We start from the raw sequence: 57671 nt of genomic DNA, 5'->3' as shown, positions 1-57671 counted from the left end.
ATTGACGATCTGCTCCCTAGCGGCAACTGGAAGTGGATATTGATAGCTTGCCTTGGCTTGCTCGGCATTTATATCGTCAGCGCCGCTTTGCATTATGTTGTTACGTACTGGGGGCATATGCTGGGTATCAACATAGAGTCTGATATGCGGAAGAAACTTTTCGACCGGGTTCAGAAGTTGTCATTTCGTTATTTCGACAATAACAAAACGGGTCATTTGGTATCCCGAATGACGAATGATTTGATGGATATCGGGGAAATAGCTCACCATGGACCTGAGGATTTATTTATCGCGATCATGACGCTTGTCGGCGCTTTCGGTATTATGCTGAGCATCAACTGGCAGCTTGCTGTCATGACATTCATCATTGTCCCTCTTATGATTTATTTATCCTTGTATTTCAGCGGCAAGATGTCCGCTGCCTTCAAGCGCATGTTCGCTGATATTGCAGACTACAACGCGCGGGTAGAAAACAACGTTAGCGGAATCCGTGTCGTTCAAGCATTCGCGAATGAGAAATATGAAATCGACCGCTTCGCTGACAACAATAATCGTTTTCGTCTTACGAAGCTTGTTGCCTATCGAATTATGGCATTGAATTCGTCGCTTAGTTTTATTTTGATGAAAGGCATTTCGTTGTTTGTGCTCGTTTGTGGGACGTGGTTTGTTATACAAAATCGCATGACGTATGGAGAGTTTATTGCCTTCCTTATGCTGTCCAACGTGTTTCTGAGCCCTATTCAGCAAATTAATTCTGTCATTGAAACGTATCCCAAAGGAATTGCCGGATTCAAAAGGTACCTCGAGCTATTGGAAACCGCACCTGATGTAAATGATGCGCCGGATGCTCGTAATGTGAAGCATGTCGTAGGGGAGATTCGCTACAGCGGCGTTGTCTTCGGCTATGAAAATAAGCAAAAGATTCTACAAGGGATCAACTTGTCTATTCACGCTGGGGAAACGGTCGCGCTCGTCGGTCCTTCCGGTGCAGGAAAGACGACACTGTGCTCGCTGCTGCCGCGTTTTTATGATATAGATGAAGGCTCTATTACGATTGACGGCATCGATATTCGCCAAATGACGTTGGAATCGCTGCGTTCGCATATCGGCATTGTACAGCAGGATGTGTTTCTATTCGATGGTACGATCCGAGAGAATATCGCTTACGGCAAGCTGAAGGCTTCCGAATCGGAGATTTGGCAGGCCGCGCAGAGAGCACAGCTAGAGGAACTGATACTGTCGTTGCCAGAGGGACTGGATACGCTGATTGGAGAACGGGGAGTGAAGCTTTCTGGCGGACAGAAACAGCGGCTTTCCATAGCGCGGATGTTTCTCAAGAATCCGCCGATCCTCATCTTGGATGAAGCGACTTCCGCTTTGGACACCGCAACGGAAGCCGCGATTCAACTCGCACTTGCAGAACTTTCGCAAGGACGTACGACACTTGTAATTGCCCACCGGCTGGCAACGATTAAAAATGCGGATCGCATTATCGTCGTAGCCGAACAAGGGATTATCGAACAAGGCAGGCATGAGGAGCTCATAGCGGCCAAAGGGCTATACAATCGTCTGCATGAGGCTCAGTTCCGCAGCTAGGAGGATTGCACCAGTAGTTGGGGCAAAATTTCTAGCAGCTTTTCCCTGGTCAAAGCATCGCTATAATTCCATTGCTCCGCTTCGACCATATGAACGTGTCCGTTCTTGACTGCAGGGAGACTTCGCCAGAGAGCGGTGCTCATCATTTCTTCCACGGTTTGTCGGGCATTTCCTTCTGCTGGAAGCAGCATAAATATTCGATCGCCAGCATACTCAGGTAGGTTGGCAGGAGAAATTTCGGCAAATCCTTGCCCCGCATTCAATACCTCAGAAATTTTATCTACGGGTTGAAATCCGCATGGGTGGTAGAGTGCGGATGAAAGCCCTGACGTTCCCATGACGAACCATCGCTTTCCATGGCCAGTTATGAATACGGAGGCCGTTTCTTGCGGCTTTATGTAAACCCGAAGCTGCTGCCACATGGCGGCTGCTTTGACATGGTAGTCCTCCAACCATTGTTCTGCCTCGCGTTTTCTGCCTAACCAATTGCCAAGCGTTTGCAGTCGCTCAGTGAGTGGCGCGAAGGAGTTGAATGTGACAGTAGGTGCAATTCTTGAGACTTGGCTGTACTGTCTTTCATCGGCGCTCGCAAAAATGATTAGATCAGGCTTTAGTTTCATCGTTTTATCCAAACTGATGGGGAAGCCTACATCTTGAACGTTGTGGGTCAGCTGCTCAAATAAAGCATGTTTGTCGGATAAGAATCCACTTCCGACGGCTTTAACGCCAAGAGCGAGAAGGTCTCCAAACGTTTCTCCATAATAAATTATCCGCTGGGGCTGTGCCGGAATTTCGACCTCGTGGCCCGTCCAGTCTCTCACGAGAGTGCTGCGACTCATGGTTCGGGCATATTGCTTGGGAGTCACGCCAGAAATCTGACGAAAGCGGCGGTTGAAGTAGTATTCATCGGTAAAACCAACCTGGCTGGCAATTTCCCGCAAAGGTTCCTTGGAATTCAGCAGCAATTGTTTGGAATGGTTAATACGTACTTCGGTTAAAAAGTGAAGAGGTTTTTTGCCGGTCAATTCCTGGAAGATAGATGTATACCTCCATTGCGAGATATTCGCTAATTGAGCAAGCTGCTTGACCGTAATATTATGCATATAATTGTTGCGCAAATATTGAATGGTATACTCCACAGCCTGTGTCAAACTTGTGGAGTGTTCGAAATGGAGGTTGTGTTCGAGCAGGAAGCCCATCAACTCCTGAAAGCGCATCTGTCTCTGAAACCATTCGAGGTCGTCTTCTTTTATTTGCTCCATATGCAGACTTTCTACGAGTCGAATCAAACGGGAAAAAGGGAAGGACAGGATCTCCTCTCGGCCGGGGAAGATTTCCCCCGTATACGTATGAGGATGTTTATTCGTCATTTGAATGACCACGAATGAAATTCGGTAGAGTTGTATCGCGTTGTCGTAGCCATTTTCAATCTGAAATGAAGTACCAGGCGCAATCGAATAACATTTGTCAGGTGCTATCAGGAAAATATTCTCGTTTAAGCGCAAGGTGCCTTTGCCATATTTAAAAACCAGAAGTGTATGGAAGGAGGTTGATTGTTGCCCAGAGTTCCAACCGACCGATTGTTCAATCCGTTCGACATCGGATAGTTGAAATAGCAAGGAGCGAAGGGGAGCCTCATTCTGTTTCTGAAGAACCATATCGATCATCCTACTTTCTAATTGAAAAACATTCTCAATGAATTTCATTGTATACAAATTAAAGAAGCTTTTCAACAAAGTTGAGAAGCTCCCAGTTATTTTATATCTTTCAACCGCATTGAACACGCGACTATTTATTTATCATCTTAGGAAGTTCCTGCAACAACCACTCTCTTGTGATCGCATCGCTTCCTGATTGCAAAATAGGGAGTGTATACACGTGGTTATTCTTAACGGCGCTCAAATTTCTCCAAATACTGCTGTTGATCATGGCATCCGTTGATCTTTTGGCTTCCTCATCGGTAGGGGTAAGGATGAAGATTCGATCACCGGCAAATTCCGGTAAAAGTTCCAGGGAGATTTGTTTGAAACCACTTTTTTCATCTAGCACACTTTGAATCGGAGGCGTAGGCTTAAAGTTGCCCGAATGGTACAGCACTTGGGATAGTCCTGCACGCGCCATCACAAACAAACGGTCACCGGGGTAGTAAGTGAAGACAGATGCTGTTTCGCCTGGTTTCACTCCAGCTGCTTGAAGTTCTTTGATCATGGTTTGCACTTTGACTTTGTAGTTCGCCAGCCATTGATCTGCTTGAGCTTTCTTGCCAATGATTTCCCCTAACAGAGGTATCCGTTCTTCCAAGGAAGCAAAAGTATCAAACATGACGGTAGGTGCGATTTTGGAGAGCTGCTCATAGGCCTTCTCATCCGTATTTGCCACTATGATTAGGTCCGGATTCAAATTCAGTGATTTTTCAAAATTGATTGGAAAGCCAATATCTTCGATGCCATTCAATTGCTTTTCGTAGACCGTTCCCTTCGTTGCTGATATATCGGTGCCAATCACCTTGACGTTCAGGGCCAACAAATCGCTGAATGTCTCTCCTGAGAAAATAATGCGTTGTGGAGCAAGGGGAATATCTACCTGGTGGCCCTTGTAATCCATATACTTGTGTGTGGTCGCTTGTTGATTCGAGTTTCCAGAATTGCTGCAAGCAGTCATGCTAGCTCCTATCAATGCGATAAAGGTAAAGGCAAGGAATACTTTTCTTGTTGGTTTCATTGTGTTTTTCATCGAGTTTTTCATTAAGTTTGTTCCTCCAGATGGGATATGTCCAAATTAGTAATGATAATCATTATCAGTAATATCCATCTTAGAGGATTCATTGTCCACACTCAATGGACAAAATCTACGCTTAGTTTCTTTTTTACACAAAAAACCATGCCGGCCAACAACCAAAAAATAGATGATGTGTTGAGATTACTAGTTATTTGATTGGTGGAAGCTTGCAGAAGTTGCACACCTACCCACTGAAATCGACAGAATTCGACGAATCGTTATATGAGCTATGCATAAGGAGTGAATCACGATGTCGAATAATTACAAACGCTTCATTCAAAATCAATTCGAAAAAGCAAAGTCTACCGCTTCTGAATTCATCTCTTCAAGAAGTGAAGAACAAGAAGATGGCATTATAGAACTCAATCCGCAATATTATGTTGAGCTGCAAGCAATCGCCGATAGGCAGCATACGACCGTACAAGCAATCGTTAATGGAATCATTGTCCAATACCTGGCAAGCGCCCCATACGAATCGGCACCCATTTCAGTGGATCAAAAGGAAGACAATCCGCTTCTGTATTTGGATGGCATTTGCAAATTAGAGGATTAAGGAGTGCTGATAGATGGATAACCACTTGAATATTCAGGATGCTATTTTTCTGGATGAAACAGCTTTGGCCGCTTTAATGAACCCAGAAGATCCCCGCTACATCAAAGCCCGTTCCCTGTTTCTGGATTTGCATGATCTTGAACGTAATTACGTGACGACCAACTCGATTATATTTGAACTTCATCAATGGCTGCGCAATGAATACAGCTATCAGAAGGCGGAATATTTTCTGAATGCAATTGATAAAGCAGTGAGCAAAGGCAAGCTGGCGCTCATCTCCAGCGGTCCCGAATTTGAGGGGGAATCGCGCAGACTGCTTATGGACAGGCCCGAGCTCCGGTTCTCGCTCAGCGAAGCATTCACGGCTGTGACCATGTCCTATTATCAGGTAAAACGGATATTTACTTTCAACCGCAATTTCATGATGCTTGCCAATCTGGATAGGGATATTCGAATTATTCCGTCCAATTAGAGGCCTTTAAACAGTCGTCAACCATGAGACAATGAAAGCCATGCACTAAAAAGAGAAAAGGGTGTCCCAGAAGCCATGAATTTGGCGAGGGACACCTTTTTATTTCCCCTTTAACTCCTTTGTTAAGAAGCGGAGCTGGCTGCTATGGCTAAAGCATAGTTCTAAGAGTGGCTGCGCCACTGCGAGGGTGACTGACCCATGTACTTTTTGAATACTGTGGCAAAATGCTGGCTTGTCTTATAACCTAGATCCATCGCAACTGTTGTGATGCTGACCTCTTGCTGACGAAGCATCTGACATGCAAGATCCATCCGTACCCGATCGATATAATTAGCAGGAGACTGCCCATGCAAATCATGGAACAATCGGTAGAAATGGGATTCGCTTACGCCAATCTGATCTGCGAGCACTTTATTGTTCCATCTCGCATCTGGCGCTGCTTGGATGTCATCTGTTAATTTATTTATGGCCTCATGGAGATCCAATGGAATTTGACGACTAGAGGACGGATTCATGATTTGCAAAATAATATCGAGTACATAGTGACGTACACGACAGGATGCCAGTGACTCTTTATGCTCAATAATATGTCTTAGTTTGTTGAAGGGTTCACGAACACGACTATCGACAAATACGATTCTTGGTAGATGAAGCAGTTGATTATGAATCTCCATACGATCTTCATCTTGTAAATTTAGCCAACCGGTGTGCTCTGAGGGATCCGCAATAATCATCCACCAGATGCTGGAGGGCTCGATGAAATTAAAGCGTGCACGATGCCATTCACCAGGCTGGGTGTAGAAGAACTGTCCCGCGTGCGAATGGAATAAGCGGCCGTCTACCTCCCATGTGACCTTTCCGCTGTCCACGAATACAAACTCGTACGAACGTTCATGCTGATGGACGATTAAAGGAGAAGCTTCATGAAAGCGGTCATAGCCTAGCATGATCAATTCAGGTACTCGGGATAGCTGATCTGACTCGGGGAATTTATAGACCCAACGCGCTGTTTCAGTCTTTTTTTTGGGCATAATCACGTTCCTTATTGTTTCTAATAATCCTTGTGTTTCTAATCCTATTTGATAGGTTTTGGAAAGTCAATCCTCACCTTGCGTTCTACAATGAGGGTAGTAAGTTACTTTAACCAAGAGAAGATGAGGTGTACAAAATGGGAGTAAATTCTTATAACATTACTGCAGCGGACAAAGAGAGGTTTGATCAAGACGGTTATTGGATTAGTCCGAAATTGCTTGATGACGAGACGATTGAGCGACTTCGCGGTGCTCATGAGCGCATTTGGAAGAAAGATTATGACGGGGCTGGTATGCCGTTACATGACTTCAAGCTTCCCGACAATCCATTTGCTCTTCGTAAATTCGATAATGGTTGGTGGATAAACGATGAAGTTCATAGTGTCGTCACAGATATGAATTTAGGCAAAATGGCTGCGGAGCTGCTGAACGAGGATGAGATTCGTTTATGGCATGATCAAGTGATTTATAAGCCGGGTACTTCAGGTCAAGAAACAAATGCAGGGAATGTAGGCTGGCATCAGGATTACGGCTATTGGCGCGCAAGCAGCACACTGAATATGATAACGGTTTGGATTGCCTTGCAAGACACGGACCTGAATAATGGCGGCATGATGACAATCTTAGGATCTCATAAGTGGGGCTCAATCGAGGGAAGTGATACTTTTTTTGAACAGGATATGACGAAGCTGAAGCAGCGTTTTGCTACGCGAGAGTGGGTAGAGGAACCTTGCATTTTAAAAGCTGGTCAAGCTAGCTTCCATCATGCCCTTACGTTCCATGGCTCGTCAACGAATTTGACAGATCAGCCTCGGTTATCTGTCGTTGCCCATCTAATGCCAGGAGATGCCTCATACAAAGAGGGCAGAGCACGTCATGATAATGTTAGATTGCTTGGGCCACGTCCACAATTCGGTCAGAAGTTCGATAATGAGTTCTTCCCGTTACTGTATTCCAAATAATTGATCGATAATTGAACAAGCAATGCTAAAAGGCTGCCGACAGCATAGAACGGCAGCCTTTTAGCGCAACACTATTTATTTAGCTAAGAGCAACAAGTTTTCATAGAGCCAACTGTCTTTACACAGGGTCATTATTTAAACCAAATGAAACAACGTTTCTCTAGACCCACATGAAGAGTGACTGGTAGTATAAGAAAGCACAGAAGGGGTTGAGAGGAGAACTGAGGTAGAAATGGAACAACAGATGAGATATGATAATTTGAAATTGGGCGAACGCGGCGCAATAGTTAGCATAATAGCTTATATTTGTTTATCATCAATTAAATTAATAATTGGCTATGTATCAGGCTCAGAAGCCTTAAAGGCCGATGGATTAAATAATGCTACAGACATCGTTGCATCTATTGCCGTATTAATTGGATTGAAGATCGCTCAAAAACCAGCGGACCAAGATCATCCTTACGGTCATTGGAAGTCTGAGACAATAGCTTCGCTCGTGGCCTCTTTTATTATGATGGCCGTTGGTTTACAAGTACTAGTCGAGGCTGCTATTTCAATGTTTCAAAGTAGAGAACAAGCACCTGATCTCATATCGGCTTGGGCAGGAGTTTTTTGTGCAATTGTCATGTATGGTGTTTATCGTTACAATAAAAAACTTGCGCTGAAAATCAATAGCCAATCTGTCATGGCGGCTGCCAAAGACAATTTTTCGGATGCCTTGGTGAGTATTGGAACAGTAGTTGGAATAATTGGCGCTCAATTAAGTATGCCTTGGCTAGACCCGCTCACTGCGATCATAGTAGGCATTATTATTTGTAAAACGGCATGGGATATTTTTCGGGAGGCTTCACATCACTTATCTGATGGGTTTGATGAAGGAATTATCGAATCGTACAAAGATACCGTAATGAGTATAGAGGGCGTAGAAGATGTGAAGGAAATTAGAGCCAGAAATTATGGCAGTAATGCTGTGGTTGACGTTATTTTGCTCATTCAGTCTGATTTGGAGTTTCAAGAAGCCCATGAAATTGCGACAAGGGTGGAAGATGAGTTGAAAAGAAAGTCCAATGTCTATGAAGTTCATGTTCATTATGAACCTGGTGGGTAGTCTTAGGCGGTATGGAAACTTTGGCATAAATCGAGGGGGGTAGCGATGCTTGGGAAATGTATAGGAAAGGGCTCAAGTTGCGAAGTGTATGAGTGGGGTGGAGAAGACAAGGTGGTCAAGCTGTTTCATACGAACACGCCATCGGAAGCCGTTCAACTCGAGTATCGGAATAGTTCCGCGGCTTGGAAGAGCGGCTTGCAAGTCGCTCGGCCGTTCGAACAACTTAATTGGGAGGGGCGGCCCGGAATTATTTTCGAGAAGATAGTCGGGGAAACGTTCTTGGATCGAATATTTGAAGGGTTATATTCGTTCAAGAAAATTGATTTCGGTGAAGCAGACAGCGAACTTCGACTATTTGCGAGAGTTCTGAATGACATACATAAGGCAAACCTCATCGAAATCGATACGGATCAAAAAGACCATTTAAAAGCAATTATTGGCCGCCCTCCACTGTTTACCAATGATGAGATATCAGCCATTCATGCTTATATTGACCGTTTGCCTGGCAAACGACAGCTTTGTCATGGTGATACGAATCCCAATAACTTGATACTGCGAGAAGGCAGCCCGGTTATGATCGACTGGATGCATGCCGCAGTGGGCAACCCGGCAGCGGATGTTGCGGAGGTTTGCGTAATGATTGAGTATGCGGTCTTGCCACCGGAAACTCCTGCTTCCGTCGATAAGTTCTTTCAAGAATGGCGGCAAGTGGCCTACCATGTCTTCATCGATGAGTATTGCAGGTTGTCTGGTGTGACAGAGGAAGAAATAAAATTATGGTACGTTCCATGCGCGGCACGTTCTATCGCATCAGGCGCTTTATCGGATGAACAGATTGCCAAACTTGCTGCTATGATTCGTCATAAGCTATGTAAAGAAGATCCCGTACAGGATCTCCCTTGTTAGTCAATTAAATAGCGACAAATCTAATAATTTGAAGAAGGAAAAGTCTTCTAAGAACGACTATTCCTCTGAAATTCATGAATCTGATGGTAATGAAAGTACGACCTCGGAAAACAACACGACCGTTAAAAACGGTTGTAGTACCATTGGCATTTCGGTAAACAATGCCATAGAAGTGATTAAGTAGTAGGGCCATTTTCTATCACTCCTTTCCTGCTGTGATGCTATAGGATATGCTAGAGTTTCTTGTTTGCGAGGGCTGATTTAATAGATTATTAAAAAAACCATCTTGCGACTAATCATCGTAGGGTGGTTTTTTTAACACCTAGAATTTATATGTTTTGGGTTTGGGATGAGCGAAACTTACCTTTTATTTATTGGCTTCACCACAGGCTCTTTGCTTTGGAGGTTTTCGGTCTTAAAGGGTAGCTAATGAACTGTACGATGCTTATTGATGAAAAAATGGCTGCTTTGGAGATTTAATGAACGGAGTTGGCGCTACCCGGCACTTTATTGGCCGAATGGTGATCATTTGCTTGAAATAGAGTATCTGGCATTCATTAGATTTTCAGAGTGAGCGATTTTGTCCAAATAAAGGGTATTGAGTTCGTTAGGGAGCTGGGTTTTCCTCAAGGTTCATTGACTGTGTGACTTAGCGTGCAGGCTAAGTTTTTCTTGTGAAGGGTGCCCCGACCTTAAGGTGGTGCCCTATTGGTGCAAGGGACGTTTTTGCACGACGTGTTAATGCGGAGAAACGGAAGAGTGGAGCCCGGATATTGTCTGAGGACGTAATTCAAGTCAACCATCGACAGGTTATCTTTACAATCGACGAAGGTCTAAGAGACATGGAGACATGCTTTTGGGGTGGGTGGTTGGGGTGAGTGAAGCTTGCCCAGAATGTAAATGTTGGAGATTGACGCCAGTCTCCAGGCTTGGGTTGTAGGCGGCCCCATCATGATGGAGGGGTTCGATGCGATCAGATGAGATGAGATGATGATCATGAGATGAGATGAGATGAGATGAGATGAGATGAGATGAGATGTGACGAGAACAAGGTAGCTGTGAACATACTTATTTGTTCGAATAGCAACTGGTTTGGAGATATAAACAAGCGATTTGGCAGAATGAGATCCGCTAGCTTAACTACCGCGCGGAGCTAAGGGAAAGTCAAGCCGCGATACTACCAAAATGTGTCAGGATAGCGAGCTTGAGGGAACTACAGTACGCTATAATTCAGAAAACCGCCATATTCCAAGCCAGAGGGAACTACGATCCGCTATTTCACCATTTCCCGGTTGGAATCGGCAGATTCCGCTTAAATAGCGGATCTCAGTTCCCTTTCATGCTAGGTTTACCCCAGTTCCCGCCATTTAGCGGATCATAGTTCCTTTTCACACGACGCGCTCTCTGTCATTGCAAAGCCCAAAGGGAACTAGGATCCGCTAGATTGCTAAAACCGCTATAAAGACACTCATCTCTCAGAGTGGCAAAGCTGCCTTTCTTATCCGATTGTAAATCTTAGATTGACGTAACTGCTTAAACCCCCTATACTGACCATGATTCTCATTCTCACAACACATGGATGTAATCCCAAAGAAGGTCACACTAAATATGCTAAAAAAGAAACAAATGATTCGTTTTATAGCGATCCTTCTGGTCGTTTGTTCGATAATCTTAACATGGCGATGGTTTGACTCGAAGGAGTGGCTAAGCGATGTGGAACTGCTATTCCATCAACCTAACTGGCTGGCTTTCATGCTTATCGTCTACCTAGCTTCCTTTCTCTTCAAAACGGCAGCTTGGCGGATATACGCAGGTCAAGAGGTTAAATTCGCGGTGTATTTTCACGCCATAAGCTACAGTTTGCTCGTGAACCATATCCTTCCGATCAAGGTGGGAGATGGCGTTCGTACAGGCATATTTATGAAATATGGCGGGAAGTCATGGGAGGAGGCAGTTCATTCCGTTGCAGTTATGCGTCTGCTCGATATGCTTATATTGGCTGGCATTGGGGGAATCGGCATAGTCCGTATGGGATTACCTTCATCATGGATTTGGGTGACTCTTCTGGCGTGCAGCACGGTGATGCTGGCAACTGCTCATTACTTGCCTGTGATTCGAAAATTTCCTTTTGTGGTCAAACACTCGGCTTATTTTCAGCTGAAAATGCTCTCGGGCAAAGGGCTTGTCATCCTAGGGTTAATCACGCTAAGTTGGGTGTTGGAAGCGGGAGTTATCTTCGCTGTGGTCCAAATGATTGGTTTACAGCTGGGGAGCATGGCACTCGTTTGGGCCAATAGCATGACGATTGCTGGACAAATTTTTCATATTACGCCAGGGGGTATTGGTACCTATGAAAGCACAATGAGCGGATCGCTCGCCCTGCTGGGCATCGATGGGAAAGACGCCTATAGGGCAGCACTTTTGTCACATACGTTCAAATTTCTATTTGCCTATTCGTTGGGCGGCTACTCCCTACTGCGGATGCCTTTACATTGGCGAGAAATGAAAACCTGGATTCGTCGAGTTACAGGTCAAACGAAGTCACGATCACATAGCAAAGTTCGGAAGGAAGATTAACATGAAAAAAGCTTCGTCATTTGAAATTGTGGCAGCTCGCTGCTGGAACCTGTTGAACGAGGGGAAACCATTTACACCTATCTTCGTTGTCGGCGTTTTTCTGCTTTACCATATGGGCACATGGTCTGATCCTAACTTTTGGAGTGCGGCCGGTTTAGGACTGCTCGTTACGCTTCCTCTATTTGTATTGTATTATTGCTTCGATTTCCCGCTCTTTCTACGCAATTATTTATGGATGCCCCTCATAGCTGCACTTCTAATTTGGGAACGAAATGATTTCACTCTGTATGTACTGGCGCTGGGGATATTTTACTTCTTTACGATCTATTTCTGGGGCACGTTTTACTATCATTTGCGAATTGGCACAACATGGTGGAATTTCACCCGGTTTTGGAAGCTTGTTTTAAAAAATAGTGACTCGACGAGCGGCAACGCGCAGGAGCAAATGCCAAAGTTTCTGCTGCTGCTGTTTGTATGGAGTCATTTCTACCGCAAGTTTGAAGCGGGTGCTTCTGCGGATGTGGGGACGGGGCTGCTCTTTGCAGGTGGCTTGTTGATTTATGCTTTCATTCTTCACCGCTATTTGTTCGACTGGAAACCAACGGAGATTCCTACCTATACACGGGATTCTAGTCCTGTACAAGCCGGTGGAGAAGCTTTGAACCAGAAGGTCATTGTTATCGTTGTAGATGGCATGCGCAAAGAACGGTTTGAGGAAGCCAATGCACCATTTATGAAGAAACTGCGAGCAGAAGGCACGGAATATGCCCAAATGGAGACGGTGTATCCGGCGCGTACGGTAGTGTGTTTCTCTTCGATGTTCACAGGCACATACCCACGGGAGCACGGCATTCGCTCCAACATGGTGTGGAGATTGGGCATTCGAGTTGAGAGTATTTTTGATTCATTGCGTAAAGTGGGGAAAAAAGGGCGATTGTTGGGGATCGCACATTTAATCGACTCGATGGGAGACGATGTAGAGAGTGTGACGGCTGTCATGCATAACGATGTAGCGGATCGCAATATTATCGAAAGAGCCAAGAAGATTATGGCGGAACAAAATCCGGACTTACTCGTTGCCCAATTAATTGGCGTTGACCAAACGGGTCACAGTCGAGGGGTTCTCTATGAAGATTACACGCAGAAAATTGCCGAAGCGGATCAACTGATAGAAGAGTTCGTCCATTGGCTCGAGGAGCGTGGCATGATGGCGAATACGACGCTGATTATCTGTGCGGATCACGGGCAGGCAGATGGTATTGGCGGACATGGACATCTCGACGAAGGTGAGCGTTATGTGCCATTCTTCCTGCATGGTCCTGCAATCGAAGCAGGCCGCCGCATTGACGAGAAGCACTCTCTTGTCTCCATGGCTCCGACACTTGCTTATTTGCTGGGAGCACCGTTCCCGAGTCATAGTCGCGGACCTATTCTAATGGAGGCTATCAAGCATCATGAATAAGAAGAAAATGATTGTTTTCATGCCTGCACATAATGAAGAAGATAATATCGGCGGGGTTATTGCCCGCGTTCCGAGAAATTTCCACCCGCAATATGAGGTGGAAGTGCTCGTGATCGACGATGGCTCCAACGACCGCACCGTCCATGCTGCGCGCGCAGCGGGAGCGGACCACATCGTGTCATTCCCGCACAATAAAGGACTCGGCGCAGCCGTTCGCGAGGGGCTGAAGCAATGCTGCCTGCTCGGCGGCGATATTGGCATCATGATCGATGCGGATAATGAATATCCGCCAGAGCAAATCCCGGATGTCCTTGCGCCCATTATCATCGGGCGCGCAGACTATACCTTTGGCTCACGCTTCAAAGGACACATTCAAGGGATGAAGCTGCATCGCCGCTTAGGTAATTATACCTTTACATTGCTGCAAGCTGCTTTGCTGCGCAGATGGATTTACGACGGCCAATCGGGGATGCGCGGGTTCTCACGCGATGCGATGGAGAATGCCGTCATTATCCATGACTATAACTACGCCCAAGTGCTCACGATTAATCTGGTTCGGCAGGGCTACCGGTTAGAGGAGATTCCAATATCGTACCAAGTTCGGACCAAAGGCCAGTCCTTCATTAAGTTCAGACAGTATGTGTCTTCCGTGCTTCCGGCGATCTACCGAGAAATGAGACGCCCCGTCTCAAAAAAGCGCAAAGTGACGCTCCAGATGCATCGAGATGAAACAAGCATATGACGCGGAGCACGCTTGTATCGGTTCTTTTCGCAGCTGCGGTTATGGCGGGTGTGACCTGTCTTAGTCTGCTATATGCCAGCCCCTTCGTGCGCACATGGGACGAGGTAGACTTTACGCTGGCTCTGCATCGCTATGATTTACTCGCCATGCAGCCGCATTTTCCTGGATACCCCTACTTTATTCTGGGTAGTTGGTTTATTAACCAATGGTTGGATGATTCGGTTCTAGCATTATCCGTTTTCAATACCTTTATGGCTATATGCTCGGCAATCCCTATGTTTTTACTATCACATAGACTGACTGGCGGCGGCATCAAGAATCTTTTACTGCCTGCGCTCGTATTAAGCAGCCCCTACATTTGGCTGATGTCCTCGCGTCCCATGTCGGAATGTGCAGGCATGGCCTTACTGTGGTGGTTTCTTTGGAGTATCCGCTTTGCGTTGGATCGCCCGGGTTCCACGCTTCGCCACGGATTGGCGCTGCTCATGTTCAGCTTGCTAATGGGCACTCGCCTATCCTTCTTTCCATACGGGCTGGCGCTAGTTCCGCTCTGGTACTCACTTTGGCGGCAGGGGGCAAAAGGTTGGAGAAGATGGCTCCGATTAGGAGGATCTGCGCTAACTGCCCTGCTGTTTCAGTTGATTTGGGTAGCTGGCTTGGTGCTCTCCGAAGGGAACTTAGCTGGCTTCTGGAAGCTATCCCTAGCTTTCGTAGAAGGACATTTCTCCGAGTGGGGCGGTGGTGTGATCTCATCACCTATGCCGATGGGAGAACGATTCTTTCAACTCATAGGGCATAATTTACTTGGTTCAGCCTTATTTGGCGGTTCCTTTCTCATTGGCTCGTGTCTCGCGGTTATGGTTGCAATGACCTTGGTCGTGCGGCGATTCGTCACATTTCCCAAGAAGCTAGAGAAAGAGAATAAATATTATGTATTCTGGTTGATAATCTGTGCTCTTGTATACACCCTATGGGCGCTGATTGGTCAAAATATTGAGAAACCACGACATATTGTTCCCGTCATTGTTCCAATCTTACTTCTCTTATTTGTTTATATGATTCGAACGGCAGAGGCTGTGAAGGCATCCAATTCTAAGAAGCGTCTATGGAGAATTGCGCCTAAGATGTTGCACGCTTCCCTCATTGTTTTGATAGCTATTCAAGTAATCTACGGCACTCAGTTGTTGAAAAGGCAATCTGCAGATGAGCCGGCAGTCTATCAGCTGAATGAATATCTAAGTCATTTGCAGGAACCTTTGATCCTGTTTACGTGGGAAGAAACAAGAGTTCTTCAGTACTTGCAGGCTGAATATGATCATGAACGCATCTATACATTTGGGTATTTTCAATCTTTGGCGGGTGCTGATTCGGAACGTCGGGTTTTCCTAACGGATCATGTCGTCCAAGGCTTTGAGCAGCAAGGGAAATCGGTGGAGAAGCATCTGAAGCGGATTGCTGAGTTTAGCTCGGATGCGATTTTTGATCCCGTTTATGGGAACATCATTTTGTACGAATGGGTTCGCTAAGCGAGAAAAAAAACATTGTGAAATAATGGTTGACATCTATTTGGACAATGATTATCATTATCAATGTCTTGAGAATCAATTTCATAGCAGGGGTGAAGATATGAAACACTGGCTACTAGCCGGATTGACTTTGGTTCTAGCGGCATTCTTAATCCTGCCGACTTCCGCGCTGGCCTACTCTTATGGTGATGCCAATACCGAAGATGTCGCTGAAACTTATAAACTGGTACAAACCAGTATTGGTAACGGAGCGAATGATTGGGGGGCCGCTGAGGGTGCTTACAAGGAGAGGAGAGCTGAGCTCGTAGCGCATTTTGGTGAAAAAGTCGGAACAACGCTAGATGCTAATTTCCAGGCCAAAGATAATAAATTAGTGATTGCTAACTTCAAAGCTGTGCTTGTCATGAACTTGGAGCGTCGATTCACGTATGCAGGCCAAGGAATTGATGATTACGCTGGAGCTAAGCTATTGCTGGCCAAAGCTAAGGCGACCTATGATGCCTTGGAGCCTTATGTGGGTTCTGGTAAAGAGGAGATTAACAAGGCATTCGACGCTGCGCTCGAGGCACTGGGTAATCCAGGATTGTTCGGAGTAGGAAAGAAGCCCGTACAACCAGATGTATTTAAGGAAAAGGTTGATTTGATTTATGGCAAGGTGAAGCCTTTATTTCCGTATAAAGCGTTTACTTCACCAGCCGCTACAAGCGTCCCAACGCCTGCGGCTGCGCAAGTAGAGACGCCTAAGACGGAGCCGGCAGTGAAGTCGGAGTCTACTCCCAAGCAAGAACAACCTGCTGTGGAGAAAGAGGCTAAGCCGACTGAAACGAAAGCGCCGGATGTGGCAGCAGCTGTGGAGACGCAGTCACCCGAGCCGTCTGCATCGGCAAGTCCAACACCGACAGCCGAAGCCGCTTCGCCTACGCCTGCAGCAACAGCAGCAGCGACTGCCAAACCAACTGATACAGCTAGCACAGCAGTGAAACAGGCTGAACCTGTGAAAGAAGCTTCCGCACATGCACCTATGCAGCGCACAGACAGAACGAATCCATTGGTCAGCGTTGCTGTCATTGGTGGAGTGATCATTTTGCTAGGTGGAGGGGTCTGGTTCGCTCGCAAAAGAAAGTGGATGTAACCGTTAGGTCAACCAAAAAAAAATGAATAGGGGAAAACTTACAATGCGTAAATTTTTAGCTGTCGTCTTGAGTGCTTCCATCGCTTTATCCAGTGTTGTTACCGTTTCATCCGTGGCTTTTGCAGAAAGCAAATTCCAAATTAAAGAAGATCAATCGATCACAGCGAAATTGAAATCTTTTGAGGAAATTAAAGCGCTTTTCACAGATAAAACAGTTCTTGCAGATGTTAAGAAATTATATGTAGATAAATTCCAAACGGATGTCAAACGTCTTGATGTGAACATCAAAGCCGATGATCCTAAAATTGACACTAACATCTTGCTTGTTCTGGATGCTGCAATTAAAGGTGATTTGCAAGTTGCTCAAGCGAAACAAGCGATCGATAAAGGGTTACAATGGTATTTCTTCTTCGCGCTTCGTGATTTGATGAGCAACCAAGTTCGCCCTGCTATGACCAAAGGGGACGTTGCAGGAGCAACTGCTGCTTTTGATAAAGTCGTTCAAATCTATGAAGGTGCACTGCAACCGAACGTTGTGAAACGCGATGCCAAATATAGCTTGAACATGGAAGCATTGTTGAAAACTTCCATTGAACTGATCCAAAAAGATATTAAAGACAACAATGTGAATGACTTCAACTTCCACCGTCAAATTTTAGACAAAACGCTAATTAAGAACTATGCGCTTGCAACATATACATACGGAGAAAGCATCGCAACCAAAGCGCCTGCTGACCAAGCAGCTGCGATCACAGAAGGCTACTTCCTCTTCATGCCTGTGTACACATACCTCAAAGGTGGCAGCCCAGCTGACGCAGATTTCGTGAAAAATGCCTTCGCTTCAGGCGATGCCAGCAAAATCAAAAAAGACGAAATCGGTGACGCGCTTCAACGCACGATGATTGGTAAAGTATCCGAGTACATTAACCAAGTGTTCGTTAAACAAGAAGCTGGCGACCTGCAAGGCGCTCGCGGTTATGTGGCTGAAGGCACGATGTTCCTAGCAAGCCAAGAAGTTTTCTTGGGCAAAGAGAAATATGCAGCTGCAAGTGTTGCGGCAACGAAACTCACAGAAGCTGTTAATAAATCAGATGTTGCTGCTACGAAAGAAGCAGGATTTGAAATCTTAAAGTTCCTCGTTGACAAAGATGGTTCCAGTCTAAAAGTTGGCGACAAAGGATATAAAGTCAATGGCGCTGCTTTCACAGCTGAGAATGCGCCATTCATCAATCAGGAAAGCGGTCGTACGCTAGTTCCGGTTCGCCTTATTGCGCAAGCAATTAATGCTCAAGTTGATTGGGTTGAAGCTACAAGAACAGTTGTCATCACCAAAGATGGCAAGAAAACCGAAATTACAGCAGGTTCCGATCAAGTTGTTGAGAATGGCAAAGTAAATGAGAAGCTTAAATTGGATCAACCCGTTGTTCTTGAGAACGGTAGTTCGTTTATTCCCTTGCGTGCAGTTGCTGAATTGTTCGGATATGGCGTATTCTACCAAAAAGGTGACATCATTATCCTTCGTTAATCATTGCGTTCATAATGAAGACACTTGTGCTGTATAGCGCAAGTGTCTTTCAGTGTGCAGGTGTAAGGTAGAGAACAGGAGGCAGACCATGGATTTACAGGCATTTCTCATTACGTTCCGCGAAGCGCTTGAAGCCATTCTCATCGTTGGTGTTATCCTTACCTATTTAACGCGTATTGAGATGATCCGCTGGCATAAATGGGTATGGGTGGGTGTCTTCTTAGCTTTAATCGTTAGTTACGGCTTAGCTCTTGCTTTCCAGGTGTTACTAACCGGATTTGCCAGTATGGGCAGTCAGAATTACTTGAAAATTGGTATCATGCTTGTCTCTTCAGGCTTATTAACGCACATGATTATGTTCATGGGTAAGCAAAGCAGTGAGCTGCAAGGGAAGGTTCAGAGTAAAGTTGCTCATATTCTGACGATTGGCGGCGCCATTAATATGGTTGTCCATTCCTTTCTGGTCGTTGTACGTGAAGGGGTGGAGACCGTATTCTTCTTCGCGGCCATTACGGGAGGCGACATTCAAAAAGCGCTCGAAAGCTGGGGGGCCTTATTCGGACTTGTGCTAGCCGTTGTGGTTGGACTGCTTTTTTTCAAAGGTACGAAGAAAATTCGTCTTGGTACATTTTTCCGTATAACGGCTGTTTTTCTGATGATGATTTCTGCAGGGTTATTCGTTCAGGCCATTGGGATCATGCAGGATTTGGGCATTATGGGGAGTTTATATCGTACAGCAGGTCATCAAATCGGTGAAATCTACAATATCACAGCCTTTATGCCGGAGCACCCCATCGATGGTGTGCAGTATCTCCGCGATTATGGGAAAGAGCCGCTAATAAACGGCCAAGTTGGCATTTTCTTTAAAGCTTTCCTTGGTTACACGCAGAACCCTTCGCTTGAAGAATTCGTTGGGTATTGGGGATACTACTTCTTCGTTTTTATCCTTCTTGCTGTTCAGAGGAAGCGTCATGAACAGGCCCAGATTCAGGAAGATAAAGCGGCAGCTTAATAAATGTAAGTAAGATTCAGGCGATCAACTTGAGGAGCGAGAATCATGATAAAGATTGGAATTATTGGATATGGCCATGTAGGCAAGGCGATTCATGCCTTATTTCCCAAGGCTGCGATTTATGATGCACCTCTGCAGAAAGGCAGTCAAGATGAGGTGAACGCATGCGATATGGTTTTCGTCTGTGCTCCGACACCCTCGCTTCCTAATGGGAAATGCGATACGTCTATTGTGGAAGAAGTCATTGTGTGGCTGACGGCCAAAGTAATTGTCATTCGTTCGACCATTCCCGTTGGCTTCACGGATGCTATGAAGGAACGAACAGGCAAGCGAATCGTGTTTCAACCGGAGTACTACGGGGAAACGGTGGATCACCACTTTTCGGACCTCCGCCATCGGACGTGGCTTACTTTGGGAGGAGCTTCTGCGGATGCTAGTCTTGTGATTCGTGCCTACCAACAGGTGTATAACGCTGAGGTGAGGATTCGCTTGACGGATGCCCGTACAGCGGAAATGGCGAAATACATGGAGAATTGCTTCCTCGCGCTGAAGGTATCGTTTTGCAATGAGTTCTATGATATTGCTGGCGCTCACGGCATTGATTACAATGAACTGCGGGAAGTTTGGCTCGAAGATCCTAGAATTGGGAGAAGTCATACATTTGTCTATGAAGATAATCGTGGTTATGGGGGCAAATGCCTGCCCAAAGATGTTCACGCACTCATCAGCATGGCGGAGGATAGGGATGTGAATGTCGATTTAATGAGATCGGTTCAGCATAAAAATAGCCAGCTTCGTGAAGCGACTGAGTAAAATGAAAACTCTGAATAGAAGGGCACAAGTGATCCGATTCTGGATGATTAATATGTTTGATAATAAATAGATGCTCGGTTTCCAGACTTGGGAATTCTTCGACCAGCATTTCATCGCGCATTTTCGTAGGAGATACGGCATTGCCTGGCTTCATGCTAAGCTCGGCATACAGCAACTCATTCAACGGATGGTTGACAGCTCCCTGAATACGAAGCGCATGCGGAACAATCTGCATGACGGTTACACGATCATTCCCAATCAATTTGTTCAACGAATAGCGAGCCTCTGACGTTCTTTCATCCAGATGATGGAACGATTGCGAGGCTTCTTTTTCACGTCCAACAAGCTCCGCAATATTCTATTCCAAGGCTGACGTTAATCGCAAGCTATAAGCGATTTTGAGGCGTTCTCTTTTAATATACAAGGTAGGCGAGTAGCCAACAGCCTCTTAATAAGCGACTGAATTAATATTCACTGCTGTAACCGACGGTGCTGGCTACTTCTTTGATGGAACAGGAGGGTGTCAGCCGGTCTTTGGCATACTTAATTCTTACTCGATTTAAATAATCAGTAAAGGAAATACCTGTTGCGCGCTTGAAGCCGCGACAGAATGCATTAGGAGTAAGCATTGCGATCTGATGTCGCTCCTATTACCGCTGTGAACACGCCAGCTGGAATATCTCGCGGCGGGAATAAGGTACGTCCTACGATGCATTCCCAAGGAATGCAGGAAGATATCGTGACCAAAGTTTTGATTCGCGAGGTGTATAGGATGGAGTGCGAAATTGACGCAGATCTATTATTTGGTACGCCGATGTGCATTCCGCATGGGAAGGGGCGCAAAATTTCACCTAAGGGGAAGCGGCAGGAGTTTAATATTATTTGACAATAACTATGACGATGATTATCTTTATCAATGGAATCCTTTCCAGCAGATTTCGCGCCTTCTGGATGCAAATTCTATTTAGAATATTGGAGCGGGTTAAGCTGGTATAAGGTGTCTGGAGACTGCTGGGATTTTTCCCCGCAGTCTTTTTCTACTTCATAGTCGGTTAGGGGCCTTTTACGCAAAACTTTGCTAATGTTGCGGCATGCGATAATAGACAGCATAATAAGAGGAGTTCCCTCAGGAGTCTCACGCGGGAAGGAACTACAGTGCGCTATTATAGCAAAAAGTGCCAATATAGCGAGGCTGAGGGAACTACAGTGCGCTATTTTGCTGTTTGTACTGTTTGTAGAGAAATTCAGCGTTTTTCGAGGAAATAAGACCCTGTAGTTCCGCTATAGCCCTCGTACCCCTGCTATTTGCCTGAATAGCGTCCTGTAGTTCCCTCCCTGGATTTGTCGCTTTGACAAGGCTCATTTCTCAGGGCGGCGAAGCCGGTTGTCACATCGTTTGTTTCGTCCAAGCAAAAATATGCAAGCAGCCAAAGGAGGCCCAAATGCATGAAGTCGCATACCTCTGACCGTATAAAAATGCCGCCAGGGTTCTGGGCAGGATTACGTCAATTAGGGATTGCCGCCCATGACGTAGCTAGCAAAGCACGACTGCCGCTCACCATTATTACGGAATCAACGGTCACTAGCTCGCAATATTTCGCAATCTGGCAGGCTTATTCCGATCTCATCGGTGACACAGCCAATGGAATCATCAAGCTGGCGACCGTCTTCGAAACAGCGAAGTACCCGCCGGCCGTCTTAGCGGCTTACCACGCTCGTGACTACCGTGACGCTCTCAACCGAATGGCTAGGTACAAACAATTGTGCCCGCCTGAAAGCTTGCGTATCACCGAGGAGGGCGACCATTGTACGATCGTTCTGGAATGGCTGGATAACGAGCAGCCGGTTCCACCGTTGCTGGTCGGTATCACGCTGGTATTTCTTCTGGAGCTTGGGCGGCGGGGCACAGGTCAACCTTTGACGGCGCAGTTCGTCGAGTTTTCGCATGCAATGGGCGATGTGCAGGTTCTTGAAGCTTACTTCGGCTGCCGTATCCGGACTGGTGCAACAGGCAACCGATTGACGCTGCATCGCAGAGATCTGGACAGGCCCTTTGTCTCTTATAACGAAGAATTGCTGGAGATTCTGACTCCCGCTATGGACCGATCGGTGGAGGAACAGAGGAGCAACCGCTCCATTACCGAGATGGTCAAATGGATTATGAAACGCAGCCTCACAGGAGGGCGCACCGACATTCAGACTGTCGCGAAGGAGCTCAATATGAGCGATCGTACTTTGCAGCGTCGGCTAACTGACGAAAACACGAGCTTCAAGCGTCTGTTGACACAAGCTAGACATGAGCAGGCTCGAAAGTATCTGGCAGACCCCTCGCTGGATATTAAAGAAGTGGCTTTCTTGATCGGCTATGAAGACCAGAACTCGTTCTACCGCGCATTCCGTCTGTGGGAAGGTGATACGCCTTCAAATTGGCGTGCGGAACATATAGGTGCAAACGTCTAAATATTTGGCGTGTTGAACAAGAACTTTGGCGCAATAGGCTAGTTACTGAACTATCCAGACAAGGTAATATAATCTCTATCCGGAAGACAATGAGAAGGAGACAAGTAGGATGGATATGGGATTAAACAATAAAACAGCCTTAGTAACAGGATCAACGAAAGGTATAGGGAAAGCAATTGCCATTGAACTTGCCAAAGAAGGTGTTCATGTACTAATAAATGGAAGAAATTATGAAGAGGTAGAACGAGTTGTTACTGAAATTAAGTCGGATTTCCCGGCTACCTCTCCTCAAAATGCGACAGCCGATCTTGTGGAGAGGGGGCAAAGAGAAGCTCTATTTGAAAAATACCCCGATATCGATATTTTAGTAAACAATATGGGCATTTATGAAATTATGCAATACGAGGATATTGACGATGAAGTATGGGAAAAATACTTCCGTACGAATGTTCTTGCTGCCAACGGATTATCTAAATTTTATTTGCCTAAAATGTTGAAAAATGAGTATGGCCGCATTATTTTTATCGCGAGTGAAGAAGCCGTTATGCCTTCTGGACAAATGCCTCAATATTGTATGACAAAATCAATGCTGTTATCCTTGTCCAAGAGTTTATCTAAATTAACAATAGGAACAGAAGTTACAGTCAATACGATCATGCCAGGACCAACACTCTCTGAAAATGTGCATCAAATAATTGAGAGCATATACCCGAATGGAGATATGACTTTTTCTGAAAAAGAGAAAGATTTTATGACTACAAACTTACCTCAATCGGAAATACAGCGATTTATCAAGCCTGTCGAAATAGGCAGACTAGCCGCATTTGTTTGTAGTCCTTATGCATCTGCATTTAAAGGTTCTCCAATTCGTATGGATGGGGGAATGGTACCGACTATTTTCTAATATTTAATCTCTTTCAAATAGACAATATCCCCCTTAATCATTGTCCACTGTACCTGGCATTGCTCATCTAACAAAACGAGATCCGCATCAAAACCTGTGGAGATCCTGCCTACCGTATCAAGACCGAGTATGCGCGCAGGTGTTGTTGAGGCCATTTTAACCGCATCTATGAGGGAAATTCCGGTTTCAACGGTTAGCCGCAGTGCCTCGTTCATCGTAACTGTACTGGAGGCTAAAGTTCCATCCGCTAGGCGTGCTACACCTTCGGTAACCGTAACATGATGGCCGCCGAACACATAATTTCCGTCACCTAGTCCCATGGCTTGCAAAGCATCTGTGATAAGTACCATGCCATCGGGTCCTTTCAGTCGATGCATCATTCGAACGATCGCAGGATGCAAATGAATGCCATCTACAATGGCTTGAAGGCTGACATGTTCTTCTTCAAAAGCGGCTACCACAAGTCCGGGATCCCGATGATGGATCGGACGCATGCCATTGAAACAATGGGTAACATGACTAGCTCCTGCTGCAAAGGCTTGCTTGGCTTCCTCGTATGAGGCATCGGAATGCGCGATGGCGATAACTACGCCCATTTCCTTCAAAAAGGAGATGAGTTCCATACCGCCAGGCAATTCGGGGGCGATGGTAACCATCTTAATCAGTCCATCGGCTTCGTTAAAAATGTCTTTCATTTCAGCCAGATTCGGATGTCGTAGAAACCGTTCATTTTGCATACCTTTCCGCTTAGGATTCAGGTAAGGTCCCTCTAGATGAAGCCCGGCAATTTTGGCCCCGACTTCATGCCCGATGACACGTTTCACGCTACGAATCATGGCTAGTAATTCTTCGATTGTCGAGCTGACAGAGGTGACCAAGAAGGAAGTACACCCAGTATCGGCACAAGCTCGGGAAACCTCCTGAATACTCGTTTCACTGCCATCCATCATGTCGAATCCGTTGGCACCGTGAATATGAACATCGATCATGCCTGGTATTAATTGATGTCCTTGACCATCTATATATTCATAGTCGCCCTCGGGTAGAGAAGAGAGACCACTTTCTATGTTCTCAATCCTTCCGTTTCGTATCCAAAGTGTCGCAGGTAGAGCGGGGGCATCTTGTTGAATCAGGTTTACATTGTGCACAATTTTAAGACTCATCGCTGTTGTCCTCCTCGTAATTGTCTTTCTCCTCACACTGAATAATTGTGATATTTTTATGATGAAGTACCTCTCTTATTTCGATGGGGACCTCTTGGTCGGTTATTAGAATATCTACAAAGTCGAAATCTAAACGATAAACCGACTTGCTGGCAAACTTCGTGAAATCGGCCACAGCAATGAGCTGATCAGATCGGCGGGCCATCTCTTTTTTAACAGAAACATCATCTTCGTAAGGAAAATAAAGACCATCGGCTCGTATAGCTGTAGCCCCGATAAATGCCTTATCAGCTCTTAGTTCTCTTAGTTTATCAATGACGGAGGGACCATATAATAAGCGGTTTTTGGCGTGTAAATAGCCGCCGAGCACATAAACTTGCAGATCTTCCCGACCTGACAGAATCCCTACAATATCGATGGAGTGTGTGATCGCCGTAATATGTTTGGCGGAAATTTGCTCCGCAACAGACTGTACCGTGGTTGATACGTCAAAAATGACGGTCTCTCGATCTTGAATCAGTTTGGCTGCGATCAGCCCAATTTTTCTTTTGCTGTCTGTTTCGTCGATTAAACGTTCTTGATAGGTGGCGATTTCCTTCTGCAATTGTGGCAGAGCGACGCCTCCGTGTGTACGAATTACGACTCCTTCTTGTACTAATTTAACAATATCTCTTCGGGCAGTATCCCTGGATACATCTAGAAGAGAGCAGATATCCATCACACTCATCGCGTGGTGTTTATTAATATAATCGAGTATTTTCAGCAACCGTTCTTCTTGATACATCGAATTCACCTCTTGTAAGTAAGTTTATCATATAATTTAAGTATTTTAAAGTATTATTTAAGTATATATAAGTAATTATTCAAATGTTCTTTAAGTGCTTTCATTGGCAGCCGTTTGCCGCCGATAGTTTTGAGGGCTCGCTCCATAGTGCTTTTTAAAAGCTCTGCTGAAGTAGCACAGATCAGCAAAGCCAGCTTGCTCAGCTATTTCTGCTATGCGCAGACCTGGCAGCTTCATCAATTCTTTGGCTTTCTCCAAACGAATTTGGTTCATGCGATGGATGATCGTCTGCCCAGTAAGCTTCTTATACTGGCGAGACAAGTGACCGTAGCTCATGTGCAGGGAAGCAGCCAGCTCGCCTACGCTCAGACGACTGCTTTGAAAATCCTCTAAATAGACCTCTACTTTCCGCACCAAAGGGTCCTTGACCGCAGTAGAGGAGGTTACTTGTCCCTGCATGGTCATCTGCAGCAGGCTGAGATATTCCAGAAGATGAATGAGCAGAAGCTGAAGCGCCAGCTCGGACTGGCCCGTCAGAGCTTCTTGAAAGAATTGCTCCAGCAAGCCATGCAGATTGCCATTATCCCGATAAGAGCCGGAATTCCATTCTTGAAGTCGCTGCAGGCGCGTGAAAAAGGACTCCCCCTGTACATCGGCTTTCTCCGTGCTTGCAGGACGAATACGCCATCTTAAACAAATTTCCTCATGAGGATTTCCGCGGGTGTAGGAATGGGAATGAATCGTGCCAGGAGGAATAAGGAAGAAGCCGCCTTCCCCCACTTGGACAAGCTCATCGCCGAAATGGGTCACCATTTGTCCGGATAAAATATAGTTGAACTCAAACCACGTATGGGCATGGGGAGGACACTTGCTGGCTGTGCCGATTTGCTCGAAAATGATATCGACCCATTCGATGACCGCATCATTAATTCTAATTTCCTGACAGATCTGATTAAAGACGGGTGGTAAAAGGCTTTTTAGTTGTTCAAGATCCATGCATCGTGCCCTCGCTTTCAGACTATTAGTTCAATCATATCATAATTAGACAAATATTCGTGTTAATTGGAAATGTACAGCGGAACTTGGCAGCCTCACAATAAATACGAGAGATTTCCATTCGTTCATAAGGAGGTTGCAAGAATGAAGAAGCTTCATTTGATCAGCAATGCCCATTTAGACCCTGTTTGGCAGTGGGAGTGGGAGGAGGGCGCGGCAGCTGCCGTATCCACTTTCCGTGCAGCGGCAGAATTCTGCGAGGAGACGGCGGGTTATGTGTTCAATCACAACGAAGTCATTCTCTATAAATGGATTGAAGAATATGAGCCCCAACTATTCAAACGCATCCAGCGTCTGGTTCAAGCGGGGAAATGGCAGATCATGGGCGGTTGGTATCTGCAGCCGGATTGCAATATGCTTTCAGGTGAATCTTTTGTTCGCCAAATTTTGCTGGGCAAGGCTTATTTCCGAGAGAAATTCGATGCGGAGCCGAGCACAGCGATTAATTTCGATTCTTTTGGTCATACACAGGGGCTTGTCCAGATTCTGCAGCTTGCTGGATATGATTCTTACATCTTCATGCGCCCCGATGAAATGGAGGGATTGCCCGCGGGTGATTTTGTCTGGAAAGGCTTCAATAATTCGAGTGTCACGGCCCACAAAATACGGGGGGGCTATAATACGCTGATGGGTAAGGCCAGGGAGAAAATCGAGGGCTGGCTGGCCGATAACCGGGACAAAAACGAGGGGCTTGTTCTGTGGGGAGTCGGGAACCATGGCGGCGGGCCATCTCGAATTGATCTTGCGCAGATTGACCAATTAATGAAGCGGGAAATAGAATTCGAAATTATTCACTCAACACCTGAAAACTACTTCCGGGATGTGGCTGGCCAGGACCTGCCCTCATATGAAGGGGATTTGAATCCCCGCTTTGTAGGCTGCTACACCTCGATGATTCGCATCAAGCAAAAGCATCGTCAATTAGAGAATGAACTGTATATGACTGAAAAGATGCTTTCCACCGCTGCGATGCAGGGTCTCTTGACCTATCCCTCGAATGAACTGCATGATGCCTTAAGTGATCTATTGACGGCCCAGTTCCACGATATTCTGCCGGGCTCCTCTGTGCAGCCAGCGGAGGAAGCTTCTCTGCGGTTAATGGAGCATGGTCTGGAGATCGTTGCTCGTCTTAAAGCGAGATCCTTTTTTGCTCTCGCCACGGGGCAACCGAAAGCAAATCTTCAAGAATATCCGATTCTTATCTACAATCCTCATCCCTTTGCAGTCAAAGGTGTGTTTGAGTGTGAATTCATGCTCGAGGACCAGAACTGGCAGGAGGCGTTCTCTCTGCCTGTTGTCTATCAAGAGGGGCAACCTATCCCGTGTCAGCCAGAAAAAGAAGGCAGCAATCTGAATCTGGATTGGCGCAAAAGAGTTGTCTTTGAGGCAGAGCTTGCTCCCTCATCCATGAATCGCTTTGATTGCCGGATTGAGATGTTGACGCACAAGCCGATTCCTCAGTTGGCGGAGCAGAATGGCTGCTATCGGTTCGAGACGGAGGAACTGCTTGTTGTCGTCAATACGCGAACGGGGTTCATCGATGAGTATGTTGTTCGAGGAGTCCCTTTCCTCCGGCCGAATGCCTTCGCTCCCCTCGTGATGGAGGATAATGAAGATCCCTGGCGGATGGATAAAGCGTCCTTCACACAGGTTGAGGGGATGTTCAAGCTAATGAATGAGGAGGAAAGCGGGCTCTTCTCCGGGGTGAAAGGCGCGCTTCCTGCCGTGCGAGTCATTGAAGACGGAGATGTGCGTACGGTAATAGAAGCGGTATTCACGTACAACAACTCCTATCTATGCCAGTTGTACAAGCTGCCTAAGACGGGCACGGAGCTGGAGGTACAACTGCGGGTGTATTGGAATGAGAAGGATAAAATGCTCAAGCTGTCCCTGCCAACTCAGCTGTCCGAAGGGCGATTTGTTGGGCAAACAGCCTTCGGGGTCAGTTCACTGAACCACGGGCATGAGGCCGTTGCACAAAAGTGGGTAGCTGTAGAAGCTCCTGAGCAGAATCTGGGTCTAACCTGCATAAATAACGGAATTTATGGCAGTGATTTTGTTTCCGGAGAGGTTCGGCTTTCGCTTCTGCGGAGCGCAGGCTATTGCGCTCATCCGATTAACGACCGACCAATCATGGTACAGGATCGATTCTTGCCGCGGATGGATCAAGGTGAACGCTGCTATACCTTCTGGTTGAATGCGGGAGAGCTTGCTGACCGCAGGAATCGTCAGGATCGTGAGGCGCTGGTTCACAATGAGCGGCCTTATGCTTTATCTTTCTTTCCTTCCGGAGAAGGCGAGCGGCTGGAGTCTTTTCTAGTACTGGAGGATGCAGTGGTTCAACTGAGCGCCTTCAAGAAGGAGGAGAGAGGCGAGAATTATATCATTCGCCTGTTCGAGCCCACCGGGTTTGGCAGATCAACGGTACTAAGCATCCCTTCGCTGGGAATTCGCCAAGAGATTCAGCTGAACGGCTTTGAGTGCAAGACGCTGCGTCTCTCAACCTCTGCGGATACGCTTACGGAAGCGCCTTTATGTGAAGTTTAATTCTATTTCTATCCCCAAATTCTGTAACATGCACCTTAGCTCTTTCACAGGGTCATTATGATATTTGCCATTAAATTAAGTTCACATATGTCCAAAATGACGATCATTTCTCGATATTTAATCGGGGATGATTGTTTTTTTGCATATAAACCTGAATTTATATGTTTTTGGGTGAACGCAGAGATACTCTAACTGCCTCGCGCAGAGGGAGGGAACTACAGTCCGCTATTATAGCAAAAAGTGGCATTATTGCGAAGGTGAGGGAACTACAGGACGTTATTTTGCTGTTTCCTGGGAAATTCAGCTCTTTTTGTGGGAATAAGACCCTGTAGTTCCGCTATGACCCTCGTATTCCTGCTATTGGCCAAAATAGCGAACTAGAGTTCTCTAATTGGGTTTGGGGTGAGCGAAGCTTACCTCTTACTTACTAGCCTCTACCGCAGATTGCTTTGCTACGGAGGTTTTCGGTTTTGAGTGGCACCTAATGAACTGTAGGATGCTTATAGACCGGAAAATAGCTGCTTTAGAAATTTAATGAACTGGATTGGCGCTACCCGGTACTTTATTGGCCGAATGGTGATCATTTGCTTGAAATAGAGCATCTGGCATTCATTAGATTTTCAAATTGAGCGATTTTGGCCGAATAGAGGTTATTGAGTTCGTAAGGAGGCTTGCGAAGGTGCATGGATTTGAAGACCTAACTGCAGGCTAGGTTTTTCTCAGTGCAGTATTGCAAATAATTAATTACTGATATAATCACTGAAAAAGAGACAGGAGTGAATCTATTTTGTTGACACAGGTGAAGGATCTATTTGCCATAACGTTATTCGATGTGAAAAAAATACAATATTACTCCCGGTTCATGTTTGATTTCACCCAGCCTTATCTAACGGTATCCTATATCAAAGAAGGGGAGGTCATCACGACAGACGACGGCAAGGAGTATATTGCCAAAACCGGTGACGTGATGATTCATCGTCCTGATACGCCTTTTAATGTGATTTCGCAAAAGGAAGGCATTCACTTTCTGTTTAGTATTGAATTGCACGTTAGAGAGGGAGAAGATTTCTTTCAGCTGTTCCCGTTTAATAAGGTGATTACCATTCGGGACACCGCTTTGTATGAAAAGAAGTTCGACGAACTCAAAGATATGTGGCAGCAAAAAGATCATGAACAGGGGTCTGTGCAGGCGGGTTTTCTGGCGCTGTTTCTGCTTCATGAGATTGTGGAAAGCTCCAAAATAGGAGGAAAGCGTGCATCCATAGATACGTTCGAAATTGCCCGCTTTAATTATGCGCTTCATTATATTGAGAAGGGGTTGGAACGGAATATTACGCGTGAGGAATTAGCTGACATTTACCATATGAATCCTGTCTATTTTAGTCGGGCTTTTAAGCAGGTATATGAACTGACTCCGATGCAGATGCTGCAAAAAATGAGATTAATCCAAGCCAAACGAATGCTGGAAGACCAGGAAAACACCATCGAGCAAATTTCGCAGGAATGCGGCTTTTATGACGCATCGCATTTCAATCGCGTTTTTCAGAAAGCTTTTCGCATGTCCCCTAGCAATTTTCGAAAAAGTATCAAAAGTACAAAAACTGGCATCGTGCCTACATGGTCTGAGGATAGGTTGTAGGATAACATAGGAAGTACAGATTAGGGTGAGGAGGGCTTGACAGCGCATACAATTAGCGAAATGTTTGACTAAACAAGGTTAACTGCGAATATTTGTAATCTTAAAAAGGGGGAAATATCAATGGTACAAAAAAAGAAATATTCTGCTATTTTAATCGGATCTGCACTAATTGTACAAATCATTACGGCTTGCTCTGCCTCTCCTGCGAATACAGTTAGCACGGGCACTCCTGCAGCACCGGGAACTTCGGGAAATAAAGCCGAAACAGCGCCAACAGGTGAGAAAGTTACCTTGCGAGTGATGGACTGGGCAGATAGCGAGAAGCCCTATCGCGAAAAATTTATCAAGGATTTTGAAGCGAAATACCCGAATATCAAAATCGAATACACGCTAATGAGCGTTGATCAATTCCAGAATACGATCACGACAGCGATTAAATCGGGAGACGCGCCGGATTTGTTCCCTATTCCAGGCAATATGTCGCTCAGTATGGCAGTTAAAGGTGAATGGTATCAGCCACTAGATGCGTACCTCGATGATGCTTTTAAGAGCCGATTCATTGATGGTGTGTTCGTGGAAGGTTCGACGGTGTTAAATGGCAAGGTGTATTCCATACCTGCGCTTTCCAGTGTGCCGAGTACGCTTGTTTATTACAATAAGCAATTGTTTAGAGATGCGGGACTAAACCCAGATAGCCCGCCCAAAACCTACACAGAATTCCGCGAGGCAGCAAAGAAAATTACGGCAGCCGGTAAAGGCAAGGCGTACGGCATTATCGAGGGGGGCAAACAAATCGGTCGGTGGAAACTGGCCGCTATGGACTGGTCCGCACTGGGCGGCAGTGGGTTAAACCAACAATCGCCGATCAGTTTGGTCACACATGACGCGAACTATGACAGCAAGGCCGTTGTAGATGTGATGAACTTGTTCAAGGGCATGAAAGATGACGGAAGCTTCCATCCGAAGACGATGAGCATATCTGCTCCCGAAGCTCGCGCCTTGTTTGGCGAAGGCCAGGCTGGTTTCATTTTGCAAGGGGAATGGTCCATTGGTGTATGGAAACGGGATAATCCTAACTTGGATTTCGGGGTGATGATGCCTCCGGTGCCGGACGATGGACAGAAGGGGTATCTGCCTAAATCAACCATTGGGGCTTGGATCGGAATGTCGAAGACATCGAAACATCCGAAAGAGGCTGCGCTTTATTTAAAGGAATATTTCAGCAAGGAATATCAGTCGGTATTGGTTAAAGCGGGAGACCGGTTCTCGATCTTAAAGGATGTTAATGAGAGCTCCTCCGAAATTCCGCAGTTTAAGCAATACTACGACATTGTTCAGAAATCTTCCCGTTTAATTCCGAATCCGCAGATTAGAAACCCTGAACTTACAAGTGTGTATGGGAATTATAAGGATGTTCAGCCTGGTGTAGGCGATATCCTGCAAGGCGTCGTATCCGGGGCGATCAAAGATCCAACCGCTCCACTAAAGCAATACTCCGATCTCATTAATAAAGCGTTGGATACGGCTATCACGAAGGCGACGGCAGACGGCGCCAAGGTAGACAAGAATGATTTCATATTCTCCAATTGGAGTCCAGATAAAAATTACTCCGAACAAGATTACAAATCGATCAAATAATGGGGAGTTCACACATCGTGAAAACCAAGTGCAAAATTGAATTGTGGTGTTGGATATTCCTGGTTCCAACGTTATTGCTTTTCGTTCTGTTTCAAGGCTGGCCGATTGCGGCCAGCTTCTACTATGCCACGTTGGATTGGTCGGGGTTAACATCCGATGCGACCTATGTCGGACTTGATAACTTCGCGAATGTGGCGAAGGACCCCTACTTTTGGAACGCTTTTAAAAATAGTTTCAAATTCATGTTCGGTGTCGTGCCGCTTAATCTGATCATTCCATTAATACTAGCTGTTGTTTTGAATCGTCCCCGGTTAAAAGGAGCCAGCCTATACCGGACCTTAATCTTCCTGCCCGTTGTTACAACGACATCGATTGTCGGTATTATTATGGTTTTCATATGGGGCAGCGATGGAGCTGTCAATGATGCGTTAATGAAAATAGGTTTGCTTAGCACACCGATTAATTGGCTGGGAGATGCCAAATGGTCGATGTTTACCGTGGTCCTCATTTCGGTGTGGAAAAATCTCGGCATTAATATGATTTATTGGCTTGCCGGACTTCAGGGGATACCAAAGGATCTGTATGAAGCGGCTGAAGTGGATGGCGCAAGAGGAATGAAATTATTCGTTCATATAACCATTCCTTTGCTTCTGCCTATAGGAGCCGTCATTTTACTGCTAAACGTTGTTAATTCCCTGAAAGTGTTCGATTTGATCAAAACGATGACCAACGGAGGCCCTTTTTTCGCAACGGATGTGGTGTCCACCTACATTTATCGATACGCCTTTTCCAGTGAGATGGGACTTCCGCAACTTGGGTATGCGTCTGCTGCCGGACTCTTCTTTGCAGTAACCATCAGTGCGCTCGCGATTATCCAATCCGTGCTGAATAAACGAATGAAAGGTCGTGCCAAATGATGAAAATCCTCAGATTATCATTGTTCCACGTCGTCATGACCGCCTTTTGCATCGTTTGGATTTATCCGTTCTTATGGATGGTTTCCGCTTCCTTCAAGACGCAGAGCGAATTTTTCAGCAATGGACTGCGGTTGATTCCTAATAGCTTCCAGATGGGGAATTTGGTCAGAGCGTGGAATGAAGCCAATTTTGAACGATATTTTATCAATAGTGTGGTTATTTCCGTCAGTACCATCCTCATCGTACTTCTGGCTACGGCAACATGCGGATATGTGCTTGGCAGATATGTATTTAAAGGGAAGAAGCTGGTCTTGGGGGTTCTCGTCGCCAGTATGTTTGTACCGATGGAATTTGCGATTATTCCGATTTATGATTTGATCAAACATTTGGGACTTATGAACAACTTGTTAGGCGTTATTTTAGCCGAAGCTGGGGGAGCGCATATCATCTTTATTTTGCTCTTTTCTACTTTTTTCGGCCAGATTCCCAAGGAGCTGGAGGAAGCCTCCATTATGGACGGCTGTGGATTTTTCCGCACCTTTTTTACCATTATGCTGCCGTTATCGAAGCCAATCGTCGGCAGTGTGACGATCATGCAGTTCATCTGGTCCTGGAACTCTTTTATGATCCCGCTAATTTTAACTCTCAGTTCGCCTAATCTGCGTCCACTTGCCGTTGGCTTATATGCCCTGCGGGGCGAGAATGTGGTGGATTGGACGGGGATTGCTGCTGGCGGTACGATCGCGATACTTCCGATTATTGTTATTTTCCTATTCTTGCAGCGCTACTTTGTGGATGGGATTGCCGGGGCTGTGAAGGGCTAACGACAGGTGATGCACAAACTACAGCTGCAAATTACAACTACTAATTATAAAATACATCAAAGGCAGGTTACATGATCTATGAGAATCCTATATTTGGATTTAGATTCCTTGCGTCCTGATCATCTCGGCTGCTATGGTTATCACCGTGCGACATCTCCTAATATTGATCGTATCGCAGAAGAGAGCGTACGATTCAACAACTATTACTGCTCCGACGCGCCATGTATGCCATCCAGATCGGCATTAATGTCAGGCAGATTCGGGATCCACACCGGCGTAGTTGGACATGGGGGCACAGCTGCGGATATGAGGCGTGAAGGGATGGAGCGGGGTTTCAGCGACCGATTGGCCACGGAAAGCCTTCCTGGCGTATTGCGCAAGATTGGCATGAAGACGGCATCGATCAGCACATTCTCGGAAAGACATTCCGTATGGACTTTTAACGCGGGATTTAATGAAGTGTTGAATGTTGGGGGCAGAGGCGGAGAATCTGCTGAACAAATTTTGCCAGTAGCGCTCAAATGGTTAGAAGATAACGCGAAGGCAGATGATTGGTTCTTGCATCTGAATTTCTGGGACCCGCATACGCCTTACAGAACCCCGGATCACTTCGGTAACCCCTTTGCGGATCAGCCGATGCCGGCTTGGATTACGGAGGATGTCTTCCAGCAGCACAAGCTCAAAAAAGGGCAGCACAGTATTGAAGATATGAATAAGCTTGCTAAGTCGCATTACTATAGACATCCGCGACACAGTGAGATGATTAAGGAACATAATGATTTGAGAGTCATTATCGATAATTATGATGCTGCCATTCGTTATATGGATGAGCATATCGGACAAGTGATTCAGACGCTTGAAAGGCTTGGCGTTCTCGAGGATACGGCGATTATTGTGAGTGCTGACCATGGAGAAAACATGGGGGAACTCGGCATTTATTCCGAACACGGTACAGCCGATCAAGGGACCTGCCGAATTCCGATGATTATCCGCTGGCCAGGTGGTTTGCAAGGAAGCGTAGACGATGGGCTTCACTATCAGCTGGACCTCGCCCCTACACTGGCAAGCTTGCTTGATGCGTCTAAGCCGGAGTCTTGGGATGGTTTAAGTTATGCCGATAGTATTACAAAAGGCATAGATACGGGCAGGCCGTATCTGGTCGTATCCCAGTGCGCGCATGTTTGCCAGCGAAGTGTCAGATTTGAGAACTGGCTGTACATCCGTACCTATCATGACGGACATCATGGATTTCCCAAAGAGATGTTGTTTGATTTGGTTAATGATCCTTACGAACAGTATAATCTTGCTGAACAAAGAAGCGAGATCTGCCTGAAAGCGATCTACTTGCTAAATGAATGGCATGATGACATGATGCTTTCCATGAAAGAGGATACGGACCCGTTGTGGACCGTAATGAAAGAGGGAGGCCCTTACCACGCCATGGAATATGTATAGATAAGAGTCTTTAGCAGCTCCTATTTGCTCAAAAAGTGGTTTTTTTATGAATAGCAGTCCTTGAAAGTTGGAGCTGCAACGCTGAAAAACAGCGTTAGCTGGCAGAGTTGAGTACCGCCGGCCTAGGGGCTGCCGAGCTTCCGACCCTCTGATAAGCGAACCCACCTGGCCGCCCCCCCGGCGTTCCGGCGCTCCCCCGCCGCCTAACCTCTCTATCATTCTAACGAACTGCAGGATGCTTATTGACGCAAAAATGGCTACTTTGGCAATTTAATAAACTGTATTGACGCTATCGAGTAGTTTATAGACGAAATAGTGATCATTTGCTTGGAATAACACCTCGGGAATTCGTTAGTTTTTCGAAATGACCTATTTTGATCAAATAACGGGTGTTGAGTTCGTTATTGCGGCTAGGTTTGCCATGGACCGGCTAGTTTAGTCAATACGAAGCTGTCTGATGGCAAATTCTTAGTGGAAGGCAAACGCATAACGGCCTTTACAGATTCGGAAGAAAAAGCTGCTGGATTGGATCGCTATATGCCATTCCTGCTGGAGTCCAAGCTTCGTCAAGCAGGTTCCAACTTTGCTGCGGCGCCAGATTGGAGCGACCACTTTGAGGTTGACGGCATTTTAATCACAGGTCAAAATCCTCAGTCCACACTTAGCGTAGCCAAAGCGGTTATAACAAAATTGAACGAACTACGAATTCCAAAACATGCAAAAGAGCTAAGCCTGAATGTAGGCTTGGCTTTTTTTGATTTGTTTGATTCCTTATAGCGCAGCAGACAAGTACGATTTCACATCATAAGTATTTGTATGTTTTCAGGCGCTGAAAACGACAATACCGACAATTCCAAACAACAAGAATTGTCGGCATCATGTTCCTAAAGAGAATTAGTTTACAACAAATTCGATTAGAATTGGAGTCGCTGGATCAAGTGTATCACCACCAGGAATGGTAATTGCTGTGGTAGTAACGGTCGAAGTATCGGCTGTTTGTAATTGTGCATTAATGTAGAGATTATAATACGCTGGAGCTGTTGGAAATGCTGTTGCAGCAGTGCCTGCGTCATTCGTGGTGGCTGTAGCTAGAATATTATACGCAACACCGACGCCTGTGCCTTCTCCTGCTGTAGCATTGAATCTTCTGGCAGCCATAAAAGGTTTTGTAATTGGCATGTATATCACCTCCTTTTTCGAATCTCTATTAGTAGATGTCAGAGATAGAATAAAGGGAAGGGCAGCTATGTGATTAGATCGTACATTTTAAGAGGATGTTTGAGCAAAAAATTGAATAATTTCGAGAATAATCGGCGTACCAGAAAATATAGTTTGATTGTTGGCGCTAATAGTCAAGGCGTTTGTATTTAAGCTGTATAAGCTGCCTTCTTGCAACATGCCATTGATGTAAAGATTGCTATAGCTATTTTGACCTACCTCTATAAATGCGGATATGAATCTTCCTTCATCGTTAGTGAATTCATTAGCTGGAATAGTTACAAGGGATTGCGTATCAGAAATAATCGTATAAAAGTATCTTTGGGCACTTGGAACAATGATAATTTCAGGGATGATGGAAGGTCCTGGGAGGCCAGGAGGGCCTTGTATGCCTAGTGGTCCTTGTACTCCTTGAAGCCCCAGAAGTCCCTGAGGACCTTGTATGCCTTGCGGAGCAGTTACATTAATTTTTGGTGAAGGACAAGCAACACGTTTATTTTTTTTGCAGATGACAATCATTTTCTTGCGGCCCTTTTTTCTTGGCAAAGGGCAAACCGTAATTGTCTTCTTTTTACAATCTTTTCTGCCATCGGAATTAGATTTTTTACACACATGCTTTCTTGTTAATGGAACCCTTCGTTTTTTTTTGCGGGTATTGCGACACAACAAGCGAAACACCTCCTTATCAACAGTTTCCAATTTGTTCCTAGCCGTGATGGTTCAGTGTACGTGAGTCGTTTATTTTATGGATGGACTAATCGTCTGTTCCTGTTGGGTCATAGCCTATTTTTTGGGAAAATAGGTTGGTGTTAGAGTGACGGTTCCGTCATTAAGAATTTAACAGAGGAGAGAAGCGCTTTTTTAAGTTTTGTTAACAACAACAGCATCACATTCTATGATAAAGTAGGATAAATGCATGAAGATGATATCTTCGCAAAAAGGTATAGAATCCGGCGACGTCAGATGCTATCGAATGGGAAGTGACCAAATGTGATTCCGCTTCGCTTTAAGGCTCGAGGCCATGTAATGTTGAACAAATATTTTACAGGGGAATCCATTGATTACCGACAGGTGATATCGTTGTTTCTCCCAATTCTTATCGATCAAGCCTTCCTTGTTGGTCTAAGTTTGGTGAACACTGCTATGATCAGTTCGTCGGGCGTGGCGGCAGTTAGCGCAGTGAGTATGGTTGATTCGCTCAATCTCTTGCTGGTTAACGTTTTCGTTGCTTTGGCGACCGGGGGCACAGTGGTGGTAGCACAATATAAGGGCAGCGGGAATGATAAAATGGTTTCCAAGGCGGCAGCCAATTCGGTAACTACCGTGACTTTGTTGGGGCTAATCCTGAGTCTGTTTGTACTCCTATTTTATCATCCGATTCTGAAGGTTCTCTTCGGTGCGGCGGATCCAGAGGTGTTCACCTATGCGGGTACTTATCTGGTGGGTAGCGGTTTATCTTACCTCGGAATTGCCTTCAAGGAAGCCGTCAACGGGGCACTTAGGGGAATCGGGAAAACCCGAGTTACCTTGGGGTTGTCCTTAATTATGAACCTTACATACGTACTTCTGAACTTCATATTCGTTCATTTCATGGATATGGGGGTTCTAGGCTTGAGTGTGGCTGTGAATATTTCCCGCTATTTGGCTGCGGGTTGCGCACTGTACTATTTGCTCCGTCTGGATGCCAACCTGCGAATTCAACTAAAGGACTTGCTGGACTGGAATTTCTCGATGTTCAAGAAAATTATGTTTATCGGGCTGCCGTTCGCCGCGGAGCAGGTGTTTTTTAACGGTGGTAAAATGTTAACCCAAATCTACATCGTTAGCTTAGGCACGTATGCGATTGCGACGAATGCGATCAGTTCGGTTTTCGCTATGCTCTTGCAAATCCCCTCGATCGCTTTGTCTACAGCCTTGGTCACAGTGGTTGGGCAGTGCATAGGGAGGGGCAGTATACAGGATGCCCGCAAATTTACGAGGTCGTTTCTATGGCTATCGTCGGGCTCGCTGGTTCTAACAGGCTTGCTTCTGCTCCCGTTTTTCAAGCCTCTCGTAGGTCTGTTCCACCCGCCAGCGGAAATTATGGACGATCTGTACCTGATTATGCTGGTCAATATGCTCGTCCAAATCCCTCTATGGTCGATCAGTTTTCTGCTGCCTGGAGCGCTGCGAGCTGCGGGTGATTCTCGGTTCACCTCGATTACGGCGATGTTGACTATGTGGTTGTTTCGGGTCGTTCTCGGCTATGTGTTTGGTATCACACTAGGCTATGGAGTGTTCGGCGTGTGGGCGGCTATGCAATTGGAATGGGGCGTGCGCGGGGCGATTTTCCTATGGCGTTATCGCGGAGAGGGATGGTACAAGCACCGTCTGGTTGATGCCGCGAGCAAGAAGTAAGGGGATAACAGCATGACCATTCTGTTCAATTATCAACCCTTGCAGTATGATGGGTTTACATGTTTATATTGGAAAAAGGAGTTCATAATGCAATGAACAACATACTTATTGTGGATGATGATGCCAACATCCGCGAGCTGATGAGTTTCTTTCTACAGAATGATGGGTTTGACGTTATCGAGGCGGAGAACGGAGAGGAGGCACTCTCGGTGCTGGAGAGAACGGATATCAATCTCGTCATTCTTGATATCATGATGCCGCTTATGGACGGCTGGGATTTGTGCAAGGAGATCCGAAGTCGAGATCCTCATATCCTGCTCTTAATGGTTACGGCCAAAGGGGAGTCAGGGCATAGGGTAAAGGGGTTTCAGTTGGGAACGGATGACTACCTGGCGAAGCCGTTCGATCCGGTGGAGCTTGTGCTGCGAGTGAAAGCACTATTGAAGCGCTCCCGGATTTCCTTCTCAAAGGTCATACAATTGGGTGGAATTCTGTTGAACCTTGACACTTATAAAGTTGTGCGTGGAGACGAAGAACAAGCGCTGCCACTGAAAGAATTCGAGCTATTGTTCAAGCTAGCCAGCCATCCAGGGCAAATTTTCACACGAGAGCTGCTGATCACTCAAATATGGGGGATGGACTACGAAGGTGATGACAGGACCGTGGACGTCCATATTAAGAGGCTGAGGGAAAGGTTTGCCGCCGACAAAAAGCATTTTCACATTGAAACGGCACGCGGTCTAGGGTATAGGCTTGTGGTTAACTCGGGATGAAGAGCTTATATGTCCGTATCGTGCTTACATTTCTTGCTGCTATTGTCATCGGCTTGATTTCTGCCTTCCTGCTCGGGGTCGCCATATTCCAAAAAGAGTTAAATGATATCGGACAAAACGATATGATCGCTGTAGGCGAGAACATCGTGGGGCTTTATGAACAAACAAAACCTGAAGACTTGGATGCGTTTATGACGAAAGCTTCCCAATTGACCATGTACCCGATTCAATTTTATTCTGCCTCAGGCCAAATGAAAGCCTATGGGCAGAATCATCAAGGCCAAGTGGTTACTGTCGCCACGGAATCCATCGACCAAGTTCTGGGAGGCGGGCACTACCGATCCAAAGTGAAAGCAGAAGGGGCGGTCTATGTCGGGCTTCCGTTTTCTTTCGAAGGCAAGAACTTCGCCTTGTTTTTGCTGTCTTCAACCCAAAATGAGAAGGCTATTATCCGGTTATTAATAACGATTCTATTATTAGTGCTTGTCATAGGAAGCTTATGCATTCTTATTGCAGCCAGATTTCTGGTGAAGCCGCTTCAAGCATTGACGAAAGCAACCAAGCGACTGGCCAAGGGCGATTTTGATGTGCAATTAAAGATGAAGCGTAAAGATGAGTTGGGGATTCTCGCCCAGAGTTTTAATGAGACGGCTCGGGAACTCAAACAGCTAGAGATGATGCGTCAGGATTTCGTTTCGAATGTCTCCCATGAGATTCAATCGCCGTTAACTTCCATCTCGGGCTTCGCGAAAGCACTCAAGCTCGATCATCTGGTTACTGCGAAGAATCGGGAACGATATTTGGATATCATTCTAAGGGAAAGCGATAGACTGTCCAGACTCAGCGATAATCTACTCAAGCTTTCTTCCCTCGAATCCAAGCACCATCCCTTTGTGGCAAAAACGTTCAATCTGGACGAACAAATCAGACAGGTCGTCGTCTCCTGCGAGCCGCTGTGGTCATCCAAAAACATTCGGATCGATCTGAAGCTTCCAGTAGCTTCCAAAATCACGGCTGATCCCGATCAGTTGAATCAAGTCTGGATGAATCTGCTTGGGAATAGCATCAAATTCACGCCTGACGGCGGAAAGATCGGTATCGAGCTCATCGCACACAGCCATACCTATACGGTTGTGATTAAGGATTCCGGGATTGGTATTACGCCGGACGCATTAACCCATATTTTTGTGCGGTTTTACAAAACGGATAGCTCGCGCAACAGCATGGGCAGCGGTCTCGGCCTCGCGATCGTGAAGCAAATTATTGCTCTCCATCACGGAAGTATTGAAGTGGAAAGCGCAGTCGGGCAAGGCACGATGTTCACGCTAAATTTGCCCAACACTCCGCCTGACTAGATGTATAAGAACAAGGCTGTCTCAGAAGGTTGAAAAACCTGAGAGACAGCCTTTATTTGAATATAAGAATTTATATGTTTTGGGGTGAGCGAAGCTTACCCCTTATTTATGCAGGGGGTGTTTCTGCACGACGTGTTCATGCGGAGAAACGGAAGAGTGGAGCCGTGTCTTGTCTGAGGACGTATCTCAAGTCAACCATCGGCATGTTATCTTGACCATCGACGAAGGTCTAAGAGGCAGGTTTTAGGTTGGGGTGAGTGAAGCTGGCCCAGAATTTAAATGTTGGAGATTGACGCCAGTCTCCAGGCTTGGGTTGTAGGCGGCCCCATCACGATGGAGGGGTTCGATGCGATGCGATGAGAACAAGGTAGCTGTGAACGTACTTATTTGTTCGAATTGGTGCTGGTTTGGAGGTATAAACAAGCTATTTGGCAGAATGAGATCCTCTAGCTTTGCAATAGCGCGGAGATAAGGGAACGTCAAGCCGCGATTGTAGGAAAATGTGTCATGATAGGGATCCAGAGGGAACTACAGTCCGCTATAATTCCGAAAACCGCCATATTCCGCGCCAGAGGGAACTACGATCCGCTATTGCACCATTTTCCGGTTGGAATCAGCAGGTTCCGCTTAAATAGCGGTTCTCAGTTCCTTTTCATGCTACGTTTACCCCAGTTCCCGCCATTTAGCGGATCATAGTTCCTTTTCACACGACGATCTCTGTCATTTCAAAGCCCAAAGGGAACTAGGATCCGCTATATTGCAGAAAACCGTTATGAAGATGCTCATCTCTCAGGGTGGCAAAGCCACTTTTCTTAGTGTCAAAGATGATATGGAAGGCGCCCGACTTCTTTGCTTCAGAGAGCAGGCTGCCCAAATAGCCATCGTGTTCATGCTCTGTTCATATTTCTTTTTTAAGCTAAAAATAATAAGCTTTGAAGAGAAGGAGATGCCAATGAGCTATTTAGGAGATGTATTTCAATCGTTGAAATGGTTTACTATGTATGATCTGATATTACTTGCTATCAATATGATCGTTCTAATCTGGTATGCTGTCCCTATTCAAAGGTATATGAGATGGTTTGATTTTTTGCCTAGCATGGGTCTTCTTGTGGCTATTGCAAGTGTACTAAGCGGTGATACGTCACTCCTGGCGATAGTGCTGTACGTCATGACCGCGATACTTTTCCTATGCACTTTTAAGAAAATTTATAAACCGGTCTATCGCATCGCCGTACCCAAGCACAGAATTATAAGAGCCGTCTTATGTCTAGCTGGTGTCATCCCGCTAATCATCGTTTGGATGATTGCCGGCGAGGTGCGCTTTAATCCGGTTAGTCATTTCAGTGAAATGAGTTATTCCCAAGCCTTTGTGAAATTAAACGAGCGGCTGTCCAAAGAGTACCCTTTCGGGGATTGGAAAAAGATAGACTGGCGTGAAATGGAAAATAAATATGAGCCCCTTTTTATAAAAGCTGAGCAAGAAAAGAATAAAGATTTATACTATAAAACGTTAAGAACGTACCTTTTTTCGCTGCGAGATGGACATGTCAAAATTATGAATGAGAAATTGTACGATGACAATCCCGTTTTCAAACAAGAAGTTGGCGGCAGTGTGGGCATTAGCACGATTCAATTGGATCAAGGCAAGGTATACGTCAATTTGCTGGTGGCAGGCAGTCCGGCTGATAAAAGCGGTATCCAGCTTGGTGCGGAGATCCTGTCCTGGGATGGAAGAGATGTTCAGGAAGCCTACCAGTCAACCTACTGGAGCGAAAACCCGATGGCTACGGAGGGTGATCAGCTTAATAATCAGGGTAGGTTTATGACAAGAATGGCTATTGGCAAAGACATCGAGGTTGCCTATAAAAACAAGGGTGATCATGAAATAAAAAAAGCAACCTTAAAGGCCTATGATGACCATTATGAGACGCTCAAGAAAACAAATGTGAAATTGGTTAAAACGGATGCTCCCGTGGAAGGAAAAGTTCTAAGTAACGGATACGGTTATGTGAAGATCAGATATTTACTGCCAAGTGAAGCCATAGCTCATCCGGATAAAGCGTTGGGAGACATCTTGAACGGGTTTCAGGAAAAGCAAATAAAAGGCTTAATTATTGATGTTCGGGACAATCCAGGCGGGAGTGATGACCTTGTTGCTGCGATGGCTGGTTATTTGGTGAATAAGCCTAAATTATATGAATATGTAAGTTATTACAGTCGAATGACCGGGAAATTTGAAATCAATACCAGTGAAACGCGGACCATACAACCCGCGGAGCCTTACTATGGCGGCAAGCTAGCCATTATCATCAATCAACGGACAGGAAGTTCAGGAGAAGGATTGCCGATTCTGGCAAAGGGCTTGCCCAATGTGCAAATCGTTGGATTTACCTCTACCAATGGTTCATTTGGGGTTGTCTCCAATCCCATACAAGTTGAAATGCCGGAGGGGTACGTCCTGCAATTCCCGGACGGTCGATCGCTGAATGCAGATAAAGCGATTCAAGGGGACAGTGATGATCAAGGAAAAGGCGGGGCGATTCCGGATATTCGTATTCCATTAAATGAGCAAACTTTCGAACAAAAGGTTGTTCTAGGGCAGGATGTCGAGCTGAATTATGCGATTCAAGCCTTGGAGAACATGAAGTGATATGAGGCGAGGCTGCCTGGTCAAGTCGTTTCCACGACTTTATCCAGGCAGCCTCTATGACGTGTTCCTATATGACTCGCTAGTACTTCACAGATGGCTTACGCTCTGAGATATAGCAAGCAATTCCCAAGATAAGAGCCAGACCTACGAGCACGGCGCCGACCCAGGGGAGGGCGGTGATGGCTAAATGAGTAATGACCCAGCCTCCAATGAAAGCACCAGCGGCGTTGCCGAGATTGCCTGCTGAATGGCTGGAGGTTGAAGCGAGAGCAGGCGCCGCTTTGGCTAGGCTCATAACACGCAGTTGCAGACCTGGGAATACGGCGAAAGAAGCAGCTCCCCACAGAAAGATGGTCACTACGGCAGCAGTTGGGCTATACATCGTGAAGGTGAAGAGGGTTAGGATGACGCAAGTCGCAAAGTAAATGCCCAGTACGGAAGGCATCAGCTTCCAGTCCGCCAGTTTGCCGCCAACCATATTGCCGATGGTTACACCACAGCCGAATAGGACCAAAATCCAAGTTACGCTATGCTCAGCAAAACCGGAGACTTCCGTAAGCAGTGGTGTAATATAGGTAAAAATAGTGAAAAGGCCAGCGTTGCCTAGTGCCCCGATCAGCAGATAAATCAGGAGCTTGGGCTTGATTAGTGAAGTAACCTGCTGAAGGATGCTGGCTGGTTTATCTTGCTTCAAGGATGGGATAAAGATAAGTATGCCGACCAATGCGATCATTCCCATAATCGAAATGGCGCCGAATGAGGCTCGCCATCCCATGTGCTGGCCGATAAATGTCCCTAGCGGAACGCCAATAATGTTGGAAATGGTTAAACCGGCCATCATGATGGATATAGCTCCGGCACGTTTGTCCGGGGGGACCAGGGTGGAGGCAATAACAGCCCCAACGCCAAAGAAGGTCCCATGTGTCAATGCGGTGATTAGGCGGGCGCCCATCATAATCGCATAGTTGGGAGCGAAAACAGAGATTCCGTTGCCCAGAATAAATAAAACCATCAGCAAACATAATAGTTTTTTTTGTGGGATTCGGTGGGTGAGCACGGTCAATATAGGAGCTCCGATGGCTACCCCAAGAGCATACATCGTTATGAGTTGTCCGGCAGTTGAGATACTGACTTGCAAATCCGTCGCGACATTAGGCAGAAGACCCATGATGACAAATTCAGTCATGCCAATTGCGAAGGAACCAACGGTTAGAGAAAGCAAAGAGATGGGGAACGCTTTTTTGGAACCTTGATCAGTGGAGATATGTTGAGATAACGCCATGGTGTCAATATCATACCTTTCTGAGATGTTGTATAAATCAATCTAGCATATTAGTGAGGGAATGCATAGACGCGGGAATAACTATTATTTTGGTAATCATAATAAATTACCCCATATACACCTTGGAATTATCCATACAATAAGGAATCTAATCCGCTACTAAAGCAAACACAAAAAGACTGCCCGTGAGTAAATCTACTTACGGGCAGTCTTTTCTCTTGTTACGGAGTGTTCGCTATCGAGCAGATTTTAGGCGGAAAGGTGATCGTTTAATTGAAATACCGGATGAAAACGATTCCCAAATCAGCGTGGGATGCCACTATGAAGAATTTTCGATCCGGAATTGCCCAGGCGTAATGTTCTCGAATTTTTTAAACACTTTGAAGAAATGCCGTGGATTCTCGTAGCCAACAAGCTCCGCGATCGTATTGATCGGCCATTCCGGGTTCTCTTGCATGATCTGTTTGGCTTTGGCAAGTCGGTAGGTGTGCAAGTAGTGCAGGAAGGTCAGTCCCATCTCTTTGCGAAACAACATGCTGATGTAGTTGGGATGCATCTGCACATGGTCGGCCACGGCATCGAGCGATAAATCGAGCTTGTAGTTTTGTTCCACGAAAGCGACGATTTTATCAATGGCATGTACGTTCGGCTGCTGGTTGTCGCTTCGTCGCATATAACGAATTAGCTGCACAAGAATCTCCGCTACACGGACATCCTCAAGGATCGCGCCGCTGGATGAAAATAGATGGGCTGCGGCTTGCTCACCCCAGATCGCTTCAGGTGTTAGATTGACATTTTGCAAATAGAGCCCTATGCAGACTAGAAACTGCTCACGCAGTTTGCTATGGCAATCGATATCGCCAGAGAAATACAGAAGTATGGGCTGCATGTCCTTCTCGATCTGCTCGATGGAGGTTTGATGCAGCAAGGAATGTTCAATATAGTGAACAAGGCTGTCGTAGCTGCTATAGAGGTTCTGAGTTTCTTGTTTGAAAACCGTTAATCCGCAGCTGCCAAAATACCGCTGAAACAACAGGGATGCCATCGCTTCGATATATAGATTGCGTAAGCTGATGCCATCGTTCATGCCCCCGCTGGCTCCTATGCAATATCCACTGCCCTGTATCTTTGTTGTATGGATAAACGCGCCGCTTAACCGGTGCAGTTCTGCGTCCGACAGCACGTGGGCACCATTGACAATGAGGATAGTTTGCCGCAAGAAACGTGACTGGGTTTTGTAAATCTTGCTGCTTATCGATGCCAAAGCGTTAGCGATACCCTCCAGACGTTCGGCCGGAAGAGGAGGTTCGTTTTCACATGCCTGAACTACGATGATGGTTGTGTAAGGATAGGGGAACAGAGGCTGCAGCTGCTCTGGCCTCAGCGACAGCTCCTCGTAGGGAGTATTGTATAGGATATGTTCCTTGAGCAGCAGCAGGTCGTGCTCGATGGTTCGTGCCTGCTCTTGCTGTATCGTTCTCCCGATTTTATGGAGTATGGTGATTAGTTCATCCTTGTTGATCGGCTTCAACAAATAGTCGATGACTTGGTAGCGCAGCGCTTGTCTGGCATAAGCGAAATCGCTATAGCCGGTTAAGATAACGAACCGGCTGCAGAGATTCATCTCTTGTATGTGCTTAATTAGCGCTAGTCCATCCAATTCCGGCATATGAATATCAGTCAGGATCAAATCCGGCTGGAAGTGCGCTAGCTTTTGTATCGCATCAATGCCGTCGGCTGCTCCGACGATCTCGGTAAACGGTGTATCCGCTTTCTGGATCATACGGATGATGCCGTTCAGAATGATAGGTTCATCATCGACAACCATCAATTTCATGGCGTTGCCCCCTTAGCTAACTTGAGTATGCATGTCGTTCCCTCGTTAAGCTTACTCTCCAATTGAATGCCTGAAGGTTCGCCAAAAAACATGTTCACGCGTTCGTTTACATTCATAATACCCAGGCCACCGCCGCTCTTTTGCAAATGCTGAACATCCATAGTTCCGTTTAGTACAGCCTGGATGAGCTGCAATCGTTCTTCCTCAATGCCTGCGCCTGAGTCAACAACGGCAATGTACATGAACGCTGCATCTTCCCAAATGCGGATCGAAAGCGAGCCTTGTTTTCTTACATTCGCGATTCCGTGAACAATGCTGTTTTCAATAATCGGCTGCAGCATATAGTGGGGGCAAATAAAGTTATCGATCCTTGCGTTAATGTCATAGGATACTTGCAGTCGGTCAGCGAGTCTGATTTGTTGGATTTTGATATAGTCTTTGATATTCTCGACTTCTTCTCGCAGCGAAGTCTCACTTTTGGTTCCCGACAGGCTGTAGCGGAACAGCTTACCAAGCGTATAGGACATTTCGGCTGCTTCCGGGTCATCGTTCGTTTCCGCGATCATGCGAATCGATTCGAGCGTATTGTACAGGAAATGAGGCTTGATTTGGGCCTGCATCATCAGATAGGCCGATTCCTTGCGCAGCATTTCTGAACGATGTACGGTATTGACCAGCTCATCCATGCGTCTGATCATCGCATTGTAAGACGAAGTCAGATGTCCGACTTCGTCTTTATTAATTTCCCCGCGATAGAGCGGGAAATAGTTCTCGTTCACTTGCCGCATATGCTTGGAAAGCTTCAAAATCCGCTTCGTAATGGAGCTGGCGATCAGATAGTAGATGCCGGAAAGCAGCAACAGCAGGGGGGCTACAATCAAAACGAGCACATACTTATTTTTTTTGACCCCAATAAAGACATCGTCCACTTGCTCGATCATCACAAATTGCAGCTTGAGGCTTTCCGTATAGAACGATTCAATAAGCAGTTTTTTCCCATTAACTGTCTGGTACGCGTATTTGGCGTTTGCTTGGAACGCATCGGCGAGCATGGCCTTCTCGGAATCCTTCGACAGGGCAATCTCTTCGATATGAGAAATAATCTGATGATCCTGATCAAGCACATATAGATTGCTGCTGATGTTCAAATTCAGCGATTCCAGTAAAGGCTTTATTAGATTCGAGGTTACCTTGATATCGAGAAGGCCGATGTCCTGCTCAAAGTTGCGGTTTCCAATTTTGTGGAAATAGTGGAGATTGATATCGGGATAGGACCCATTATTAAACGTAACCCATTTGCCTACGCCAAGCGGAAGCTTTTTAATGTCCTCGTCGAGCTTGAACTCGTCCATCTTAGCCATTTCTGGTCGGAAAATCATGCCATTCTGCTGCTCCATATAAATGGTCATTCCTTCAATCATGCGATTGGATGACAAAATATAAGAAAACAAGGGCCTGATATAGGTCAAAAAATTGGAAACCTGTTCAAAATCGGTTCGGTAGTTCCCACTTAAATAGGCGATCGTATTCGAATTATTTTGGAATAGCTGATAAGCGGACTCGATCTGCACCGTACTTACGTTGATGTTGTTAAGCACTTGATTGACAATTTTTTGTCTGCCTTGGGCGTATTCTTCAAGAAAGCTGTTGTAGTTCTGATTATACAGAAACAAACCGAACGAAATAATCGGAATGAAGATAATGACGATATAACCGATGGCCATTTTTTTCACAATCGACAAGTTTTGATAGCTGAAAGCCAGCTTGGATTTCATCGATCACACCACCTTATACCTTATAAACGGACACTGCATCTTAAAAATGATCACTATAAATATGTGACAGACTCCTTTATCATAGACCTTGTAAGCGCTTAATAATAGCGGATAGGCCATTGCATCGAGGGGGAGTATCATGAGTATAGCACTTAAAATGGTAAAGAAAAACTGGCAACTCTATCTGATTATTTTACCGTCACTCGTTTATTTAATTATATTCAAATATGTCCCCATGGTTGGCGTCCAGATCGCCTTTAAAAACTATATGGTCACCAAAGGGATATGGGGAAGCGATTGGATCGGCTTCAAGCATTTTGTGGACTTTTTCCATTTGCCTATTTTTTGGAGAGTTATCAAGAACACAGCGCTGCTTAGTCTTTACTCGCTGCTTATCGGCTTCCCGGCGCCGATCATACTCGCTCTGGCGTTAAACGAATTGAAAAACGGGATTTTCAAAAGGACGGTTCAACTGGTCACATTCGCGCCTTATTTCATTTCAACGGTCATCATGGTTTCAATCATTATGCTGTTCCTTTCTCCACAGCTTGGCTTCGTTCATCTCTTGGCGGATAAGTTCGGATTTCCAGCGGAAAATATAATGTCCAAGCCGGCGTACTTCAAAACGGTGTATGTACTCTCCGATGTTTGGCAGTTTACGGGATATGCCTCGGTCATTTACATTGCCGCTCTGGCAGGGGTTGACCCCCATATGTATGAGGCGGCCAAAGTAGATGGCGCTTCCCGGTTTCAACGGATGATTCATATCGATTTGCCAAGCCTAATGCCGACGGCTGTTATCTTGCTCATTCTGAATGCAGGACAAATTATGAATGTTGGCTTCGAGAAGGTCTATTTGATGCAAAATGCCATTAACGTTGGGACCTCCGAGGTTATCTCCACTTATGTCTACAAGATGGGCTTGGTTGGAGCGAACTTCAGTTTCTCTGCAGCAGTCGGACTCTTTAATTCTATCGTTAATTTGCTGCTGCTCATTGTGGTCAACTATGTGGCTAGGAAAAATTCAGAGACGAGCTTGTGGTAGGAGGTAAACAGATGGTTCATTCCGAACAGACATTGACGATAGAGGCGCGAAAAACCTCAACTCGTATTCTTGAAAATAGTGTGGACAGACTGTATTTGTTCTTTGTCTACTTGTTCTTGCTCATTTGTTTGATCATTGTTGCTTATCCGCTCATTTATATTGTCAGTTCTTCTTTCAGCTCGTCATCAGCCGTCATCTCAGGCAAGGTGTGGTTGCTGCCCGTGGAGCCAACGCTTCGCGGTTACAAAGCGGTGTTTCAGAATCCGCAAATTTTGACGGGTTACGGCAACTCACTGTTCTATCTCTTCTTCGGAACGCTGCTTAGCGTAGCCTTGACGATAACAGCAGCTTACCCGCTTTCACGCAAAAACTTTTATGGACGCAATGTCATCACCGCGCTGTTCATTTTTACGATGCTGTTCAACGGGGGATTAATTCCCTATTATTTGACCGTGAAAGGCATGGGCTTGCTCGACACGAGATGGGCGATGATTATTCCAGGGGCAATTTCCGTCTGGCAAGTCATTCTCGCGAGGACATTTTTCCAGACGTCGATTCCTTCGGAACTAACGGAGGCCGCACATTTGGATGGATGCAGTGATTTCAAATTTCTACTGCGAATCGTGATCCCGCTTTCCAAGCCGATCATTGCTGTTCTGGTGCTCATGTATGCCATCGGCTATTGGAATTCCTACTTTGATGCGTTAATTTTCTTGAAATCGGCTAATTTGTATCCGCTGCAGCTTATTCTACGTAACATTCTGATCCTGAACTCCATCGATCCTACGATGATTAAGGATGTCAAGGAGCTTGCGGATCGACAAGGGTTAAAAGAACTGCTTAAATATTCGCTGATTGTTGTGGCGAGCGCTCCCGTTCTAATGCTGTATCCATTTGTGCAAAAGCATTTTGTGAAAGGGCTGCTGATTGGTTCTCTGAAAGGTTGAATCCGGTTACACATCGAAAGGAGGGATGCGCGGCAGTGTACAGACCAGGCTTGTCCAGACGGAATTGAATAGCTATGAAAAACAAGGAGGGTTTGAGTATGGTAAGTAAAGGAACCAGAAAAACATGGTTATCGGCGGTCCTGATTTTATTCATTACTTTGCTTGTAATTGGCTGCACATCCAATAGCGATGATCCCAAGGGCAGCACCAGCCCTGGCACTAGCCCAAGTGGGGCAGGAAGCTCAGGCGGGGGGAAAGACCTTAATGCAACCGGCTTTCCGATTGTCGCCAATAAAATTACGATGACTGCTTTCGCGCCGCAATCCGCTAATATTGCCGATTTGAATACGAATTGGTTTACCAAGTATTTGGAAGGCAAGACGAATATTCATTTGAACTGGCAGCTTGTGCCGGGCGAAACAGCGGCATTGAATGAGAAGAAGCAACTGCTGCTCGCTAGTGGCGACTATCCCGATATTTTCATGCAAGGGAATCTAACGAAAGAGGAGCAGCTGCTCTACGGTCAACAAGGGGTTCTGCTTCCGCTGAATAAGCTGATCGATCAATACGCACCGAACATTAAGAAAGCATTCAAAGACATTTCGTACTTGGAGAAGGCAATCACTGCGCCAGATGGCAATATATACGCGATTCCTTCCTTGAATGAGTGCTACCACTGCCAATTTTCTGCCAAAATGTGGGTGAACACGAAATGGCTGCAAAAGCTCGGTCTTACTGCACCTAAGACGACTGACGATTTCTACAACATGCTCAAAGCATTTAAGGAGAAAGATCCGAATGGCAATGGCAAGGCAGATGAAATTGCCTTGACGGGTTCACCGACAGGTTGGCATACGGATATTGAAACGTTCGTCATGAACGCGTTCGTCTACTATAATGCGGATAACAATTATTTCATGATGAGCGGCGGCAAGCTGGCAACGTCGGTCGATCAGCCAGGCTTCAAAAAAGGTCTGCAATTTTTGAACAAACTGTATGCGGAAGGCTTGATTGACAAGGAAGCTTTTACGCAAAAATCGGATGCGCTTACGCAAAAAGGGAATAGCCCTGATATTGCGATTGCCGGCGCGATTCCGGCAGGCTGGTTCGGCGAATTCACGGATGCCTCGCCAACAGCAACGCGGCACAAAGACTATGATCCGATTGCGCCGCTTACAGGACCGGACGGAGCATCGTTCACGCCGCACTACATCGGTGTCGGGAACTCCGTATTTGCCGTGACGAATAAAAATAAAAATCCAGAAGCCGCCATTCGTCTAGCCGATTATCTGTATTCGGATGAGGGCACGACGTTGTCGAACTTCGGAGAAGAAGGCCGCAACTGGGTGAAGGCCGATGCAACCGATAAGAATACACGCGGGACGGCGGCTAGGTTCAAAGTGAAGGAAACGTCTTATGGGGTAGGTCAGGTGCAGAACGACCATTGGAATCAAATGGGACCGAACTTCCGATCTGCTGAATATCGCGAAACAGGGTACGCAGCCAGTCAGGATCTCTACAGCATGGATGGCTTGGAAACGCGTCTGTACAAAGCTACCAAGGAATTGTACGAAGGACATCAACCGAAAGAAGAGTTCCCGACAGATATCTTCTTGACGAACGACCAGGCCAATCAAGTGAAGCAATTAAAGCCGATTATTACGGATTACGTCAAACAATCCATGCTGCAGTTCATCATGGGGGCAAAGAGCTTCGACAAAGATTGGGACGCTTATTTAAAAGGTCTTAAAGATTCCGGTATGGATCAATTTATCAAAATTTATCAGGATGCCTACGATAAAGTGTATAAGAAGTGATTGCGGTAAGGATTGCATAGGAACAAAGGAGGAGACATATGAACAAGCGTTGGGAACGAACCGAATGGTTTCGGGAAGCACGATTCGGCATGTTTATTCACTGGGGATTGTATGCAATCCCCGCGAGGGGGGAGTGGGTCCGAAGCTTCGAGAAACTGAGCAATGAGGCATACGAACCGTACTTCCGCGAGTTCAACCCGGACCGTTACGACCCGCGGGCATGGGCCAAAGCGGCGAAGGCGGCAGGACAGCAATACGCTGTGCTGACGACGAAGCATCATGACGGCTTCTGCCTCTTTGAAAGCGAGTTTACGGACTACAAGGCTTCGAATTCACCCGCACAGCGGGATTTAATCAAGGAATATGTCGAGGCTTTTCGCGATGAAGGGTTGAAGGTCGGCTTCTACTATTCTTTGATCGATTGGCATCATGACGATTATCCTGCTTACGGGGACCGCATTCATCCAATGAGAGACAATGAAGCATATCAGAACCGTCCCATTCAGTTCGAACGCTATGTGGACTATCTGCATGCGCAAGTGAAAGAGCTGCTTACCAATTATGGGGAAATTGATGTCATGTGGTTTGACTTCTCTTACGATGATATGACGGGTGAAAAGTGGCGGGCAACGGAACTAGTCAACCTGATTCGCTCCCTGCAACCCAATATTATTATTGATAATCGGCTTGGCGGTCATATCAAAGCGGCCGAGCCAGAGGTATATGCCGGGGACTTCTATTCCCCTGAGCAAATTCTGCCGCCCGGCGGCATTGTAGACGAGAACGGGCTGAATGTTCCCTGGGAAGCCTGTATTACGCTCAATGACAATTGGGGTTACCATGCGATGGATCATGCTTACAAGTCACCTAAGCAGGTCGTGCGGGCTTTGGTTGAATGCATTAGCAAGAACGGCAATTTGCTGCTCAATGTCGGGCCGGATGCACGAGGGGAAATTCCATCTCAGTCTCTAGAGATATTGACGGCTGTTGGTGAATGGATGAGGCGCAATGGCGAAAGCATCTATGGCTGCGGAGCAGCGGATCTTCCTAAACCGGAATGGGGGCGGTATACGCAGAAAGGAAATATGCTGTATGCCCATGTCCTTGATCGCGGTATCGGCCCCATCTATTTCCAAGGACTTAAGGGGAGAATTAAGAAGGCAAGACTGCTTGCAGACGGATCTGAGCTGAAAATATCGATGCCATGGATGGCGGAACAGTATTCGGATATCGATAGCGGGGCATTCATTCATTTGATCGGAGCCGAACTGCCGGACGATATGGATACGGTAATCGCGCTTGAATTAGTGACTGAGGTGATCAACGTTGAAAGTAGGTCTTAGCACATACAGCTTGTTGGGCGTATTAAAAACAGGAGAAATGACTGTGCTTGACGCGATTGAGTGGATTGCCGACCATGGTGGCGAACATATGGAAATCGTTCCCTATGGTTTTACGCTGATAGATCAACCCGAACTAGCGGCTGCAGTCCGCGCGAAGGCCAAGGAAGCAGGCATCGAATTATCCAATTATTCGATGCCTGCCAACTTCGTCCAAGAAACGCAAGAGGCTTTCGAAGCTGAGCTTGAGCGCGTCAAGCAGCATGTTGATTTGGTAAATGAACTCGGCATGACCCATATGCGGCATGATGTGACAGCCTTTACATTGCCGCCGGAGATGATGACGATTCAATGGTTCGAAGCGAACTTGCACAAGATGGTAAGAGGAAGCCGCATCATCGCCGATTATGCGGCCCAATACGGGATTACGACGACCATCGAAAATCACGGCTTCAGCGTACAAGCCAGCGATCGCGTGCAGCGTGTTCTGACCGAAGTCAATCGCCCCAATTTCAAAACAACACTCGATATTGGCAATTTCATGTGTGTCGATGAACATCCTCTTATCGGGGTGCGCAAGAATTTGCCTTATGCGTCACTCATCCATATGAAAGATTTTTATTTCAGACCCTACCATGAACATCCCGGAGAAGGAGTCTGGTTCAAGACGGCCAATGGCAACTATCTAAGAGGCGCGATCGTCGGTCAAGGAGATATCGATATGCGCCGAATTATCAAATTGATTAAGGATTCGGGATATGATGGTTATGTCACGGTGGAATTTGAAGGCATGGAGGAATGCAGGGCAGCCTCCATCATCGCGATGGACAATGTAAGGCGGCTATGGCAGGAAGCTTGAGGCATAAGGAGGTAAGCAGCAGCTAATGACTCATGCGGCTTTGCTAGTGGAAGAACGGCGTGGACATATGGTGGAATGCGAATATTGGGGGCATGTGGTCGGAATCGATGTGCTGGGTGGCATCCGATATCAGGTCGGGGACCCCTATCATGTAACCTATCTACGATCAGCGGCGAAGCCGTTCCAAGCGATCCCCTTTTTTCGCAGACAGCTTCATAAGAAATTTGGTTTAACTGTGGAAGAACAAGCGGTTCTGACAGCTTCCCATCGCGGTCAGTCGTTCCATGTGAACGCTTTGGAATCCGTTCTGGATAAGTTTGGATTGGCTGAGGGACACTTGGTTTGCGGAGCTTCCTATCCCCTGCATGCGCCAAGCCATTATCGACTGCTTCATGAGGGGCAGCTGGAGAGGAAGCTGTATCATAACTGTTCGGGGAAGCATTTGGGCCATCTTGCGGTATGTCTTGCAGAAGGGTACGCGCTTCAAGGCTATGAAAAGCATGACCATCCGCTGCAGCAGGAGGTGCGCGCAGTCATAGGCCAAATGGCGGGCCTCTCCGAGGAGCGCTTGCAGCATGGAGTTGACGGCTGCGGCCTACCGGTCTATGCGCTGCCTTTGTACCATGCGGCGCTGGCGTTTCTGAAGCTCGCGCGTCCGGAACTCATCGAGGATGCCGCTACTTCTGCGGCTGTGCGGGAGTTGACGAGTGCCATGAACAGCTGTCCAGAGTGGGTGTCGGGAACAGAACTCATCTGTCCGGCGCTGCTCAAGGACGCGAATATTGTCGCCAAAGGAGGCGCCAAAGGCATATACTGCTTTGCGCTCAAGCGCGAGGGTCTGTCCTTTGCTCTGAAGGTTGCTGATGGCAGCGAAGACAAGTGGGCGTATGTTGTGGCGGCCATTCTCTCCCAAATTGGCTATCAGGATGAGGCTACCATCGCGCGCTTGCTCGCGTTGTGCCCGCATGAAATCCGCAACAGCCTGGGAGATATCGTTGGTCGGCATCGTGTTGGATTTCAACTTGCCTGAATACTGGAAGGCGTTGAGGGCCGGGTGGCTAGGGAGCTCGGAAGGCCGAAGCTGGGAAGGCTGGAGGCGTGGAAGCGCGAATGCCCGAATGCTTGGAGGCGCTGAAGAGGCTGTCCCCAAAGTCAATATAATGACTGAAGGGCAGCCTCTTGCTTTCAATATTGCACGACATGGAAAATATACCATTAATTTGGTTATTCAGCATGGAAACAAAGGGTTTATATGGAAAATCTACTGTTATTTCTGGTGCTTTCTCACGATATAGCGATTTTCCCCTAAATTAGCGGGACGCTTTCCAGTTAGATGACCGTTTTGAGTTAGTAAAGCCAAAATAGCAGGAGAAATTCCTGCTAGATTTCACTCCCACTCGAAACAAAATAGAGGCTGCTCTCTAGGTTCGTAACCTTTTGAGCCAGCCTTTTTTTGTGGGTTTCCGCCGCAGATTTCTTTACTACGGCAGCTTTCGATATCCCAGAGATCTAACGAACTGTAAGATGCTTATCGACGAGAAAATGGCTACTTTGGCGAATTAATGAACTGGATTGGCGTTATCGAGCAGATTGTAGGCGGAAAGGTGGTCGTTTGCTTGACATAGAGCATCTGGGATTCATTAGATTTTCAGAAGGAGCAATTTTGGCCGAATAAAGGGTGTTGAGTTCGTTAGGTGGCCCTGCCCCAAGGTACATTGACTTGGTAACCGACCTAGCCGCTGGTAAAGTGTTCTCATTGGCATCTATCGCAGAATAGGTCTTTCATAGAGGCAACTACCGCAGAATAGGTTTTTCTTAGAGGCATCCACAGCAGATTTCTTTACTACGGAAGTTTGCTGTTCTTCCAGGCATCTAACGAACTGAACGATGCTTATCGACGAGAAAATGGCTACTTTGGCGAATTAATGAACTGGATTGGCGTTATCGAGCAGATTTTAGGTGGAAAGGTGGTCGTTTACTTGACATAGAGCATCTGGGATTCATTAGATTTTCAGAAGGAGCGATTTTGGCCGAATAAAGGGTGTTGAGTTCGTTAGGGGCCCTGCCCCAAGGTACATTGACTTGGTAACCGACCTAGCCGCTGGTAAAGTGTTTCTCATTGACATCTACCGCAGAATAGGTCTTTCATAGAGGCAAATATCGCAGAATAGGTCTTCATAGAGGCAACTACCGCAGAATAGGTTTTTCTGAGAGGCGTCCACCGTAAATTTCTTTGCTAAGGAAGTTTTCGGTCTTCCAGGCATCTAACGAACTATACGATGCTTATCGACGAGAAAATGGCTGCTTTGGCGAATTAATGAACTGGATTGGTGTTATCGAGCAGATTGTAGGCGGAAAGGTGGTCGTTTGCTTGACATAGAGCATCTGGGATTCATTAGATTTTCAGAAGGAGCGATTTTGGCCGAATAAAGGGTGTTGAGTTCGTTAGGGGCCCTGCCCCAAGGTACATTGACTTGGTAACCGATAGCCGCTGGTAAAGTGTTTCTCATTGGCATCTACCGCAGAATAGGTCTTCATAGAGGCATCTATCGCAGAATAGGTCTTCATAGAGGCAACTACCGCAGAATAGGTTTTTCTTAGAGGCGTCCACCACAAATTTCTTTGCTACGGAAGTTTTCGGTCTTCCAGGAATCTAACGAACTGTACGATGCATATCTACGAGAAAATGGCTACTTTGGCGAATTAATGAACTGGATTGGCGTTATGGAGCAGATTTTAGGCGGAAAGGTGGTCGTTTACTTGACATAGAGCATCTGGGATTCGTTAGATTTTG

The 57671-nt window shown here is 46.2% G+C and carries 46 protein-coding genes and 3 pseudogenes (1 of these 49 cut by a window edge); 36 read left to right on the top strand and 13 right to left on the bottom strand.

The window, feature by feature from the left end; all coding sequences use genetic code 11:
- Nucleotides 1–1596, top strand: the 3' portion of a protein-coding gene (locus IEY34_RS26615; protein WP_189017497.1) for an ABC transporter ATP-binding protein. Its footprint begins 120 nt before the window's first position; the window shows 1596 of its 1716 coding nt (coding positions 121–1716); its start codon lies beyond the left edge, outside the window; the stop codon is at nt 1594–1596.
- Here the strand turns inward: IEY34_RS26615 and IEY34_RS26610 are convergent.
- The gene (locus tag IEY34_RS26610; protein ID WP_189017494.1) at nt 1593–3254 is read right to left on the bottom strand and encodes an AraC family transcriptional regulator; all 1662 of its coding nucleotides are present in this window, start codon (nt 3252–3254) and stop codon (nt 1593–1595) included. The two genes, IEY34_RS26615 and IEY34_RS26610, sit on opposite strands and share 4 nt — an antisense overlap.
- A 130-nt stretch (nt 3255–3384) precedes the next feature.
- Nucleotides 3385–4341 carry an ABC transporter substrate-binding protein gene (locus tag IEY34_RS26605; protein ID WP_229757853.1) on the bottom strand — a complete coding sequence of 319 codons (957 nt, stop codon included), beginning with the start codon at nt 4339–4341 and terminating at the stop codon, nt 3385–3387.
- A 283-nt stretch (nt 4342–4624) separates the two neighbouring features.
- Here IEY34_RS26605 and IEY34_RS26600 point away from each other — a divergent pair, with 283 nt between their 5' ends.
- Nucleotides 4625–4927, top strand: coding sequence for a hypothetical protein (locus IEY34_RS26600; RefSeq protein ID WP_189017491.1), 303 nt, complete (start codon nt 4625–4627; stop codon nt 4925–4927).
- Nucleotides 4928–4940: 13 nt separating this feature from the next.
- Nucleotides 4941–5399, top strand: a complete 459-nt coding sequence (locus tag IEY34_RS26595) for a type II toxin-antitoxin system VapC family toxin (RefSeq protein ID WP_189017488.1) — start codon at nt 4941–4943, stop codon at nt 5397–5399.
- Nucleotides 5400–5560: 161 nt separating this feature from the next.
- Here IEY34_RS26595 and IEY34_RS26590 read toward each other — a convergent pair whose 3' ends face one another.
- Entirely contained in the window at nt 5561–6430 is an 870-nt protein-coding gene (locus IEY34_RS26590) for a helix-turn-helix transcriptional regulator (protein ID WP_189017485.1), read from the bottom strand.
- A 137-nt stretch (nt 6431–6567) separates the two neighbouring features.
- On the opposite strand from IEY34_RS26590, the gene IEY34_RS26585 reads away from it, so the two are divergent.
- The 12 genes and pseudogenes from IEY34_RS26585 (at nt 6568) to IEY34_RS26535 (ending at nt 20195) form a co-directional block, all read left to right on the top strand.
- A complete protein-coding gene (locus IEY34_RS26585) occupies nt 6568–7392 on the top strand; it encodes a phytanoyl-CoA dioxygenase family protein (RefSeq protein WP_189017482.1) in 825 nt (274 codons plus the stop codon).
- Nucleotides 7393–7624: 232 nt separating this feature from the next.
- Entirely contained in the window at nt 7625–8500 is an 876-nt protein-coding gene (locus IEY34_RS26580) for a cation diffusion facilitator family transporter (RefSeq protein ID WP_189017479.1), read from the top strand.
- 45 nt (nt 8501–8545) lie between these two features.
- The gene (locus tag IEY34_RS26575; protein ID WP_189017476.1) at nt 8546–9406 is read left to right on the top strand and encodes a phosphotransferase family protein; all 861 of its coding nucleotides are present in this window, start codon (nt 8546–8548) and stop codon (nt 9404–9406) included.
- A gap of 667 nt (nt 9407–10073) precedes the next feature.
- Nucleotides 10074–10251: pseudogene (locus IEY34_RS38175) on the top strand (transposase zinc-binding domain-containing protein); the annotation flags it as partial.
- Between the two features lie 763 nt (nt 10252–11014).
- Complete coding sequence (locus IEY34_RS26570; RefSeq protein ID WP_189017473.1) at nt 11015–11983, top strand: lysylphosphatidylglycerol synthase transmembrane domain-containing protein; 969 nt, start codon at nt 11015–11017, stop codon at nt 11981–11983.
- A 1-nt stretch (nt 11984) separates the two neighbouring features.
- On the top strand, nt 11985–13445 hold the full coding sequence (locus tag IEY34_RS26565; RefSeq protein WP_189017470.1) for an alkaline phosphatase family protein: 1461 nt from the start codon (nt 11985–11987) through the stop codon (nt 13443–13445).
- Entirely contained in the window at nt 13438–14187 is a 750-nt protein-coding gene (locus IEY34_RS26560) for a glycosyltransferase family 2 protein (RefSeq protein ID WP_189017467.1), read from the top strand. The genes IEY34_RS26565 and IEY34_RS26560 overlap by 8 nt, the downstream gene beginning before the upstream one ends.
- A complete protein-coding gene (locus IEY34_RS26555) occupies nt 14184–15713 on the top strand; it encodes a hypothetical protein (protein WP_189017464.1) in 1530 nt (509 codons plus the stop codon). The genes IEY34_RS26560 and IEY34_RS26555 overlap by 4 nt, the downstream gene beginning before the upstream one ends.
- 100 nt (nt 15714–15813) lie before the next feature.
- On the top strand, nt 15814–16845 hold the full coding sequence (locus IEY34_RS26550) for a hypothetical protein (protein WP_189017462.1): 1032 nt from the start codon (nt 15814–15816) through the stop codon (nt 16843–16845).
- Nucleotides 16846–16888: 43 nt separating this feature from the next.
- A complete protein-coding gene (locus tag IEY34_RS26545; protein ID WP_189017459.1) occupies nt 16889–18370 on the top strand; it encodes a copper amine oxidase N-terminal domain-containing protein in 1482 nt (493 codons plus the stop codon).
- Between the two features lie 88 nt (nt 18371–18458).
- Nucleotides 18459–19382, top strand: a complete 924-nt coding sequence (locus IEY34_RS26540) for an FTR1 family iron permease (protein WP_189017456.1) — start codon at nt 18459–18461, stop codon at nt 19380–19382.
- 45 nt (nt 19383–19427) lie between these two features.
- Nucleotides 19428–20195 carry a Rossmann-fold NAD(P)-binding domain-containing protein gene (locus tag IEY34_RS26535; protein WP_189017453.1) on the top strand — a complete coding sequence of 256 codons (768 nt, stop codon included), beginning with the start codon at nt 19428–19430 and terminating at the stop codon, nt 20193–20195.
- On the opposite strand, the gene IEY34_RS26530 is transcribed toward IEY34_RS26535, so the two are convergent.
- Both IEY34_RS26530 and IEY34_RS26525 read right to left on the bottom strand, forming a co-directional pair.
- The gene (locus IEY34_RS26530) at nt 20107–20466 is read right to left on the bottom strand and encodes a hypothetical protein (protein WP_189017450.1); all 360 of its coding nucleotides are present in this window, start codon (nt 20464–20466) and stop codon (nt 20107–20109) included. The genes IEY34_RS26535 and IEY34_RS26530 overlap by 89 nt on opposite strands.
- A gap of 193 nt (nt 20467–20659) precedes the next feature.
- Nucleotides 20660–20824, bottom strand: a complete 165-nt coding sequence (locus tag IEY34_RS26525; protein ID WP_189017447.1) for a helix-turn-helix domain-containing protein — start codon at nt 20822–20824, stop codon at nt 20660–20662.
- Between IEY34_RS26525 and IEY34_RS26520 the strand changes: the two genes are divergently transcribed.
- The 3 genes from IEY34_RS26520 to IEY34_RS26510 all read left to right on the top strand — a co-directional run bounded on the left by IEY34_RS26520 (nt 20824) and on the right by IEY34_RS26510 (nt 23559).
- Nucleotides 20824–21081, top strand: a complete 258-nt coding sequence (locus IEY34_RS26520) for a hypothetical protein (protein ID WP_189017444.1) — start codon at nt 20824–20826, stop codon at nt 21079–21081. The two genes, IEY34_RS26525 and IEY34_RS26520, sit on opposite strands and share 1 nt — an antisense overlap.
- Nucleotides 21082–21641: 560 nt before the next feature.
- Complete coding sequence (locus tag IEY34_RS26515; protein ID WP_189017441.1) at nt 21642–22655, top strand: helix-turn-helix transcriptional regulator; 1014 nt, start codon at nt 21642–21644, stop codon at nt 22653–22655.
- A gap of 109 nt (nt 22656–22764) precedes the next feature.
- Complete coding sequence (locus IEY34_RS26510; RefSeq protein ID WP_189017438.1) at nt 22765–23559, top strand: SDR family NAD(P)-dependent oxidoreductase; 795 nt, start codon at nt 22765–22767, stop codon at nt 23557–23559.
- Here IEY34_RS26510 and nagA read toward each other — a convergent pair.
- The 3 genes from nagA to IEY34_RS26495 all read right to left on the bottom strand — a co-directional run bounded on the left by nagA (nt 23556) and on the right by IEY34_RS26495 (nt 26502).
- Nucleotides 23556–24722, bottom strand: coding sequence for an N-acetylglucosamine-6-phosphate deacetylase (nagA, locus tag IEY34_RS26505; RefSeq protein ID WP_189017435.1), 1167 nt, complete (start codon nt 24720–24722; stop codon nt 23556–23558). The two genes, IEY34_RS26510 and nagA, sit on opposite strands and share 4 nt — an antisense overlap.
- Nucleotides 24712–25506, bottom strand: coding sequence for a DeoR/GlpR family DNA-binding transcription regulator (locus IEY34_RS26500; protein WP_189017432.1), 795 nt, complete (start codon nt 25504–25506; stop codon nt 24712–24714). The genes nagA and IEY34_RS26500 overlap by 11 nt, the downstream gene beginning before the upstream one ends.
- 90 nt (nt 25507–25596) lie before the next feature.
- The gene (locus IEY34_RS26495; protein WP_189017429.1) at nt 25597–26502 is read right to left on the bottom strand and encodes an AraC family transcriptional regulator; all 906 of its coding nucleotides are present in this window, start codon (nt 26500–26502) and stop codon (nt 25597–25599) included.
- Between the two features lie 144 nt (nt 26503–26646).
- Between IEY34_RS26495 and IEY34_RS26490 the strand changes: the two genes are divergently transcribed.
- The 7 genes and pseudogenes from IEY34_RS26490 to IEY34_RS26460 form a co-directional block, all read left to right on the top strand.
- Nucleotides 26647–29109, top strand: a complete 2463-nt coding sequence (locus IEY34_RS26490) for a glycoside hydrolase family 38 N-terminal domain-containing protein (RefSeq protein WP_189017426.1) — start codon at nt 26647–26649, stop codon at nt 29107–29109.
- A 787-nt stretch (nt 29110–29896) separates the two neighbouring features.
- On the top strand, nt 29897–30748 hold the full coding sequence (locus tag IEY34_RS26485; protein ID WP_189017423.1) for a helix-turn-helix transcriptional regulator: 852 nt from the start codon (nt 29897–29899) through the stop codon (nt 30746–30748).
- A 120-nt stretch (nt 30749–30868) separates the two neighbouring features.
- On the top strand, nt 30869–32386 hold the full coding sequence (locus IEY34_RS26480; protein WP_189017420.1) for an ABC transporter substrate-binding protein: 1518 nt from the start codon (nt 30869–30871) through the stop codon (nt 32384–32386).
- A gap of 17 nt (nt 32387–32403) precedes the next feature.
- Nucleotides 32404–33303 (top strand): carbohydrate ABC transporter permease, encoded by a 900-nt coding sequence (locus IEY34_RS26475; protein ID WP_229757852.1) that lies wholly within the window; start codon nt 32404–32406, stop codon nt 33301–33303.
- Nucleotides 33300–34127: a carbohydrate ABC transporter permease gene (locus IEY34_RS26470; RefSeq protein ID WP_229757851.1), complete on the top strand. Its 828-nt coding sequence runs from the start codon at nt 33300–33302 to the stop codon at nt 34125–34127. Before IEY34_RS26475 ends, IEY34_RS26470 begins: the two co-directional genes overlap by 4 nt.
- 78 nt (nt 34128–34205) lie before the next feature.
- Nucleotides 34206–35582, top strand: a complete 1377-nt coding sequence (locus IEY34_RS26465; RefSeq protein WP_189017414.1) for a sulfatase family protein — start codon at nt 34206–34208, stop codon at nt 35580–35582.
- Between the two features lie 414 nt (nt 35583–35996).
- Nucleotides 35997–36278, top strand: a pseudogene (locus tag IEY34_RS26460) (type 1 glutamine amidotransferase family protein); the annotation flags it as partial.
- A 198-nt stretch (nt 36279–36476) separates the two neighbouring features.
- Here the strand turns inward: IEY34_RS26460 and IEY34_RS26455 are convergent.
- Complete coding sequence (locus tag IEY34_RS26455; RefSeq protein ID WP_189017409.1) at nt 36477–36761, bottom strand: DUF4183 domain-containing protein; 285 nt, start codon at nt 36759–36761, stop codon at nt 36477–36479.
- 87 nt (nt 36762–36848) lie between these two features.
- Entirely contained in the window at nt 36849–37469 is a 621-nt protein-coding gene (locus IEY34_RS26450; RefSeq protein ID WP_189017407.1) for a DUF4183 domain-containing protein, read from the bottom strand.
- A 321-nt stretch (nt 37470–37790) separates the two neighbouring features.
- On the opposite strand from IEY34_RS26450, the gene IEY34_RS26445 reads away from it, so the two are divergent.
- From IEY34_RS26445 to IEY34_RS26425, 5 genes and pseudogenes are all read left to right on the top strand, one after another.
- Nucleotides 37791–39197 (top strand): MATE family efflux transporter, encoded by a 1407-nt coding sequence (locus IEY34_RS26445; RefSeq protein ID WP_373291344.1) that lies wholly within the window; start codon nt 37791–37793, stop codon nt 39195–39197.
- A 92-nt stretch (nt 39198–39289) separates the two neighbouring features.
- Complete coding sequence (locus IEY34_RS26440) at nt 39290–39970, top strand: response regulator transcription factor (RefSeq protein ID WP_189017400.1); 681 nt, start codon at nt 39290–39292, stop codon at nt 39968–39970.
- On the top strand, nt 39967–41325 hold the full coding sequence (locus IEY34_RS26435) for a HAMP domain-containing sensor histidine kinase (RefSeq protein WP_189017397.1): 1359 nt from the start codon (nt 39967–39969) through the stop codon (nt 41323–41325). The genes IEY34_RS26440 and IEY34_RS26435 overlap by 4 nt, the downstream gene beginning before the upstream one ends.
- A 100-nt stretch (nt 41326–41425) precedes the next feature.
- Nucleotides 41426–41569, top strand: a pseudogene (locus IEY34_RS36960) (transposase zinc-binding domain-containing protein); the annotation flags it as partial.
- Between the two features lie 708 nt (nt 41570–42277).
- Nucleotides 42278–43975: a S41 family peptidase gene (locus tag IEY34_RS26425; protein ID WP_189017394.1), complete on the top strand. Its 1698-nt coding sequence runs from the start codon at nt 42278–42280 to the stop codon at nt 43973–43975.
- 79 nt (nt 43976–44054) lie between these two features.
- Here IEY34_RS26425 and IEY34_RS26420 read toward each other — a convergent pair whose 3' ends face one another.
- From IEY34_RS26420 to IEY34_RS26410, 3 genes are all read right to left on the bottom strand, one after another.
- Entirely contained in the window at nt 44055–45257 is a 1203-nt protein-coding gene (locus tag IEY34_RS26420) for an MFS transporter (RefSeq protein WP_189017391.1), read from the bottom strand.
- 319 nt (nt 45258–45576) lie between these two features.
- Nucleotides 45577–47094 carry a response regulator gene (locus tag IEY34_RS26415; protein WP_189017388.1) on the bottom strand — a complete coding sequence of 506 codons (1518 nt, stop codon included), beginning with the start codon at nt 47092–47094 and terminating at the stop codon, nt 45577–45579.
- On the bottom strand, nt 47091–48869 hold the full coding sequence (locus tag IEY34_RS26410; RefSeq protein ID WP_189017385.1) for a sensor histidine kinase: 1779 nt from the start codon (nt 48867–48869) through the stop codon (nt 47091–47093). The genes IEY34_RS26415 and IEY34_RS26410 overlap by 4 nt, the downstream gene beginning before the upstream one ends.
- A 139-nt stretch (nt 48870–49008) precedes the next feature.
- Between IEY34_RS26410 and IEY34_RS26405 the strand changes: the two genes are divergently transcribed.
- From IEY34_RS26405 to IEY34_RS26380, 6 genes are all read left to right on the top strand, one after another.
- Nucleotides 49009–49914, top strand: a complete 906-nt coding sequence (locus IEY34_RS26405) for an ABC transporter permease (RefSeq protein WP_189017383.1) — start codon at nt 49009–49011, stop codon at nt 49912–49914.
- A gap of 11 nt (nt 49915–49925) precedes the next feature.
- On the top strand, nt 49926–50861 hold the full coding sequence (locus tag IEY34_RS26400; RefSeq protein ID WP_189017380.1) for a carbohydrate ABC transporter permease: 936 nt from the start codon (nt 49926–49928) through the stop codon (nt 50859–50861).
- A gap of 98 nt (nt 50862–50959) precedes the next feature.
- Nucleotides 50960–52678: an ABC transporter substrate-binding protein gene (locus IEY34_RS26395; RefSeq protein WP_189017377.1), complete on the top strand. Its 1719-nt coding sequence runs from the start codon at nt 50960–50962 to the stop codon at nt 52676–52678.
- Between the two features lie 38 nt (nt 52679–52716).
- Nucleotides 52717–54021, top strand: coding sequence for an alpha-L-fucosidase (locus IEY34_RS26390; protein WP_189017373.1), 1305 nt, complete (start codon nt 52717–52719; stop codon nt 54019–54021).
- On the top strand, nt 54005–54877 hold the full coding sequence (locus IEY34_RS26385; protein WP_189017371.1) for a sugar phosphate isomerase/epimerase family protein: 873 nt from the start codon (nt 54005–54007) through the stop codon (nt 54875–54877). Before IEY34_RS26390 ends, IEY34_RS26385 begins: the two co-directional genes overlap by 17 nt.
- Nucleotides 54878–54902: 25 nt before the next feature.
- Entirely contained in the window at nt 54903–55907 is a 1005-nt protein-coding gene (locus IEY34_RS26380; RefSeq protein ID WP_189017368.1) for an asparaginase, read from the top strand.
- Nucleotides 55908–57671 lie beyond the last annotated feature (1764 nt).

It is taken from the genome of Paenibacillus marchantiophytorum (assembly GCF_014640555.1).
Lineage (GTDB): Bacteria > Bacillota > Bacilli > Paenibacillales > NBRC-103111 > Paenibacillus_E > Paenibacillus_E marchantiophytorum.
This window is presented reverse-complemented; position numbering and strand designations above follow the sequence as displayed.

Bases quoted from the DNA above. Each gene is read 5' to 3' on its own strand.
- IEY34_RS26610 (WP_189017494.1), bottom strand. From the start codon at position 3,254: ATGGTTCTTCAGAAACAGAATGAGGCTCCCCTTCGCTCCTTGCTATTT.
- IEY34_RS26605 (WP_229757853.1), bottom strand. From the start codon at position 4,341: ATGAAAAACTCGATGAAAAACACAATGAAACCAACAAGAAAAGTATTC.
- IEY34_RS26600 (WP_189017491.1), top strand. From the start codon at position 4,625: ATGTCGAATAATTACAAACGCTTCATTCAAAATCAATTCGAAAAAGCA.
- IEY34_RS26595 (WP_189017488.1), top strand. From the start codon at position 4,941: ATGGATAACCACTTGAATATTCAGGATGCTATTTTTCTGGATGAAACA.
- IEY34_RS26590 (WP_189017485.1), bottom strand. From the start codon at position 6,430: ATGCCCAAAAAAAAGACTGAAACAGCGCGTTGGGTCTATAAATTCCCC.
- IEY34_RS26585 (WP_189017482.1), top strand. From the start codon at position 6,568: ATGGGAGTAAATTCTTATAACATTACTGCAGCGGACAAAGAGAGGTTT.
- IEY34_RS26580 (WP_189017479.1), top strand. From the start codon at position 7,625: ATGGAACAACAGATGAGATATGATAATTTGAAATTGGGCGAACGCGGC.
- IEY34_RS26575 (WP_189017476.1), top strand. From the start codon at position 8,546: ATGCTTGGGAAATGTATAGGAAAGGGCTCAAGTTGCGAAGTGTATGAG.
- IEY34_RS26570 (WP_189017473.1), top strand. From the start codon at position 11,015: ATGCTAAAAAAGAAACAAATGATTCGTTTTATAGCGATCCTTCTGGTC.
- IEY34_RS26565 (WP_189017470.1), top strand. From the start codon at position 11,985: ATGAAAAAAGCTTCGTCATTTGAAATTGTGGCAGCTCGCTGCTGGAAC.
- IEY34_RS26560 (WP_189017467.1), top strand. From the start codon at position 13,438: ATGAATAAGAAGAAAATGATTGTTTTCATGCCTGCACATAATGAAGAA.
- IEY34_RS26555 (WP_189017464.1), top strand. From the start codon at position 14,184: ATGACGCGGAGCACGCTTGTATCGGTTCTTTTCGCAGCTGCGGTTATG.
- IEY34_RS26550 (WP_189017462.1), top strand. From the start codon at position 15,814: ATGAAACACTGGCTACTAGCCGGATTGACTTTGGTTCTAGCGGCATTC.
- IEY34_RS26545 (WP_189017459.1), top strand. From the start codon at position 16,889: ATGCGTAAATTTTTAGCTGTCGTCTTGAGTGCTTCCATCGCTTTATCC.
- IEY34_RS26540 (WP_189017456.1), top strand. From the start codon at position 18,459: ATGGATTTACAGGCATTTCTCATTACGTTCCGCGAAGCGCTTGAAGCC.
- IEY34_RS26535 (WP_189017453.1), top strand. From the start codon at position 19,428: ATGATAAAGATTGGAATTATTGGATATGGCCATGTAGGCAAGGCGATT.
- IEY34_RS26525 (WP_189017447.1), bottom strand. From the start codon at position 20,824: ATGCTTACTCCTAATGCATTCTGTCGCGGCTTCAAGCGCGCAACAGGT.
- IEY34_RS26515 (WP_189017441.1), top strand. From the start codon at position 21,642: ATGAAGTCGCATACCTCTGACCGTATAAAAATGCCGCCAGGGTTCTGG.
- IEY34_RS26510 (WP_189017438.1), top strand. From the start codon at position 22,765: ATGGATATGGGATTAAACAATAAAACAGCCTTAGTAACAGGATCAACG.
- nagA (WP_189017435.1), bottom strand. From the start codon at position 24,722: ATGAGTCTTAAAATTGTGCACAATGTAAACCTGATTCAACAAGATGCC.
- IEY34_RS26500 (WP_189017432.1), bottom strand. From the start codon at position 25,506: ATGTATCAAGAAGAACGGTTGCTGAAAATACTCGATTATATTAATAAA.
- IEY34_RS26495 (WP_189017429.1), bottom strand. From the start codon at position 26,502: ATGGATCTTGAACAACTAAAAAGCCTTTTACCACCCGTCTTTAATCAG.
- IEY34_RS26490 (WP_189017426.1), top strand. From the start codon at position 26,647: ATGAAGAAGCTTCATTTGATCAGCAATGCCCATTTAGACCCTGTTTGG.
- IEY34_RS26480 (WP_189017420.1), top strand. From the start codon at position 30,869: ATGGTACAAAAAAAGAAATATTCTGCTATTTTAATCGGATCTGCACTA.
- IEY34_RS26470 (WP_229757851.1), top strand. From the start codon at position 33,300: ATGATGAAAATCCTCAGATTATCATTGTTCCACGTCGTCATGACCGCC.
- IEY34_RS26465 (WP_189017414.1), top strand. From the start codon at position 34,206: ATGAGAATCCTATATTTGGATTTAGATTCCTTGCGTCCTGATCATCTC.
- IEY34_RS26455 (WP_189017409.1), bottom strand. From the start codon at position 36,761: ATGCCAATTACAAAACCTTTTATGGCTGCCAGAAGATTCAATGCTACA.
- IEY34_RS26440 (WP_189017400.1), top strand. From the start codon at position 39,290: ATGAACAACATACTTATTGTGGATGATGATGCCAACATCCGCGAGCTG.
- IEY34_RS26435 (WP_189017397.1), top strand. From the start codon at position 39,967: ATGAAGAGCTTATATGTCCGTATCGTGCTTACATTTCTTGCTGCTATT.
- IEY34_RS26425 (WP_189017394.1), top strand. From the start codon at position 42,278: ATGAGCTATTTAGGAGATGTATTTCAATCGTTGAAATGGTTTACTATG.
- IEY34_RS26420 (WP_189017391.1), bottom strand. From the start codon at position 45,257: ATGGCGTTATCTCAACATATCTCCACTGATCAAGGTTCCAAAAAAGCG.
- IEY34_RS26415 (WP_189017388.1), bottom strand. From the start codon at position 47,094: ATGAAATTGATGGTTGTCGATGATGAACCTATCATTCTGAACGGCATC.
- IEY34_RS26410 (WP_189017385.1), bottom strand. From the start codon at position 48,869: ATGAAATCCAAGCTGGCTTTCAGCTATCAAAACTTGTCGATTGTGAAA.
- IEY34_RS26405 (WP_189017383.1), top strand. From the start codon at position 49,009: ATGAGTATAGCACTTAAAATGGTAAAGAAAAACTGGCAACTCTATCTG.
- IEY34_RS26400 (WP_189017380.1), top strand. From the start codon at position 49,926: ATGGTTCATTCCGAACAGACATTGACGATAGAGGCGCGAAAAACCTCA.
- IEY34_RS26395 (WP_189017377.1), top strand. From the start codon at position 50,960: ATGGTAAGTAAAGGAACCAGAAAAACATGGTTATCGGCGGTCCTGATT.
- IEY34_RS26390 (WP_189017373.1), top strand. From the start codon at position 52,717: ATGAACAAGCGTTGGGAACGAACCGAATGGTTTCGGGAAGCACGATTC.
- IEY34_RS26380 (WP_189017368.1), top strand. From the start codon at position 54,903: ATGACTCATGCGGCTTTGCTAGTGGAAGAACGGCGTGGACATATGGTG.